This is a genomic window from Xenorhabdus eapokensis (genome assembly GCF_001908105.1).
The window spans coordinates 1-57,671 of sequence record NZ_MKGQ01000001.1; the positions used below are offsets into that span (position 1 = coordinate 1).

The window sequence follows — 57,671 nt, forward strand, 5'->3', positions numbered from 1 at the left end:
ACCTTATTTCGCTGAGATTCATCATCCAGCAGCCAGACGGGCAGGTCTGCTGATGGTAACAGTTCCTGCAAATGTTGCTGCGTCAGCAATAACACCGGCCGGCTGTCCGACAGTTGATAAGCCAGTCGTTCAGCCGGATATTCCGGATCGAGCGGAATATAGCCGGCTCCCGCTTTCAGGATAGCATACAGGCCAATGATCAAATCCAGACTGCGGTCAACACAAATTGCCACGCGATCATCGGGGCGTACACCTGCGGCAATCAGTTGGTGAGCCAATTGGTTAGCGTGACGGTTGAGTGTCGCATAACTCAGTTGGTGCTCGCCAAACACTAACGCGGTGGCATCTGGGGTTTGCTCCACCTGTAGTTCAAACAGTTGATGGATCAATAACGTTTGTGGGTATGGAAAGGCTGTATCATTGAAATCGTCTAACACTTGAGTACGTTGGTGTGGTTGCAATAGTGGTAAACTTTCCACTGGTTGCGAATCATCTTTAACCATCGCGGTTAGCAGGGTTTGCAGGTAACTGGCGATGCGTTCAACACTGGTATGGTCAAACAAATCACTGGAATATTCTAATCCCCCCACTAAACCATTTTCGGTCTCATTTATCGAGAGGGACAGATCGAAATGCGAGCTGTTTTCAGTCAGGTTGATTTCACTAATAGTGATAGCTGGTAAGGCTATATTCTGCTGTCCAGGGGTATTATCCACTGACATCATAACCTGAAAAATCGGGCTATGGCTGAGGCTACGAGGTGGTTTGAGTACCTCGACCAATTGTTCGAATGGCAGATCTTGATGCGCGTAGGCGTTCAGTGCATGGGTCTTAACTCTGGCTAGCAGAGCGCTGACCGTTGGATTGTCATCTATTTGAATTCGCAGAGCCAGCGTGTTAACAAAAAATCCAATCAACGGCTCTAATTCGCTATATTGCCGATTAGCAACGGGTGTGCCAATTACCAGATCTTTCTGCCCGCTAAGACGGGACAGCAAAGTTGCCCATCCTGCCATCAGCGTCATAAATAATGTTGTTCCGTGACGCTGGCTAAGGTTTCTTAATCCGGCACTCAATTCCGGTGACAGCACGATATCGACATACCCTCCGGTATAACTCTGTTTCTCTGGGCGTGGCCTGTCTGTCGGCAGTTCCAGAAGTGCAGGAGTCCCCTGTAACGCATCGCGCCAGAAATTCACCTGTTTTTCCAGTACCTCGCCCTGTAGCCATTCTCTTTGCCAAAGGGCATAGTCGGCATATTGGAGTGTCAAGGCGGGCAGGCGATCACTCAGTCCTTCGCTGAACGCATGATAAAGAGTGGAAAGTTCGTGCATCAGGATATTGAGAGACCAGCCATCGGAAATAATATGATGCTGGGTGAATAGCAGGATATGTTCATTTTCAGCCAGTCGCAGCAGGCGCCCCCTGATCAGGGGGCCTTGTGCAAAGTTAAAGGGTTGGCTGGTTTCACGCTGGACGATATCTTCGATAGTCGTTGGCTGCTTTTGCGCAGGCAGATGGCTGAGATCTTCCACCGCCAAAGAGAAGCCACTCTCTGGTTTTCCAATAAGTTGCAGGGCCTGGCCGTCGACCATTTTGATAGTCGTACGCAGAATTTCATGACGGGAAACAATGCTGTTGAGTGCGTCTTGCAGGGCATCTAAATTCAGATAACCTTGCAGACGCAGACCACCTGGAATGTGGTATGCCGTTTGTGCTGCCGGATCTAACTGCGCCAAGAGCCATAAGCGTTGCTGTGCCCAGGATAGGGGAAGCGATTGCTGATCAGCGTTTCTCGGTAAAATTTGCCTTTTTTCTCCGATCTGCTTGTTTTCCCCGATTTGACTATTTTTAATGCGTTCTTTGATTTTTTTCTGGAGTACCGCTTGTCTTAATTCAAGCAGGCTTAGCTCTTTGTTACTCATTTAATTCATTATCTCCATTTAGCAGGACACGCAGTTCATCTTCGGACAAGTTTTCCAATTCTTTTTGCAGTAATTCGAGATCTTCTTGTGCGAAAAAAGTTTCAATCTGTCTTGATGCGATAAGCTCGGCGAGTTCAGAAAGTTCGGGATGGGTAAATATGTCCTGAATGGACACTTCAAGATGGAATTCATCACGCAGTCTTGCCATTAACTGAATGATTGATAGGGAATTTCCACCTAAATCAAAGAAGCTGTCATGACGTCCTATTTGTTCTAGCCCCAATAGATTCTGTAGGATAGCGGCAATTTGCTGTTCGATTTCACCTTGGGGTGATTCGTATTCGCGGCTGGCAATGGCTGAACGATCGGGCGCTGGCAGTGCCTTGCGATCTAATTTGCCGCTTCCGGTCAACGGGAAGGCGTCCAACACAACAAACGCACCAGGCATCATATAGCTAGCCAGACGGTGATTCAGTTGTTCACGCAGGCTATTGGCCTCTAATGTGCAACCGGATTGTGGAATGACATAGGCCACCAGACGTTTGTCGCCGGTGTCTTCTTCACGGGCGATCACTACGGCATCCCTGACACCTTCACAGGCGGCCAGTTGTGCTTCAATTTCCCCCAGTTCAATGCGGAAGCCGCGTATCTTGACTTGAAAATCGTTGCGTCCCAGATATTCAATCATGCCATCTGGTAACCAGCGTCCTAAGTCACCGGTTTTGTACATGCGCGCATTTGGCTGTGTACTGAATGGATCGGCAACAAATTTCTCTGCTGTCATCTCTGGCTTATTCAGATAACCCCGTGCAACACCTAAACCAGCGATATGAATTTCACCCCTGACACCGATAGGAACCGGTTGACCAAGGGTATCCAAAATATAGATACGGGTATTGGGCAATGGGCGACCAATCGGAATATTGTCATTGATATAGGGAAATTGCGTGTTATCTATCGCCAGTTTATCTACGGTCAATAGTTTATCTACGGTCAATGTGGTGGCAATAACGGTGGTTTCCGTCGGGCCATAAGAGTTAATCCAGCGGCAGGATTGAGTTTCCGCGTGAGACAGCCAATTCATTAAATGACGGTGCTCTGCTTTCTCACCGCCCACAATAAGGGTGTGCAGATAGGGGCTGAAACCACTGCGTCCCGTCATCATCTCCTGTACCCAGTGATGCCAGAAGGCCGTGGGCATATCCATAATGGTGATCTTCTGATCGCGTAAGAAGGTGACGAATGTCGCATCCGGTATTCTGATATGCGGCGGGCGCAAAACCAGTGTCGCACCGGCCGCCAGAGTCGGGAAAATATCCGATACTGACGTATCAAACGCCACGGTGGCAAATTGCAGGATACGATCCCCCAATTTAGGCTCACTGGTCTGATGTTGGGCATGAATAAAGTTGACGACATTGCGGTGCTCCAGCATTACGCCTTTGGGCTGACCGGTAGAGCCGGAGGTATAGATGATATAGGCCAGATGGTGTGGCTGAAGTCCCATTTGTTGAGCATCAGGGTTATGGTCGGGTTGTTGTGCTACCGCGTTACGATGGCGGTCATCATCCAACAATAAGGTTGGAATATCCTGCACCGGCAAATGTGCTTGCAAATGGCGTTGAGTCAATAACCAGGCAGGTTTACTGTCTGACAATTGATAAGTCAGCCGTTCTGTGGGGTACTCTGGATCAAGGGGAATATAACCGGCACCCGCCTTAAGGATGCCATACATGCCAATGATCATCTCCAGACTGCGCTCAACGCAGATTGCGATGCGATCATCAGGGCGCACGCCGGATGCTATCAGATAATGAGCTAACTGGTTGGCGTGGTGGTTCAGTTCGGCATAACTCAATGCAGTTTCACCGAATATCAACGCAGTGGCATCCGGTGTCTGCGTGACTTGGTGTTCGAACAGTGAGTGGATCAGGCTATCTTGCGGATAGGCCTGAGCGGTATGGTTGAAATCGACCAATAATTGCTTGCGTTGTTGTGGTTGCAGCAACGGTAGATCTTGTACTCGCAGAGAATCATCAGCAACCATCGCTGTTAACAGGGTTTGCAGGTAGCTTGCAAGTCGTTCAATGGTGGTACGATCAAACAGGTCACTGGCATATTCCAATTCACAGACTAACCCATTATCAGTATCGTTCATGGAAAGTGACAGATCGAAATGGGTGCTTCTTCGGGTTAACGGCAGTTCATCTATCACTAAATCGGGTAATTCAAGGGGTTGCTGTATTGGCGTGTTATCCAGCGCGAGCATGACCTGAAATATCGGGCTATAACTTAAGCTACGTGGCGGTTGCAACGCTTCGACCAATTGCTCAAAGGGTAAGTCTTGGTGGACATAGGCGGCCAGTGCATGGGCTTTGACTTGCGCCAATAACGTACCGACGGTGGGGTTATCTTCCAGTTTCACCCTGAGCGCCAGCGTATTGGCAAAGAAACCGATCAACGGTTCTAATTCGCGGTGCTGACGGTTGGCGATCGGTGTCCCAATAACCATGTCTGGTTGACCACTGATGCGGGCAAGCAAGATTGACCATGCAGTGAGTAAAGTCATAAATAGTGTGGAACTGTGGCGCTGGCTCAATGCCTTTAAGCTGTCACTTAATGCAGGTGGAAGGGTGAATGCCACTTGATCCCCACGGTAGCTCTGAACCGCAGGACGTGCTCTGTCTGTCGGCAGTTCCAGTAACGCAGGGGCATCTTGCAGTGCTTCTCGCCAGAAATTGACCTGTTTTTCCAGTATTTCACCTTGCAGCCATTGCCGCTGCCAGAGAGCATAGTCAGCATATTGCACTGTCAGTGCAGGCAATGGATCGTCTTGTCCTTGAATGAAAGCACGGTAGAGAGTGGTCAATTCATATATCAGGATGTTTAGTGACCAGCCATCCGAAATCATGTGGTGCTGGGTCAACAACAGAACATGTTCATCATTGGTAAGTTTCAGCAATTGCCCGCGGATTAATGGTTCCAGAGCAAAATCAAAGGGATGGTTGGTCTCAAATTGCGCGGCGGCATCAATAGCAACCTGTTTTTCTGCCTCAGCTAATTGACGGAGATCTTTAATGGTCAAATTAAAGCCACGATCCGCATTAGCAATCATTTGCTGAGCTGTGCCTTCTTCCATTTTAATCGTTGTACGCAGAATTTCATGGCGGGCAACGATCTTATCCAAAGCCGCTTGCAGCGCATTCAGGTTTAGTTGTCCTTGCAGTCGCAATCCGCCAGAGATGTGATATGCCGTCTGGGCGGCAGGATCTAACTGTGCCAGGAACCACAGGCGCTGTTGTGCCCAGGAGAGGGGTAGAATGTGTTGCCGGTCGGCAGGTAATATCACCGGTGGTGTGGAATGCGGCGCTGGTCGATTGGCTGTACCCAGTGAGTGTGCCAAATCTGACAAAATGGGATGGGTGAAGAGATGTTGCAAGTCAACTTTGCTGTTGAAAACCTGGCGTAAGCGGGTAGCCATTTGTACCGTCAGTAAAGAGTGACCACCTAACTCAAAGAAATTGTCATGACGTCCCACTTGCTCCAGCCCAAGCAGAGATTGCCAGACTTCCGCCAGTTTCTGCTCAATTTCCCCTTGAGGGGCTTCGTATTCACGGCTGGCGATGGCAGTCTGATCCGGTGCAGGCAAGGCCTTGCGATCTAATTTACCGCTACCGGTCAGAGGAAATGCATCCAGTATCACAAATGCACTGGGGATCATGTGCTCCATCAGATGGATGCTTAATTGTTCACGCAGGTGGGAAGGTGTGAGCGTAACATCAGGTTGTGGTATCAGGTAGGCGACCAGACGCTTGTCGCCAGCCGTTTCTTCACGGGCAATGACCACCACATCTTTGACGCCATCACAGGCAGCCAATTGCGCTTCGATTTCTCCCAATTCAATACGGAAACCACGCAGTTTGACCTGAAAATCATTGCGCCCTAAATATTCAATCGTGCCGTCTGGCAGCCAGCGCCCCAGATCACCGCTTTTATACAGGCGAGCATCAGGCTCTTTGCTGAATGGATCGGGTACGAAGCGTTCTGCTGTCAATTCCGGTCGGTTCAAATAACCACGGGCGACACCGGCACCACCAATATAAATCTCTCCACTAACCCCGATGGGAACGGGTTGACCGAAGGGATCAAGAAGATAAATGCGCGAATTAGCATTGGGGCGACCAATGGGAATACTGTTGGCAATTTCGTCGGAAGAGCCGCTATTGAGTATCAATGAGGTCACGATAACGGTGGTTTCAGTTGGGCCATAGGTGTTAATCCAACGGCAGAATTGCGTTTCTGGCAACGATTGCCAATCGACCCAATGGCGGTATTCCGCTTTCTCCCCACCGACAATGACCGTATGCAGGTAAGGGCTGAAACCTGTACGATCGGCTTTCATCTCCTGTACCCATTGGTGCCAGAACGCAGTCGGCACATCCATGATGGTGATTTTCTGCTGCTGTAAAAAGTCAATAAACTCCGTATCTGGCACACGAATATGGGCAGGACGCAGAACTAAAGTTGCTCCCGCGGCCAGTGTCGGGAAAATATCCGATACGGAGGTATCAAACGCCATAGTCGCAAATTGCAAAATGCGATCCCCTGGTTGGGGTTGGCTGATTTGATGTTGAGCATGAATAAAGTTGACGACATTGTGGTGTTCCAGCATCACCCCTTTAGGTAATCCGGTCGAACCGGAGGTGTAGATGATATAGGCCAGATGGTGTGGCAGAAGCCCTAATTGGCTGGCATCAGGATTGTGGTTCGGCTGTTGTGCCACAACATTGAGATGATGCCCATCATCCAGTAACCAGACCGGAACCTCCGTCGACGGTAAACTCGCCTGTAAATGTTTTTCGGTCAGTAATAACTTTGGTGTGCTATCTGATAATTGATAAGCCAGCCGTTCGGCAGGATATTCCGGATCGAAGGGAACGTAACCTGCCCCTGCTTTGAGAATTCCCAACATGCCAATGATCATATTCAGGCTGCGCCCGACACACAGTGCTACGCGGTCGTCTGGGTGTATGCCAAAGGCAATCAGGCTGTGAGCCAGTTGGTTGGCACGTTGGTTCAATTCTGCATAATTCAGTTGCGTATCCTGATATAGCAAGGCAATAGCATCAGGCGTCGACTCTGCTTGTTGTTCAAATAGCTGGTGGATCAACTTATCCTGTGGGTAGGTGAGGGAAGTATCGTTAAAATCTACCAACAATTGCTTGCGCTGTTGGGGGGTCATTAACGGCAGTTCAGCCACCCGTTGGCTATCATCAGCCACCATTGCCACCAGCAACGTGTTTAACTGGCCGACTATCCGTTCAATCGTAGCGTGATCGAACAGATCACAGGCATATTCCAGATCACCCACTAACCCATTTTCTGTTTCATCCAGGGTTAAAGTCAGGTCAAAGTAAGCGCTATCTCTGATTAATGACCGCTCATTCAATACCAATCCCGGCAGCTCAAAATGCCGTTGTCCCGGCGTATTATTGGTTGCCAGCATCACCTGAAAGATCGGGCTATGACTTAGGCTACGCGGCGGTTGTAAGATCTCGACCAATTGTTCGAAGGGCAGGTCTTGATGGGCAAAGGCATTGATTGCCTGTGCTTTCACTTGTGTCAGGAGTTCACTGACACTGGGGTTATCGTGCACTTGCACACGTAATGCCAGTGTATTGGCAAAAAAGCCGATTAAAGGCGCTAATTCAGGTTGTTGACGATTAGCAATGGGAGTGCCAATGACAATATCATCCTGACCACTGAGGCGGCAGAGCAATGTCGCCCATCCAGCCAATAACGTCATAAATAAGGTGGTTCCGTGGCGCTGGCTGAGTGCTTTTAAACCTGCCTGCAATGCGGGAGGGAGGGCAATATTAATGCGTCCACCGAGATAGCTTTGTTTTGCAGGGCGCGGACGGTCGGTAGGTAATTCCAGAAGCGCGGGAGCCCCTTGCAGGGTGTGACACCAGAACTCGACCTGTTTTTCCAGCACCTTTCCTTGCCGTTCATTTTTCTGCCAAAGAACATAATCAGCATACTGAATGGTCAAGGCGGGCATAGGATCAGGTTGCCCTTGACTGAAGGCGCGATAAAGTGTGGACAGCTCTTGCATCAATACACTGACTGACCAACCATCAGAGATAATATGATGCTGAGTTAATAGCAGAATATGCTGATCTTCGGCCAGTTTCAGCAAACGTCCCCGTGCCAGCGGGCCACTCACAAAATCAAAAGGGTGATTTGCTTCAAGATAAGCTATTTTTTCAATCGCCGCTTGCTGTTCTGCGCGTGTGACAGAGTGCAGGCTGAGATCTTCTTGGATCAGGGGAAAACCACAATCTGCATCATGAATGATTTGTTGTGCTTCGCCTTCTACTGCCACGATGGTAGTCCGCAAAATTTCATGGCGCGCCACAATACGATCCAAGGCGGCTTGCAAGGCATTCAGATTCAGTTTGCCTTGCAGGTTCAACCCGACTGACATATGGTATGCCGTTTGTGCAGCAGGATCTAATTGAGCAAGGAACCATAAGCGTTGTTGTGTCCAGAATAATGGCACGCCGTTATCCCGCGGTTGAGCCGTGATTGGTGTTTTTTGAGTAGACTTGCGGGTCAGTTTTGCTGATTGAGCTAACTCAAGTAGTCTTCTGCGTTCCGTTAAGGGTAGAGATGAAAGCTCGTTATTATTCATTGAATGATCACCAGTTAAAACAAAGTAAAATAGAATCTAATTCATTGATTTATAAATCTCTTGCAGAGACTCTGAATCAAATTGCAGTAATAGAGAGTCGATAATGCATGCTTCAAGTTGACAGAGGGTTGGATGGGAAAACAGTTGATGAATAGATAATTCAACATCAAATGCTTGTTTGATTTGTGACTGTAGCTGTAGCACTAACAAAGAGTGACCGCCCAATTCAAAGAAGTTGTCATAGCGGCTTACCCGATCCAATCCCAATAATGCTTGCCAAATGGCGGCCAACTGCTCTTCGGTTTCACCTTCTGGAGGGGCATATTCACGACTTGACATAGCCGCGTGATCGGGAGCAGGCAAGGCCTTGCGATCGAGTTTGCCATTTGGAGAGAGAGGAAACGTCTCCAGCATCACAAAGGCGCTCGGTATCATGTAATCGGCAAGAGTTCGGCTCAATTGTTCACGCAGTTGAGAAATGCTCGGTGCGCTATCCTGATTTGGGATCAAATAGGCAACCAGTCGTTTGTCATTGGTGCCATTTTCACGGGCAACAACCACCGCGTCACGAATACCGGCACATTGGGTCAGGCGGGTTTCAATTTCACCCAATTCAATGCGTAATCCGCGAATTTTGACCTGAAAATCATTGCGTCCCAGATAGGTGATACTGCCGTCTGGTAGCCAACGTGCCAGATCGCCCGTTTTATACAGACGAGCAGCAGGATCAGTATTGAATGGGTCGTTAATAAAACGTTCAGCAGTCAACTCCGGCAGGTTCAAATAGCCACGGGCGACACCGACTCCCCCAATGTGAATTTCACCCGCCACACCAATTGGAACGACTTCTCCGTGGGGATCGAGAATATAGATTTGGGTATTGGAAATAGGATACCCAATCGGTACTTGCCCGATATAGCGATCCGGCACACATTGCCAGGCAGTGACATCAATGGCTGCCTCCGTGGGGCCGTATAAATTATGCAACTCACTGTGAGGCAAGTGGGACAGACAGTGTTGTTGCAAGGCATAGGGTAACGCTTCCCCACTGCATAAAATTTGGCGCAGAGACAGGCAGCGTCCGGCCGGAATGTCATGGAGAAAACTTTGCAACATGGAAGGCACAAAATGGATCGTCGTGATCTGACGATGTTCTATCTCTTCCAATAAATAGTGCGGCTCTTTGTGACCGCCAGGGCGAGCCATGACTAATCGGGCGCCAAACATCAGCGGAAGGAAGAATTCCCAAACAGAAACATCAAAACTAAAGGGTGTTTTTTGTAAAACGCGATCTTGTGGGGTTAATTGATAAGTCTCCTGCGCCCAGAGTAAACGGTTAACCACACTGCGGTGCTCATTCATCACCCCTTTGGGTAATCCGGTTGAACCAGAGGTGTAGAGGACATAGGCCAGATGACGCGATGTCAGCCCTAAATTAGCGACCTCTAAGTTATCATCGTCTTGGCGGGCAATATCAGCCTGAATGGTGGGATTATCCAAAAACCAAACAGGAATTCCGGTCACGGGCAGTTGTTCTTGTAAGCCATGATGGGTTAGCAGGATCACAGGTTCACTGTCTGACAGAATATAAGCGAGCCTGTCTGTCGGATATTCAGGATCGAGCGGCACATAAGCAGCCCCCGCTTTTAAAATTCCCAGCAGACTGATGACCATATCCAGACTGCGCTCCATACAAATGGCGATGCGATCATCTGGATGAATTCCCGCTGCGACAAGAGCGTGAGCCAGTTGGTTAGCCCGCTGATTCAATTCCTTATAACTGAGTTGAGTATTCCCACACCGCAGCGCAATTGCAGTTGGATTGCGTGCTGCTTGTTGCTCAATAAATGGATGGATTAAAGCGTGTTGCGGGAAGGGTTTGTCGGTATTGTTGAAATCATGGAGGATTTGTTGACGTGCCTGTTCATCTAGCAATGGCAAACGATCAATTGTTTGTTGTTCGTCATCGGCCATCGCTTCCAGCAGAGTCAGGAGATTCTGCATAAGCTGGGAAATGAATGCTGCATCAAATATTGCAGTGTCATAATAAAAGGTATAACCGATATGATCGCCAGATTCTAAGACATTTATCATCAATGGCACGGGGACATCGGCATAGAGAGGATATGAGAAAGACCGCAACTCTGCATTTCCCCACTGTACCGTTGCATTGTCATCTTCCGCCATCCAGAGGCTGGTTAGATCACCCAGATAGCGGGCTTTCTGGAATATCATGACTGTCTGGAAAACGGGGTGAACTTCTGCATTGCGTTGCAGTTTCAGGTGTTCCAGTACCTTAGAGAACGGATATTTCTGGTTTTCAATACCCTGTCGGATGGTTTTCGTTGCTTGTGTGATATGTTCCTGTACTGTCATATCACCGTTTATCTGGCAGCGTAAAGCGACGGGATTGATAAATTCGCCGACTAATTTTCCCCAACGAGCCCGACCTCTTCCCGGTAAGATAGAACCGATAATGACATCATCCACTTCGGTATAACGGCTCAGAAGAATCTGATAGGCGGCCAGAAAAACCGCAAACAGGCTGTTATCATATTTTAGAGCCAGTGTTTGCAGCTTATGCGTCAATGAGTTGTTAATTATTTTCTTTAAAGATATTTTTCCTGTCGCGGGTAGCGTGCTGTTTTTAGGCGGCCATTGCGAAACAGTCAAATCGCCCGCCAATATGTTTTGCCAGAATTGTTGTTGTTTTTTGGCGCTGGCACTTTTTAACCATTGTTGTTGCCATTCCACATAATCGTGAAACCTATTTTCTGGTGCGGGTTCCAGCGGTTTTGCAGAAAGCAGGGCATCGAGTTCATCTAACAGTATCCAATAAGACCAGCCATCAACCGCCAGATGATCAAAGGTCAAAACCATTACGCTTTCTTGTTGATTGCGTTGATACCAACTGGCATAAACCCGCAGCGGATGGGCTAGATCAAACATATGCCAGCAATCATCTTGAACACGTTGTTTAAGTGTTTCATCGCTAAGATGTTGGGCATCATGTATTGTCAGTGTGATTTTAGCGCTGTCTGCGATGCAATAGCCTAATTCCCCCCCATAGAGTCCAAAACTTGCTCGCAGCATCGGATGTCTTTGTACCAATTTATTGAGAGCTTCTTCTAAACACTTAGCTGTTAATCCTTTAATGTGAGCGCAAAATGCACTGTTATTTTGACCGCGCTTGTCAGGGGCAATTTGATATTGAAACCAGCGGCTGCGTTGCGCTTCTGATAAAGGGAATGATTTCAATTTTTCCGGGTAATTCATTCTATAGCTCCCTTTTTATGGGTACATTAAAAATAAAAATAAAAACATGAGAACTGATAAAACAAAAAATCACACTTGGATTTAAACAACAAAAATAGCTGACCATTCTAATAAAAAAGAACAGTCTTATTTTTTATGTTTATTACGTTATTACATGAGCTTACATTAAATAATTTTATTCCACATTTATAATAATATTTTTCTGATGTGTCTAATTTTATTATAGATAATATGTGATAAATTTTATTGTTATGGGTGATTTTGCATTTATTTTGTTACTCAGGTTTTATTATGTGTATAAAGTGAAATAAGAGCCTGTTTTATTAGGCTCTTTGTTATGAACTTTATTTCATTTTATTGAATATCATGCTCTTTATGATCGACTTCTTTAATATGACCATCTTCTAATTTGATAATGCGGTCAGCTATATTAAAGTAAGCATCATCATGACTAATAACCAGAACCGTTTTACCGCTGGCTTTTAATTCTGGCAGCAGCTCAGTATAGAATAAGCGTTTAAACACCGGATCCTGGTCGGCTGCCCACTCATCAAACAGATAAATAGGACGGTCTTCCAGATAAGCTGAAACCAAAGCCAGTCGTTTCCGCTGACCTGCGGAAAGATTGGTAGTGGAAAATCCGCCATCAACGATTTTAACTTTGTGTGCCATGTTTAAGGCTTCAATATAATGTGTTGCTTTTTCGGTGACATTCGCATCGCTATTAAGTAACTGCTCAAAGAGGTGGTAATCAGAAAAAACGGCAGCAAAATGTTGACGGTAATGCTCATTATTTGCTGGTGTTACTTGCACACCATTCAGTGAAATAGTGCCGGATTCTTGCTCAAACAGGCCAACCAGCAACATGGCGAGGGTTGTTTTTCCGCTACCATTCCCACCGACAATAAAAACAATTTCGCCTTTTGATATTGTCAAACTTAATGGACCGAGGGCAAATTGGCGATCTTCTTTATCAGTTGTGTAATGGTGGACAACATCTTTTAGCTCAATTTCAAGTGATTGTTGCTGGTTAAATGGGTTCGTGCTTGCAACTTGTATCGATAGAGCTTCTTCCAGTTGGCTGTCAAGACGCTGCATTTTATTCAATGAAACTTCCGCCTCTCTCAGCTCTGGAATGGCACCAATAACTTCACTGATTGGGCCTGATAAGAAGAGAACCAGCAGTGATACAGTCACCAATGTTGATGGTTCTTGGGGCAGCCAAATCGGGATAACAAAAATAATGATACCAATGATGGCATAAAATGTAACAGAACTGGCATTAAGAACCCAGGCATAGCTGGAATTCGCTTTAATACAGATTTTCTGGAAGACTTTAGCGGCAGGGGCAATGACTTTATTAATGAAAAGATTACCTTTTTGCTTATTGAGTTGCAGCTCTTTACTACCATCAATCAGGCTTTGGAAATTAAGATATATTTTATCTATCTGATCGCGCATCTCTGTCATTAATTTTAATGGATATTTTTCCCACAGATAAAACACATACATGCTGATAAGACTGAGTACCGCTAAAATGAGAAACAATTGCCAGGACATCCAGGCTAAATAACTAAAACAGGCTATGATTAGGGTGATATTACCAAAAACGGAGGGAGCCAACATAAAGGAGTGGATGAAAACATCGACGTCTTTGGTTAAAACCGCCAATAAACCATGCCGCCCAAATTTATGTAGTTTTTTTAGTGGTGCACGCAAAATTTTATTACTCAAACTTAGGCGTAATGAAAAAATAGTGGATTGGGCTAAATGCGATAATGTAATTTCTGATACGGTTTTAGTAATAAAAAAAATAAAACAGATGCCAAAAAAGCTCCAAAGAAATGTCACTAGGTTAATCTCTTTTGTTACTCCTTGACTGATCATCCCGACTATCGAAGCACCGGCAAACCCACTAATTAATGCGCTTATTGTCGATACCAACAATAATACCCAAGATTGACGATATAAATAAGCTATTAGAGTCATAAAAAAAGCCATTGTCGAAGGTTATAATTAATATGAAAATTCATATATCTGCTTACTCAATTCACTATGGTTATTTTTTTCTTATAAAACTGCAAGTGTGATTTATGGCATGGCAATATTAATAAATATAATTGTGATAAAGATCATTCCCAATATGAATGGTAACTATAGATGATTACATAAATGAATTATTTGAATGGTGATAAGGGGATGGAATAGCACTGCTATTAACAGACAAAAGCGGATCAAGAAGATAAAAATCACGCTTTTTGCGTGATTTATTGACTCCAATTCAAAGAGAAACTGTAACTTCCCGAACCAATTTCCAGACGATTTCTATACCCTGCAACGTCGGGGCGGATCATGTCTTCGGGTATCTTATCTCCGTCAAGCTTCCAGTCTCCCTGTGCTTCCGGCAGCGCTACCTCTGCAATACAATTTGGCGGAATTTTCACATCCCATAAAAGACGGTTTTTCAGTAAATCGCCAATGGCTCACTATCTCACCGACATGAGCGGTACGACGCTTTGCAAAAACCGATCTTACGATTTGTGAGTGGCCGCAAACAAAGCCTCTTGCCCGCGAAGCCTGGTACAATTTCGATACCCGCTAAGCGGGCAAACATGAATTCCCTGACTTCGCCGAGTGCATAGTGATTTAGCGAATTCATGTTAGCACTTTGGAAGCCGTTTTCTGGTGTCCAACTGTCCCAACGCTCCCAGATGGTTTTTGCCCCATTGCGAATAGTAAAATCCCACGAGGGGAAAGTTTCTTTCATCAGCAAATCATATGCAGTGTCGGCGTGACCGTACTCGGCAAGAACGGGACAGATAAGTCGGATCCCGTGAATACCCGTCTGAACATGACCTCCTGCTTCTTCAATGGTGCGCAACAGATGCGCAATAACTTTCACGCGGGTTGGTTCATCCAGCAATTTATAACCGACCGCTATCAGATATGCCGTCTGTGTATCGCTTTCCAGCACGCCATTATCGGACACAAAAGTTTTTTGAAATGTGTAGCAAATTTCACGATACATCGCCCTAATATTCTGCCGATTGCACTTAATATTAATATGTTAATTCAGCCATTGGGGGATGGATTGTTTTTTCAGGATTGGTAGCAATGTATGCCAATGTTATTGGCTATTAGATGAAAATTTAATTCTATATTTCATAAATCTCGCTTCAACATTGTTGTATGTTATGGTTGCAGTAACTATGATGATGAAATAGATGCTTAATGCAAGAAAATTATTGAGCAAGATATTTCCGGTGGTCAAATTTCGCCTTCCTTCTATGAGTAGAGTTAGCTCTATACCTGTTCTTTTTTGGATGATAAACATTGCTGTTGTGATAATTAATATTATTGCTACATGAATCATATAAATAGAATAGGATATTTTACCTAAATGCTGTATGTATTTATTAAATAAAAAATAGGAAATAACGCCTCTTTGATATGCCAAAATAAAAATGGTAAGGCAATAAACGATAGTGCAAATTATTTGTTTTTCTTCGTATTGGGAATTAACAAAATAAAGGAGAAGCGCGATACAGAGAATTTCTAAAATAGTTGCCGTAATAGTACTTATTTTTATATCAGAGAAAATTCTGAAAATGCTATAGGTAAATGCCCCGGCAAAAAAACTTGATACCCCTCGAGTAACCGATTGTTGTAACATATGGTTGCCACTGACAAGCAGCCATAAAGTGGTTGCAGATATTAATAGCCATATTATAGGGGCGATATTCATTTTTCTAAAAGTGATAATTGTTAAATACAATATAATATAGGTGTAGAATTCGACACTGAGACTCCACGTAGGGTAATTAAAGGTTAGATTGATATAATGTGTTGTGGGAGTCCATGAGTGAATTAAAAAGAGATTGGGTAAAATCTCGGAGGGCGCTGTTCTTCCGCTAAATGGTGTTGCATCAAAATGAATTCCAGATTTTTTTTGAATCAATAACCGACAAAATTCCAGAAATATAAATATTAATAACATAAATATGTGAAGAGGGAATATTCTGAAGAACCGAGAAGATATATATGGAGTAAATTTTACGTCTCTATATGCATAGGTATGTGTCAGCACAAACCCACTGAGTACAAAGAAAAGCTCTACAATAATATAACCGGCGCGAAAAAGGTGAAGTTCAGTAAATGCACCAACAATATGTAAGTGACCAGTCACGACCAGTAAAGCACCGATTCCTCTGATTGCATCTAAAGATTCAAATCGTTTCATCATACCCATCTCATTCAATATGTAAGTTTTAACTATGTACAATTACAAATAATTATTTTTTAATAAAATTAATATGTTTAGTGACTTCATAGTATGTAAAAAGAAAATTAATCATCACTATAAAAGAGGTGGCTAGAGTTATTTTTTTATCTTAATCAGTTTCATCGTAGTGTGTGGCATCCTGAACAGGTATTGAAATCAATATCTGCATATTTCCCACAAATTTCTGGTATGGTCAAGTTTTATTTTGTGACAATAACTATGATTTATATTTTAATTAATTTAATGATTTTTTTTGATGTGATGGTTCTATATGATAATTCGAAATAATTTGACAGCTTATTCAGAATCTTTTTTCAAGCGTGACTATTTTTCATGTACCCTATTTGGGGTGAGAAAAGCCTACATTAGTGATATCAGTCGAGAAGCCTTTCCGGAAATTGCCCCCTTGTTGCTCAGCAGCCGAAAACGCCCATGCCCTCGGAAAGTTGATGTGTATGAGGTGTTTTGCGCACAGCTGTATATACTCAAGAGCGGTTGCCAATAGGATATGCTCCCAATGATTAGATAAACTCATCGGCCAAAGTCACCCCGATTATTCATTAAAAATGGGTGCGATAATTTATAATTAATTGATTTTAAATCATAATATTTTTTTAGAATAAAAATCACTAATTGCAAATACATTTTTTAGTTTTTTGGAATAACTTATAACCATTATTTTGAATAATTATTAAACAGCCAGACGCTATTTCCACTATCCTCAATTCCATACTTCTTTTTATTTATTTTTTTATGCACAAACAATGCATAAACTGAAAATAAATGCATTTTTATAAATTGTGAAAAACATCATAAAGTAAATCAATTGTGATTTTGTTGTATTGACTTTGTTAAATCTCAAGGGGATTATGAGATCAATTCATGATCAAAAAAATAAAAAAGAATCTTGTAATAATTCATTGAGCACTTATTGAAACAATGAATTTCTAACTTAAATAAGATCAATCATTAAAGGTTAAATTTAATAATATATAAATTCATTATTATTTTTATAACTTAATCATTTGAGGAAAAACAAATGTTGAACACGATTCAAAGAAATTGGTTTGACCAGTATATGGTTCCCTGTTTTTCACCGGCAAATTTTATCCCAGTCGTTGCCAAAGGCTCGCGTGTCTGGGATCAGAATGGTAAGGAATATGTTGATTTTGCTGGTGGAATTGCAGTGAATTCACTGGGGCATGCCCATAATGAATTAAAGAAAGCATTAAATTTTCAAATGGAGAATATGTGGCATGTTGGTAATGGCTATACCAATGAACCGGTTTTAAAACTGGCGAAAAATCTGGTAGAAAATACATTTGCAGATAAGATTTTTTTCTGTAATTCCGGCGCAGAAGCGAATGAAGCCGCATTAAAAATTGCCAGAAAATATGCTTTGGATAAATATGGCAATCATAAGAACGAAATTATTTCATTTGAGAACTCCTTCCACGGCAGAACATTATTTACGGTGACTGTCGGAGGGCAACCTAAATATTCTCAAGATTTTGCCCCATTGCCGCAGCAAATTACTCACCTGCCATTTAATGATGTTGACGCTATCAAGGCGCATATATCAGAAAAAACCTGCGCGGTGATTGTTGAACCGATCATTGGCGAAGGTGGGGTGATCCCTGCCGAACCGGAATTTTTAAAAGTATTACGGGAGTTATGTGATCAATATCAAGCGTTGCTGATTTTTGACGAAATCCAAACGGGTATTGGTCGCACCGGGTATTTGTATGCTTACGAGGAAGTTGGGGTAGAGCCGGATATCTTGACCAGTGCCAAAGGTCTTGGTGGTGGATTCCCGATTGGCGCCATGCTGGTCAGGCAACATATCGCAGAGGCTTTCCAACCAGGGTCACACGGCACAACATTTGGTGGCAATCCGTTGGCGGCAGCCGTTGCTAACAAAGTTGTCGAGTTGGTGAACCAACCGGAGTTTCTTGCAGGAGTGCAAGAGCGTCACCATGAATTTATGCGACGGATGTCTGAGCTTAATCAGCGTTATCAGGTGTTTAGTGAGTTGCGCGGCAAAGGATTATTGTTGGGAGCAGAGTTGGTTGAAAAATATCAAGGCAAGGCGAAAAACCTGACCAATATCGCTGCGGAAGAGGGGTTGATCGCTTTGATAGCTGGCCCCAATGTGTTGCGTTTTGCTCCTGCGCTAAATATCGAACAGCAGGATATCAATGACGGTTTCAGCCGCCTTGAAAACGCCCTCAGGCGATTTGTTCAGGAATAAAGCCGATTTGAGGTGATATCATGATGCTATTTAGATCCGTTCAATATGAAGATTTAGAGGATATCCTCAATCTTTCGTCCCGTGCAGGCATTGGCCTGACGACATTACCCAATAATCAGGAATATCTGACGGCACGGATTTCACGCAGTATTGATTCTTTCAACGATGCGAAGGGACGAGCACAACAAGGATTTTTATTTACCTTGGAAGATACGGAAAAGCATCGTGTTGTTGGGGTTAGTGCGCTGGAAGTTGCTGTCGGGCTGGAAGAACCTTTCTACAATTTTCGCATACATCGATCAGTACGAGCTTCCCGCGAATTGGGCGTCTATAACACATTTGAAACCCTGATTGTTGGGCAGGATTACACCGGATGCAGTGAACTGTGTACGTTATTCCTTGATCCCGATTATCACGGGGGAGGCAATGGCGTTTTTCTTTCCCGAAGCCGCTTTCTGTTTATTTCCGCCTTCCGGCATCTCTTCCCGAAGTGCATTTTTGCGGAAATGCGTGGCGTGGTGAATCAACAGGGTGAATCGCCATTTTGGGATGCCCTTGGGAAACATTTCTTCAATGTCCCCTTTGCAGAAGCTGACTACCTGACCGGCATTGGTTCCAAAACGTTTATTGCAGAATTAATGCCATTTCATCCGATTTATGTGCCTTTGTTGCCAGAAGAAGCCCGCCAGACCATTGGTCAGGTACATGAAAATACGCTGCCTGCCCGCGCTATTTTGGAAAAAGAGGGATTTGCTTATCACGATGCGGTCGATATTTTTGATGCGGGCGCCATCTTGGATGCCGAGATTGACAATGTACGTACAATCAAAGCCAGCCGGCTTGTGCATGTGAAAAGAAACGACCAGGTTTCCCGATCACAGGGGGGGGCACAATGTATCGTTTCTAACCTGAATTTTCAGGCGTTTAAAGCACTCCTTTTGCCTGTTTCCGAACCACTGGATAGCGAGGAATTGCAGCTTACCTCCGCAGAAATGGCGGTGTTGCATGTGGATGATGGCGATCCGGTACGCTTCGTTTCTCTTTTCTCTTAGCTGTTTTCACAATTAAAGGCTTTGTCATTAAGAGCTGTTGCAATTGAGGAATTTCGTAATGAATCATCAAGCAAATTACATTGGTGGAGAGTGGATAGCAGGGCAAGGTCTGCCAGTCGTTAAATACTCTCCTGTAGATCAGCAGGTTTTATGGCAGGCGAACGGCGCTTCTGCCCAGCAGGTAAATGAAGCCAGCCAGTCCGCCCGCAAAGCGTTTCCTGCATGGTCTGGATTGGCGGTTGAAAAACGGATTGCCATTATTCAGACATTTGCTGATTTACTGGCGCAAGAAAAAGAAAAGATGGCGCAAGTAATCAGTGAGGAAACCAGTAAGCCTTTGTGGGAAACACGGACAGAAGTCCAAGCTATGATAGGTAAGATCGCTATTTCGATTGAAGCATGGGAACAGCGGACGGGGTATTCCGAAACATCGATGCCAGACGGAAAAGCGATATTACAGCATCGTCCTCATGGCGTGATGGCTGTTTTCGGTCCCTATAATTTTCCAGGGCATTTACCGAATGGGCATATTGTCCCTGCACTAATTGCCGGTAACACACTGGTGTTCAAACCCAGTGAATTGACGCCCATGACGGCGGAGAAAACGGTGGAGTTATGGATTAAGGCGGGATTGCCTGTAGGTGTGCTGAATTTGGTTCAAGGGGGCAAAGAAACGGGCGCTGCTTTGCTGAATAATCATGAAATTGATGGCGTGCTGTTTACCGGCAGTGCGGCAACAGGGTTCCACTTTCATCGTATATTGGCAGGTCAGCCAGAAAAAATGCTGGCTTTGGAGATGGGGGGCAACAATGCCCTGATTGTGGACGATTATGATGATCTTGAAGCTGCGGTTTATACCATTATCCAGTCGGCATTTATTTCCGCAGGGCAGCGCTGTACTTGTGCCCGCAGATTGCTGGTGAAGCAGGGGGAGAAAGGAGATGCGTTGATCAAGCGGCTAGTTGATGCTGCGAGCCAGATTGTGCCAGGCCATTGGAGTGCTGATCCTCAGCCTTTTATTGGTGGGGTCATCTCTTTAGCCGCCGCAGAAGGTTTGCTGGAAGCCCAAACTGAGTTATTGGCTTTAGGAGGAAGATCTTTGCTCACCTTAACCCAGCCTGATCCGAACTCGACGTTTATGGCACCGGGCATTATTGATCTAACCAATGCCAAAGATATTCCTGATGAAGAATATTTTGGTCCTCTGTTAACAGTGAAGCGCTATACCACTTTCGATGAAGCCATTTCGATGGCAAATGATACCCGATTTGGGCTGGCAACTGGGCTAATCTCTCCTGACGCCAGCTTGTTTGAGAGGTTATTGCAAGAGGCGAGAGCAGGGATCGTGAATTGGAATAAACCGCTGACCGGCGCATCCAGTAAGGCACCGTTTGGTGGGATTGGGGCATCCGGTAATCATCGCCCCAGCGCTTATTATGCAGCGGATTATTGTGCCTGGCCAATGTCTTCCCTGACGACTGAAAGTTTAGTTTTGCCTGAAACACCGGCGCCAGGGCTTCATTTTTTCATCAATCAATAGGATAGCAGAGGTGATTATGTCAGGAGTTGAAGCAAATTTTGATGGTTTGGTGGGAATGACACACCATTACGCCGGACTATCAACGGGTAATGAAGCTTCCATGAATCATCAGGGTAAAGAATCTAATCCTCGCAAAGCTGCACTTCAGGGATTGATGAAAATGAAGGCGTTGTCTGATATGGGGCTAGTACAGGGGGTTTTACCCCCGCAACAGCGTCCTAACCTTCCTGCGTTGCGCCAACTAGGGTTTAGCGGCAGTGACGAACAAGTATTAAATAAAGCGGCACAATATTCTCCGTTGTTGCTGTCTAACCTCAGTTCTGCCTCTTCTATGTGGACAGCAAATGCGGCAACGGTTTCCCCTTCAGCAGACAGTGCGGATCAGCGTGTCCATTTCACGGTGGCTAATTTAAATAACAAGCTGCATCGTTCGCTGGAAAGCACCACGACTTCACAGGCTCTGAAAGCGACTTTTCCTGATCAAAACTATTTTGTTCATCATGATCCTCTGCCACAACATGCGGATTGGGGAGATGAAGGTGCGGCAAACCATAACCGTTTTTGCGGTGAATATGATGAAGCCGGCATACAGTTATTTGTCTATGGCCGTCAGGCATTGCAGCAGGGAATGACACCTAAGCGCTATCCCGCCCGACAGACGTTGGAAGCAAGTCAGGCAATTGCTCGTCTGCATCAGCTTGAAGGGGCTAGAACCGTATTTGCCCAACAAAATCCCGTTGCTATTGATAGTGGTGTGTTTCATAACGATGTTATCGCAGTTAGCAACCGTAATGTCCTTTTCTATCATCAGCAGGCTTTCTTAAATCAGCAGTCAGTATTGGCTGAGTTGAGAGAAAAAATGGTGCGGCTTGGACACACCTTGGTGGCAATTGAAGTGCCTGTGGAGCAAGTCACTATTCAGGATGCGGTCGAGTCTTACTTGTTTAACAGCCAGTTGTTGAGCCAGCCGGATGGCAACATGATGCTGATTTTACCGGCAGAGTGCCGGCAAAATCACAATGTCTCAACTTATTTGCAAGCGTTGATTGCGAAAGGTAATTCCCCCATCAATAAGCTCCACTTTTTTGACTTGCGGGAAAGTATGCGCAATGGCGGCGGGCCAGCTTGTTTGCGACTCAGGGTTGTTTTGAACGAACAAGAGTTAGCCGCGGTAAATCCAGCGACCTTGATGACACCAGAACTGTATCAACGCCTGACGACATGGGTTGAGCGTCATTATCGGGATTCTTTGTATGCGTCCGATCTTGCTGATCCGCAACTACTCAGGGAAGTCTATTCTGCCCTTGATGAACTGACGCAGATCCTCAAGTTGGGTTCGATTTATGAGTTTCAGAATTAATCAGGAGATGAAATGGATTTACTGACTTTATTGCTTGAAAACAAAATCGAAAATAACCTGTGTTTTCCGTCAGCTATTCAGTCATCATGGTTGGCAGAAGGTGTATTACAGTTATTACCGCAAAGATCATCAAAACCCACCGATACGTTAATTATTTCTGCCGGCATTCATGGCAATGAAACGGCACCCGTGGAAATACTTATCCGGTTATTGTCACAACTGGCGCAGGGAAAATTGCCATTGCAACATCACCTTTTGCTGATATTTGGCAACTTACCCGCCATGCGGGCAGGGCAGCGATATATTGATCGTGATCTCAACCGAATGTTTGGTGGTCGCTATCAAAACTTCCCGTTGGGGAGTGAATCGAACCGTGCTATGGCGCTGGAATCTGTTATCCGCCAGTTTTGTAATGAACCAGCGGTGATGGCATCAACGAGACATCGGCACCTCGATCTTCACACTGCAATCCGCGGTTCCTGCCATGAACAGTTCGCACTATTGCCATACCAGGCACGTGAATATGCTGCGGATTTTTTACAATGGTTAGAAGATAGCGATCTCGATGCCTTAGTATTTCATAACACAGCAGGGGGAACGTTCAGTCACTTTACCAGCGAGCATTTCAATATGGATAGTTGCACGTTAGAAATCGGTAAGGCCCTGCCTTTTGGACAAAACGATCTGGCAAGATTCAGCAATATTACTGTGGCCTTGCAGGATTTGATCGCTGGTTGGCCGCCAAACAAGCGGGCTAAACCGGCGCTTAAACGCTATCGTGTGGTTGATGCAATTATCAAACAACATGATAGTTTTCAGCTCAATATTCCAGAAAATACGAAAAACTTTACTGAATTACCGGAAGGTTTTGACATCGCCCGCCAGCAAAATCAATCCTGGAAGATTAAGTCTCCTGCAAATTTTATCCTGTTTCCTAATGCTCAGGTTGCTGTTGGGCTACGGGCAGGATTGTTGTTAGAGAAATTAACCTAATCAATTCATAAAACAGCAAGCCGTGGAGGTTATTGATGATGAGATCATTAAAAATACCTGTGGAACAATCCGCCGGTGAGCAGAAACTGTACCGTGGGTTGGGTAAGCGCCATGTTCAGTTGATCGCAATTGGTGGTGCTATTGGTACAGGATTGTTTATGGGAGCAGGGAAAACCATTGCAGTATCAGGAACTTCAATTATCCTGACTTATCTTTTGATTGGCTTTTTTGCTTTTATGGTAATGAGAGCAATGGGCGAACTGTTGCTCACTAAATTGGACTATAGGACGTTTGCCGATTTTGTCGCAGATTATCTTGGGGATAAGGCCAGCTATTTTCTCGGATGGACTTATTGGATGAGCTGGATCGTCAGTTGCATCGCTGATGTGGTGGTATGCGGTGGCTATATCCAATATTGGTTTCCAGACAGTTGGCTTTGGTTAACGGCACTGTTTATTTTGGGTTTGATGTGCCTGTGTAATTTCTTCTCAGTACGGTTGTTTGGTGAAGCGGAATTCTGGTTTGCCATGATTAAGGTGGTGGCGATAGTTGCCTTGATTGTCGTTGGCATTGGCATGGTTTTTGTAGGCTGGACTTCTCCCAATGGCGTAACAGCTTCTGTCAGTCATTTGACGGAACCCGAAGTATTCCTGCCCAATGGCATATTTGGATTTCTGGCCGGCTTTCAGATTGCCATTTTCTCTTTTACGGGTATCGAACTGGTTGGCACAGTGACTGCTGAAACCAAAGAACCAGAGAAAGTTTTACCAAAAGCTATCAACAATATTCCGATCAGGATCATTATCTTTTACGTGCTTTCCATGATGTGCATCATCGCTGTTACGTCATGGCCGCAGATTTCACCGGAAGTTAGCCCCTTTGTGACACTGTTTGCATTGGCAGGATTGCCGGCAGCGGCGGCAGTGATTAATTTTGTAGCCCTGACTTCGGCGATGTCCTCAGCCAACAGTGGATTATATGCCTGTACCCGTATGCTTTATGGTTTATCTGCGGAAAAGCTAGCGCACAGCAAATTTGGCCAACTTTCAATCAATAGTGCTGTTCCCATTTTTAGCTTGGTATTTTCAGTGCTTTGTATGGCAAGTGGCGTATTCTTGCTATTCATTATCCCCAATGTCATGAAATTATTTACTATTGTTACGACCGTGGCAGCCATCATGGTTATTTATAGTTGGTGTATGATATTGATTGCTTACCTGGCTTATCGCAAGAAACGTCCTGACTTGCATAAAAAATCTATCTATAAAATGCCAATGGGCATTCCTATGACATGGTGTACCTTGATATTTTTTGTCTTTACGGTGGTGATCATGGTGTTTGATTATGATACCCGTATCGCGTTATATGGTACGCCAGTGTGGTTTGTGATATTGGAAATGTTGTGGCGAATGAGAAAGCATCGGGAAAAACAGAAAATTCGGCAAGAAATGGTAAATTGAATTATACCAATCTAACTTCAAGATGCGTGCGATTTCTCCCCGCGAAGCGGGGGAGAAATCAGGCTTCATATCGTGTTGTAAATTGCAATTTGAAGTTTGATGCGTATAAACAGATCCTATGAAGATATTTTTATATTTGGGAGATATATCATGATACTTGAATCTAAATTTTTTAGCATTTTGAGCCCAGATATAACGGGACCATTGACGCGTAGTGCGTCAAATTTAATAAATACGCCTTCCAGGGGATTTAATATTAAAAATTTTATCACTATCAGAGAGGTTGAGCTTCAAGAGGCTTTATGTGTTGCTAATCAAATAAGAACGAACATGATTAATGCTGATTGGTTGGTAAGTGCTAATCAGAACAGACAATTAAGTCAGGAGCAGGAACGATGGAATTCGAGGTATAAGGCTAGCTATAGAATACTTTCCCAAATCTCTAGTCTCTTAGAAAGTAACTTTGCAGGTGTTTCAGCTTCGATAGAACATTATTCCTTTGTTATGTTTTTTCAAGGAAAACCAATTGGTATGTTGATATTTTCTAATAACAAGGAAAAAGTCACAGAACCTTCTTCTATTATAGAGTTTGCTACCCATATAGGTATTAGAAATAGTGGAATTTTTCTAATGGAATATGCGGTAAACAAATCAAAAACACTGGGTAAAAATGGGAATATCAAACTAATACCAGCGCCTGCTGCGAGAAATGTTTACATTCAATATGGATTTGGATATCAAGGAGGTTACATGGTATTAGAACCAGACAAAAGTGATAAATGGGGATTTTGGCGGGGAGAATATTATTTTAAGGCAAATTGTGTATAAACAGAAAGTTTCTGACGCCCTGAACCATTAAAAAATAATTGCTGATTATCAGTAGATAAAAAAATAGCCCTCCGCTAACAGCATAGGGCTATTTCATCTTTATGTAGCCAGAAAATTATGCGTTTTCTTGCTGAGTTGCCTGAATTGCAGTCAGTGCAACGGTATAAACGATATCATCAACCAGTGCGCCACGGGACAGGTCGTTAACGGGTTTGCGCATACCTTGCAGCATTGGCCCGATGGAAACCAGATCCGCTGAACGTTGTACTGCTTTGTAAGTGGTATTACCCGTGTTCAGATCCGGGAAGATGAACACGGTGGCCTGGCCTGCAACGGGTGAGTTTGGTGCTTTGGATTTCGCTACATCTGCCATGATAGCGGCGTCGTACTGCAATGGACCGTCGATGATCAGGTCTGGGCGTTTTTCCTGTGCCAAACGGGTTGCTTCACGCACTTTTTCAACATCGCTGCCTGCACCAGAGTTACCGGTGGAGTAAGAGATCATCGCAACACGAGGCTCAATACCAAATGCTTTCGCAGAATCCGCAGACTGGATCGCGATTTCGGACAGTTGTTCTGCGGTTGGATCAGGGTTGATCGCACAGTCACCGTAAACCAGCACTTGCTCTGGCAGCAACATAAAGAAGACAGAAGAAACCAGAGAGCTATTTGGTGCAGTTTTAATTAACTGCAATGGTGGGCGAATGGTATTTGCTGTGGTATGCACCGCACCGGAAACCAGACCGTCAACTTCGCCTTGTTCCAGCATCAGGGTGCCCAGAACGACGTTGTCTTCCAGTTGTTCGCGGGCAACAACTTCGGTCATGCCTTTGTTTTTGCGCAGTTCAACCAGACGTGGCACATAACGTTCACGTGCTGATGCTGGGTTAATGATTTCAATACCTGCACCCAGTTCAACGCCTTGAGCCGCAGCGACACGACGGATCTCTTCTGGATCGCCCAGCAGGATACATTCTGCAATACCACGTTCAGCACAGATAGCCGCTGCTTTGACAGTACGTGGTTCGTCGCCTTCTGGCAGAACGATACGCTTGCCTGCTTGACGAGCCAGTTCGGTCAACTGATAGCGGAATGCGGGTGGAGACAGGAGGTTTGGACGCTCTGATGCGGCTGCCAGAGAATCGATCCACTCGCTGCTGATATGTTGTGCAACGTAGTTTTGTACTTTTTCGATACGCTCGTGGTCATCGGCTGGAACTTCCAGACTGAAACTTTGCAGGTTCAGGGAAGTCTGCCATGTATTGGTTTCCACAGTGAAAACGGGCAGGCCAGTATTGAATGCACGTTCGCACAGTTCACGGATAGAATCATCAATTGAGTAACCACCGGTCAGTAATACGGCACCAATTTCAATACCGTTCATGGCGGCCAGACAGGCAGTGATCAGGACGTCAGGACGGTCAGCAGAAGTTACCAGCAGAGAACCCGGACGGAAGTATTCCAACATGTTAGGGATACTGCGAGCACAGAAAGTCACAGACTTGATGCGACGGCTTTCGATGGTACCTTCATTGATGATGTCCGCTTTCAGGTGTTTAGCCATATCAATCGCACGGGTCGCGATCAGGTCAAAACTCCACGGAATGCAACCAAGAATGGGTAATGGGCTGTTTTTGAAGATGGTTTTTGGATCGACGTTGGTAATTGTCGCTTTGGTTGATTCGTCAAAGATTTCGGAGAGATCTGGGCGAGTACGGCCTTGGTCATCAACCGGTGCATTCAGTTTATTGACGATAACACCGATAATGTTTTGGTTCTTACTGCCACCGTATTCCGCCCGGCTCAGTTCAATTCTCTCTTTCAGTTGCTCTGGAGTGTTAGTACCCAGGGCAGTCACGAACACAATTTCAGCGTTCAGTGTTTTGGCGATTTCGTAGTTCAGGGATTGGGCAAACGGATGCTTGCGAGTCGGCACCAAACCTTCGAGCAGAACCACTTCCGCATCTTTGGCATTTTCGTGGTAACGCGCCACGATCTCTTCCATTAATACGTCTTTTTTGTTAGTGGTCAGCAGTGATTCCACATACGCCATATCCAGAGGTTCAGCCGCATGAATGCCGGAATGTGAACGGATAATCGAAGTGGTTTGATCCTGAGAACCTGTGTGACGTGGTTGTGCGATAGGTTTGAAAACGCTCAGGCGAACGCCTTTTTGCTCCATAGAGCGAATAACACCCAGGCTGACACTGGTTAAACCAACGCTAGTGTCAGTAGGGATTAACATAATTGTACGGGACACGGAAACCTCTTTAACGGTTGCTCGTCAGTCAATAAATGTGACTCAGTGCGATATATTCGAGAAAACCGCCAGCAATAGCAATACTGGCGGCTCTAAAATCATGCTAATTACGCGGTCAGACGTGCTGAATCCTGAGCAATAACCAATTCTTCATTGGTTGGAATAACCAGAGCAGGACGGCTGTTATCTGTAGTGATAACGCCAGATTTGCCAAAGCGAGCCGCAAGGTTACGCTCGTGATCATATTCGAAGCCCAGCAGAGCAACTTTCTTCATGGTCAGTTCACGAACCAGCGCAGAGTTTTCACCGATGCCACCAGTGAAGATAATTGCGTCCAGACGGCCTTCCATCAGTGCGCTGTATGCGCCGATGTATTTAGCCAGACGGTGGCAGTAAACATCCATAGCACGTTTAGCATCAGCTTTGGTTTCGTAGTTATCTTCTACGTAACGGCAATCGCTGGTGACTTCGGTCAGACCTAAGAAACCAGACTCTTTGGTCAGCAGGGTGTTGATCTGAGCAATGCTCATGCCCATTGCATCGTGCAGGTGGAATACGATGGCGGGATCGATGTCACCACTGCGGGTTCCCATAACCAGACCTTCCAGTGGGGTCAGACCCATGGAAGTATCAACACACTGACCGTTGACAATGGCAGAAACAGAACCACCATTGCCCAAGTGGCAGGTGATGACATTCAGTTCTTCAACGGATTTGTTCAGCATCTTGGCTGCTTCACGGGAAACATAGAAATGGCTGGTGCCATGTGCACCATAACGACGGATGCCATGCTCTTTGTACAGGTTGTAAGGCAGTGCGTATAGGTATGCTTCTTCTGGCATAGTCTGATGGAATGCGGTATCAAATACGGCAATATTTTTCTCAACCAGGTGAGGGAACGCTTTTTTCGCTTCAGCAATACCGATCAGGTGAGCGGGGTTGTGCAGTGGTGCGAATGGAATAGCCGCTTCAATGCCTGCGATAACTTCATCAGTGATCACCACGGAAGAAGTGAACTTCTCACCACCATGAACAATGCGGTGACCGATGGCTGAGATTTGGGCGGAAAGTTCTGACTTTTCAGCCAGGATAGTATTAACAATGAAGTTCAGTGCTTCGCTGTGTGCTGCGCCGGCACCTAAAGCAGCTTCGTTTTTCGCACCATCCATTTTCCATTTAATACGAGCTTCAGGCAGGCCAAAGCACTCAGCTAAACCAGAAAGATATTCTTCACCATTGGCAGGATCGATGATAGCGAATTTCAGGGAGGAGCTACCGCAATTAAGAACCAGTACCAGCTTACTTGACATGGAAATACCTATTATCTTGTTGTGATCTAATCTTAAATAAGAACAATGTTAAAAATAAAACAATTTATTAACAAACCGAACCTAATTGTTGCGAAGAAGGGCAAAATTCTTGTTTTGCTACTGCAACAACATAAAAGTCTGTGTAGGATACCGTTTGCTAGCAATAAAGACAAAATATACTTAATAGTATTAATACTACAAAAAAGATTTTATCTTTTGTAGAGATTTTTTAAAAACTATACCTTTAATTGATTGAGGTCATGATGAACACGACACCACCTGTTAGCCAGGGTTGGTTCAAGCGCATGCAATTAGGACAGCAATATTTGAAAACCTGGCCATTGGAAAAACAGCTTGCGCCTGTTTTTCCTGAAAATCGTGTGATTAAGGCAACTCGTTTTGGTATTCGGTTTATGCCGCCATTGGCAATCTTTACCTTGACATGGCAAATCGCTTTGGGTGGTCAATTGGGGCCATCCGTGGCAACAGCACTGTTTGCCTGTAGCTTGCCGTTGCAGGGATTATGGTGGTTGGGAAAACGGGCGGCGACACCATTACCGGAAAGATTATTGCATTGGTTTTATGAAATTCGGGAAAAATTTACCCAGGCAGGTATTGCAATGGCACCAGTGGAAAGTGCCCCAACCTATTTTTCACTGGCTGAATTGCTTAAACGAGCCTTTAAGCAATTGGACAACTCTTTTCTTGATGATATTTAATCCCCAGGTGTCGTGTGGGATAAATAGCTTATTACCACATGATGATTAACAAATAGTGACGTTTGGAGGAATTGGGTTTGGTTCTGAAATGTAGAGGTTTTTTATTCGATTTGGATGGTACTCTGATTGATTCATTGCCTGCGGTTGAGCGAGCATGGGTTCGGTTTGCCGACAAGATGGGTTTTGATAGAGATGAAGTGCTGAACTCTGTTCATGGCACACCGGCGATATTATCACTCCGGCATTTTATGCCCGATGCGAGTGAAGAAGAGATCACTAACACGTTCAAATGGATTGAAAAAATTGAAACAGAAGACACGGAAGGTATTACCGCTTTGCCTGGTGCCATCGCCCTGATTGATAAGTTGAATGCGCTGGATATTCCGTGGGCCATTGTGACATCGGGAACGGTTCCGCTTGCTTCTGCGCGCCATAAAGTGGCGGAGTTACCGGAACCTGCTCATTGGGTGACGGCAGAGTCTGTGACAAATGGAAAACCAAACCCTGAGCCTTATTTGTTGGGGGCGAAAAAACTGGGACTCTTACCAGAAGAGTGTGTCGTGTTTGAAGATGCTGCTGCGGGAATTCATGCCGGACTGGATGCGGGTTGTCAGGTTGTTGTTGTCCACGATTCGCCGGATATTCCCCGTCGCGATGAAATTCATTTGACGATTAATAACCTGGAAGATATTGAGATTGTCAAATCTGGTAGTTACGTCTCTATTTATACCGATTGAGACCCCCTAAATCAGAAAGTTCCTTGATCAGAAAGAGGGATTTTCTCTGAAAAACATGGTCTACTTACTTTGTTAACGTTTGTACCTGTAATACTTTGATATGTAGTCTTTTTGATATATAGCCAATCTGCTAATTAACAGATTGGCTGTGCGGATAGGTCATATTTGAAAGGTATCGTTGATAGAGGCCAAATTGAGTAGCGAACTGTTATGGGTATTAACCCTGCTATTGATAGCCATTGTGCTTTTCACCACCAATAAAGTCAGAATGGATGTTGTGGCTTTATTGCTGATTATCGCATTTGTCCTGAGTGGCACACTGACGTTAAGTGAAGCCACTGTCGGTTTTAGTGATCCCAATGTATTGTTGATTGCTGCCCTGTTTGTCATTGGCGAAGGGCTGGTGAGAACGGGTGTTGCTTATCAGATGGGAGACTGGCTGGTTCGTGTCGCAGGTAACAGTGAAACCAAGATGTTAGTTTGGTTAATGGTATCAGTTGCCGGATTGGGGGCATTCATGAGTTCTACGGGTGTTGTGGCAATATTTATTCCTGTTGTCCTGAGCGTGGCCGCCAGAATGAAAACCTCGCCGGGTCGATTGATGATGCCATTGGGATTTGCTGGTTTGATCAGTGGCATGATGACTCTGGTGGCAACGCCACCTAATATGGTCGTCAATAGTGAGTTGGTGCGTGAAGGTCTGCGGGGTTTTGATTTCTTCTCCATTACACCGATTGGCATCTTAGTGTTGGTGTCTGGCGTGGTTTACATGTTAGTCGCTCGTCGTTGGCTAGGGGGAGCAAACCACCAGACAACAGACGAGCGTTATCATCGGACATTTCGGGATCTGATACGTGACTATAAATTGTCTGGCCGTGCTCGTCGTTTTACTATCCGCCAAGGTTCACCGTTGGCTGGACATACATTGGATGAATTAGGGTTGCGCGCCCGTTATGGTGCCAATGTCATTGGTATTGAACGCTGGCGCAAATTCCGGCGAGTGATGGTTGCTGCCACTGGGGAGATGGAATTGCAGGGGCAGGATGTCTTGCTGGTCGATATGTCGGATAGTGATGTTGATTTGCGGGAATTCTGTCGTGAGCAACAGCTAGAACCGATGGTATTGCGCGGGGAATATTTTTCCGAGCATTCTCGTCATGTTGGTATGGCTGAGGTTTCAGTGCTCCCTGAATCCGAACTATTGGGGCAATCATTGCGTGATATGAAATTTCGTACACGTTATGGTCTCAATGTAGTGGGGATCCGCCGCGGGAGAAAAGCATTAGAGGGGAAGTTAGTCGATGAACCTTTGTTGCTTGGTGATACACTGCTGTTGATTGGCGACTGGAAATTGATCCACGCGTTAAAAACAAAAGCTCCTGATTTTATTGTATTAAATCTGCCCGTTGAGGTGGAAAGTGCGGCTCCTGCGGCTTCACAGGCACCTCATGCCCTATTTTGTCTTGCCCTAATGGTTGCTATGATGCTGACCAATGAAATCCCGAATTTTATTGCTGCGTTAATTGCCTGCCTGCTAATGGGAAAATTCCGTTGTATTGATATGGAAAGCGCTTATCGTTCCATTCACTGGCCGAGCATTATTTTGATTGTTGGTATGATGCCTTTTGCGCTGGCATTGCAGAAGACGGGAGGAATTGATCTCATTGTCCAGGGATTGATGGATATCGCTGGTAATATGGGAGCACGGGTGATGCTGGTGTGCCTGTTTATACTTTGCGCCACTATAGGGTTGTTTATTTCTAACACTGCGACGGCCGTGCTAATGGCTCCGATTGCGATTGCGGCAGCGAATGAGATGGCTGTTTCTCCCTTGCCCTTTGCGATGATTATTGGTGTGGCGGCTTCGGCAGCATTTATGACCCCAGTTTCATCTCCCGTTAATACATTGATATTGGGACCAGGTGGGTATCGGTTTGCCGATTTCGTGAAACTTGGTGTGCCTTTTACGTTAATTGTGATGGGGATTAGTGTCGCAATTATCCCAATACTTTTTCCATTCTAATGTTTTTATCGGACAGCTCCATATGGCAGGGAGCTGCGTTATGATTATAGTTTAATATTATTGAATGATTGCATAATGAATAATTGTAACTCTTAATGATTATAATCAGGTGATCTCTGTCAAATAGTTGTAGTTAGTAATCAAATAGTTGTAGTTATTAAATCGCTGTAATTAAATAAATCTATAAACTGATTTCATCAAGGGAGAGACTGAAACTCGGTACAAACACAGCCATAAAATAATCCATTTCTTCACTACGGCGTTCTGTCAGTGTTTTGTCCAATCGGTTTTTGGCTTGATTGAATTCAGTGTTGCCTGCTGAGAGTTCTTCCAGGCATTTCAAATAAGCGCATAATGCATCAGCTTGCTTGATAAGACGGATTTCTTCTTCGCTATGGTGATGCTCATCCAAAATGAGGCGAAAATCATCCTGTAATTCAGTCGGCAACATATCCAATAGTTTTTGTTGGGCTATTTTTTCTATTTTCTTATATTCATGGGCGATTTGGGGATTGTAGTACTTAATTGGCGTTGGCAAATCGCCGGTGATGACTTCGCTGGCATCGTGATACATTGCCAACAGGGCGATCCGTTCAGGATTAACATTGCCGTTGAATTTACGGTTTTTGATTATTGCTAAAGCGTGTGCGACAAAAGCAACCTGTAAACTGTGCTCTGAAACATTTTCTGTACGCACATTTCGCATAAGAGGCCAACGACTAATTAATTTTAGGCGGGATAATTGGGCGAAAAAATGACTCATAATGTCCTCTTGTAGCCGAGTAATTTGTAGCGAAATGGTAACGGAATAATATGATTAATTGTGAGCGGAGCAGGAGGGGAAGTAAACCTATTAAGTATCAATTTTCTCCAATATATTATCTCCCTCTTTCAGTCTATATTTATCTCAGAGACGAGCCATCCCATTAATCTATTAATATTTAATGGGATTGGCTTTAATGAGGAAGATTATGGTTATTGGCGATAGTTACCGATAAAACGGGCAAATTTTTCAATTGCCATTTGCAAGTCAGTGACATGTGGCAGGGTAACAATACGGACATGGTCTGGATCTGGCCAGTTAAATGCGGTGCCCTGAACCAGTAAAACTTTTTCTTGTAGTAAGAGGTCTAATACCATTTTTTGGTCATCATAAATATTGAAACGTTTGGTGTCTATTTTCGGGAACATATATAAGGCACCCATGGGTTTCACACAGGAAATTCCAGGGATCTGGTTAATCAGCTCCCATGCACGATTGCGCTGTTCATAGAGTCTGCCGCCTGGAAGAATAAATTCGCTGATGCTTTGATAACCGCCTAATGCTGTTTGAATTGCATGCTGCATTGGCACATTGGCACAAAGGCGCATTGATGCCAGCATTTCTAATCCTTCAATATAATCCTTGGCCTGCTTTTTAGGGCCATTCAGTACCATCCAGCCTTGACGGAAACCGGCAACGCGATAGGTTTTGGACAGGCCATTAAAAGTAACAGTAAAGAGATCTGGCGCTAATGCTGCAATGGAGTGGTGCTGGGCATCATCGTACAGGATCTTGTCATAAATCTCGTCAGCAAAGATAATCAGATTATGCTGGCGGGCGATTTCTACTATTTCCAGCAACAACTCTTTGCTATATACCGCTCCGGTTGGGTTATTCGGGTTAATAATCACGATACCACGGGTACGTGGGGTAATTTTACGGCGTATATCATCTAAGTCAGGAAACCAACCTTGTTGCTCATCACATAGATAGTGGACGGCATGACCGCTGGAAAGAGAGACTGCCGCAGTCCAAAGAGGGTAGTCAGGCGCCGGAACCAACATTTCGTCCCCGGTATTCAACAGGGCTTGCATGGATTGGACAATAAGTTCAGAAACACCATTACCAATAAAAATATCCTCAACGGTAACATCCAGCATATTTCTGGCTTGGTAATGCTGCATGATCGCCTTACGCGCTGAATACAACCCTTTTGAATCCGAGTAACCCTGGGCTGTTGGCAGATTGCGGATAACATCGACTAAAATTTCATCTGGTGCTTCAAAGCCGAATGGCGCCGGATTACCAATGTTTAATTTCAGTACCTTATTACCTTCTTCTTCGAGTCGCTTAGCTTCTTTGAGGGTATTCCCTCGAATGTCATAGCAGACATTATCTAATTTACTGGATTTATTAATGGAAAACATAGGGTGCCTTGACCTCTTTGGCAAAATGGATATTACCCGGCATAAAAAGTGTGATGATCAATGTACTCTTCTCAGTCTGTATTTTGAAGAGACTTTGATATGTTTGGTTAAAATGGTTGTTTTAAGAATAAATGAATAAGTTTGCTCTCTAAATTATTGTCTATTATTGGTGTTTTATTTCAATAATGTATGTTAACTTAGATTTAAATTTTGCATAATGACTGGTTTTTAGTTGGCAAAGGTTACAGGAAAAGAGAAAGGAGAGGACATTTTGACGAGATTTCTTAGTTCATATGTCGTTTGTGTAAGGATCTTCAAATTGTCAATAAAAGTAAGAAGATTTGTATAATGTATTCTTATAATTTATCTTTATCGACCTAAAGTTAATTTAGGCTTTTATCACATGATACTTCGACAATTTTTTTGAGTTTTTATCCATAACATTTTTGAGCCTACTCATGAAAATGTTAATTTATTAAAAATGCTAATACTATCTGATAATGTTAAGTGTTCCTAATCCAGATTAGGTTATTCTTTGAAGCATGTCAGAAAAAGGATATTTGTACTGGAAATTGGTGATTATGTGATGTAAATAGGATTTTATTTCCAACTTATTTTTGGATTGCATAAATTTTGTTAAGAAAGGAGAAAATAAAACCCATGATGAGCTAAATAGTAAAAAAAAGCAGTAAATCTTTGCCCTATTTAATAGAGTAGAGTAATGTCACAATTGGTATTATTTTATTTGATACTGCTGAAGTAAAAACACCAGGTTAGTTAGTAATTAAAATCAAAAAAAAGTGATGAATAAACAATGATAAATGCAAATCGTCAGATAATAAACCTCGATCTCGATCTGCTAAGAACTTTTGTTGCTGTTGCTGACTTAAATACTTTTGCAGCAGCAGCGGCAGCTGTTTCTAGAACGCAGTCAGCTGTAAGTCAGCAAATGCAGCGGTTGGAACATCTCGTGGGGAGAGAGTTGTTTGCTCGTCACGGCCGCAATAAGCTTCTGACCGAACATGGGCTTCAACTTCTTGGTTACGCGCGCCAAATTCTGCGTGCCAATGACGATGCAACAGCATCATTAACCTACAATGATGCAGACGGTGAATTGAGAATAGGCGTATCAGATGACGCTGTTGATACACTACTTCCTTTCTTATTAAACCGTATTGCCTCTGTCTATCCACGTGTAGCGGTTGATGTACGCATTAAACGCGCTCAGTTTATCGAGAACATGTTGGATAACCATGAAATTGATTTGGCATTAACCACAGCAAAAATCAACCACCATCCTAAAACGATCTTACGTTCTTCGCCTGTTTTATGGCATTGTGCACCTGATTTCCAATTGCAGACGAATGAACCTGTACCGTTGGTTGTGATGGATGAAACCAACCCTTTCCGCCAGATCGCTCAGGAAACGCTGGATATGTCAGGCATTTCATGGCGTATTGCGTATGAAGCTGCTTCTTTGTCCGCTGTTCGTGCGGCTGTGAATGCAGAAGTTGGTATTACCGCTCGCCCTCTGGAAATGCAGAATGCGGATCTGAGAATTTTAGGTGAAATTGAAGGATTACCACGTCTGCCGGAAATCCAATTCTTCTTATATCGTAATAGTAACGAACAGAATGAATCTGTTCTGACTGTTTTTGATGCAATAGAAAATAAGAAAACACCTTATACTGTAACAACTGTTGAATGTGATGAATCCGGCGAGATAGATGAATCTATCGACACTATTGAACCCATCAAATCAACTGAAACAGTTGATGGAAATTCCGTTGAAAATATAGACGAATAAGTATTATGTGTTTTATAGGCTAATATTTCCATTTTATTTATGGAAGTATTAGCCTGTTGTTAATTACTTATTAATAATCCTTCCAAGTTTTCATTTCTATTTCTGATATTTCTAACAAGAAATATACCCTATTAATTTTCCTATACCTTTCCAATTTTAGTTAAAAGAATGTTGCTCTGTTAACAAATTTCATTTTTCTAACTTGATAAAATAAAACCGTTTTCAGAAATAGCTCGCTTATTGCACTTTAATCGTTTTTTTTAGAAACAATCCATTAAGGGTTGAATAAATTACATTCAAGTGTTGAATGTTTTTCAATGAAATTGTGCACTTGATCATAAAAATACCCCAAGCTGCACGGTGGAAAGACAGGTTTTTCCTGCGATAATGATGTAGTAAAGTCGAGTTATCGGTTAGACTAGTTATATCGGGAAGACGTTTTTTTGTACGACTGACACGTTTTAGCGGTATGCCGATACAATCCGTTAATTAATGGTTTGTGGTTTGTAAATAAATATGCAAGTGGTTTTGCCGTTATGGCAAATTTTGTTGAGAGGAATAAAAACCAAGATGATTCAAGCTATAGGATGAATTGATTAGCGTTGTTTCAGATTTGGTTGTTATCCCTTCCCATGAATCGATGTGGTGCAACACTGCCGGCAAAAAGAGCAGACACTTTGACACCACTTTTGATGAGTAAGCAACGAGTATGTCTACATCCACTGGAATTTTAGCCCATCACTGGGCATTCGCGGTTTTTCTAATAGGTGCTCTTGGCTTGTGCGCGCTCATGTTACTGGGTGGGTACTTCATGGGGGGTAGGGCGAAAGCCAGGGCAAAACATATCCCTTATGAATCAGGTATCGATTCTGTCGGCAGTGCACGTTTACGTCTGTCGGCGAAGTTTTATCTGGTTGCCATGTTCTTTGTTATCTTCGACATTGAAGTCCTTTACTTGTATGCATGGGCCGTCTCAATCAAAGAGAGCGGTTGGCTAGGCTTTGCCGAAGCAAGCATTTTCATTTTGGTGTTATTGGCAGGTTTGGTTTATCTGGCGCGTATTGGCGCGTTGGATTGGACACCTGCACGTTCAAAACGTCAGGTCAGTAAACCGAGTGCTGATGCTTATATCAACACTACTGGCAATCATACCAACAACAGTCACATGCAGTAATAGCGAGGCATAAAGATGGATTATACGCTCACCCGCATAGATCCGAACGGTGAGAATGACCGTTATCCCCTGCAAAAACAGGAAACTGTCAGCGACCCCTTGGAGCAACATGTTCACCGAAGTGTCTATATGGGGAAATTGGAACATGCTCTGCATAATATGGTGAATTGGGGGAGGAAAAATTCCCTGTGGCCCTATAACTTCGGGCTTTCTTGTTGCTACGTGGAAATGGTGACGTCATTTACCGCTGTTCACGATGTTGCGCGTTTTGGTGCAGAAGTATTGCGAGCATCTCCCCGTCAGGCTGATTTCATGGTGATTTCCGGAACTTGTTTCGTCAAAATGGCGCCCGTCATTCAACGCCTGTACGACCAATTGCTGGAACCGAAATGGGTCATTTCAATGGGAGCCTGTGCAAACTCCGGAGGTATGTACGATATTTACTCCGTAGTTCAAGGGGTTGATAAGTTTATCCCCGTCGATGTTTATATTCCTGGCTGTCCTCCTCGTCCAGAAGCCTATATGCAGGCACTGCTGCTGTTGCAGGAGTCCATAGGCAAAGAACGCCGCCCCCTGTCATGGGTAGTTGGCGATCAGGGGGTTTACCGCGCCAATATGCAATCAGAAAGAGAAAGAAAACGCGGTGAGCGTATTGCAGTGAAAAATCTGCGTACTCCAGACGAAATTTAAGGCTTTTAGCCATATAGCGTAACCAGAGCAATGTGTTGCGATCACAAAAACCCTGATCAAGCGTTGTGGTGAAGAATGATGACAGATCAGATAGCGCAAGAAAGCGCCCGGCCTGCTTGGGCAACACGTGATCATCTTGATGATCCTGTGGTCAGCGAGCTTAACCGTCAATTTGGCTCGGATGCCTTTACCATCCAGCCGACCCGTACCGGTATGCCAGTTGTTTGGGTTAAGCGGGAGCAGTTACTGAAGGTAATAACATTTCTGAAAAAATTGCCCAAGCCTTATGTCATGCTGTTTGACTTGCATGGTGTTGATGAGCGTCAGCGCTCTCACCGAGAAGGTTTACCGGCGGCGGATTTTTCGGTGTTTTATCACCTCCTTTCCATTGAGCGTAACCGTGACATCATGCTGAAAGTTGCGCTCACTGAACAAGACCTGAATATTCCCACGACGACATCAATTTTCCCAAATGCTAATTGGTATGAGCGTGAAACGTGGGAAATGTTTGGCATTACATTTAACGGCCATCCCAATTTGCGTCGTATCTTGATGCCACCGACATGGGAAGGTCATCCATTGCGCAAGGAATATTCTGCGCGTGCCACGGAATTTGATCCTTTCATATTGACTAAGCAGAAAGAAGATCTGGAAATGGAAGCGCTGACTTTCAAACCAGAAGAGTGGGGCATGAAGCGTGGCACCGATAATGAGGACTTCATGTTCCTTAACCTTGGTCCAAACCATCCTTCTGCTCACGGTGCATTCCGCATTATTTTGCAACTTGATGGCGAAGAAATCGTCGATTGTGTTCCCGATATCGGCTATCACCATCGTGGTGCCGAAAAGATGGGGGAACGTCAGTCATGGCACAGCTATATCCCTTATACCGATCGCATCGAATATTTGGGGGGATGTGTTAACGAAATGCCTTATGTGCTGGCGGTTGAAAAACTGGCGGGCATTGAAGTCCCCGATCGGGTAAAAACAATTCGTGTCATGTTGTCCGAACTGTTCCGCATTAATAGTCATCTGCTTTATATCAGTACATTTATCCAGGACGTTGGTGCAATGACGCCGGTCTTCTTTGCGTTTACTGACCGACAAAAAGTTTACGATGTCGTCGAGGCAATTACTGGATTTCGTATGCATCCGGCATGGTTCCGAATTGGTGGTGTTGCCCATGACTTACCGCGTGGTTGGGACAAACTTTTGCGTGAATTGTTGGACTGGCTGCCGAAACGTTTGGATTCCTATGTCAAGGCAGCGCTGAAAAACAGTGTCCTGAAAGGGCGTTCTGTTGGGGTCGCGGCCTACAATGCTAAACAAGCGTTGGATTGGGGGGTTACCGGTGCGGGGCTGCGTGCCACGGGCATTAGTTTTGACGTACGTAAATGGCGCCCTTATTCCGGTTATGAAAATTTCGATTTTGAAGTACCAACAGGCTACAACGGTGATTGCTATGACCGTGTCATGTTGAAAGTTGAAGAAATCCGCCAGAGTCTGCGCATCCTTGCGCAGTGCCTGAAACATATGCCGGAAGGCCCCTTCAAGGCGGATCATCCACTGACCACACCACCACCAAGAGAACGGACTTTGCAGCACATCGAAACCATGATTAACCACTTCCTGCAAGTGTCATGGGGGCCGGTCATGCCTGCTAATGAATCATTCCAGATGATCGAAGCGACTAAGGGAATCAACAGTTATTACCTGACCAGTGATGGTAGCACTATGAGCTACCGTACCCGCATCCGTACACCAAGCTTTGCTCACTTGCAGCAAATTCCATCGGTGATCCGCGGCAGTCTGGTTTCTGACCTTATCGTCTATCTGGGCAGTATCGATTTTGTTATGTCTGATGTGGATCGCTAACGATGCAAAGTGAATTTAACGCAAACAAGCAAGCACGCCTTGATGTGGTTAACGTAACGGACGCTCAGACACCGGATAAGTTTGTATTGAGTGCTGACGAACGTAATGCCATTGAGCAGGAAAAACACCACTACGAAGATCCGCGTGCTGCGTCAATCGAAGCCCTGAAAATTGTACAAAAGCAGTGTGGTTGGGTGCCAGATGGTGCCATTTATGCCATTGCTGAGGTATTGGGTATTCCAGCCAGTGACGTGGAAGGTGTCGCAACGTTTTACAGCCAGATTTATCGGCAGCCAGTGGGACGTCACATTATCCGTTACTGTGACAGTGTCGTATGTCACATCACGGGTTATCAGGGTGTTCAGGCAGCGATAGAATCGTGTTTGAACATTCGTCCGGGGCAAACCACGGCAGATGGGCGTTTCACACTGTTACCAACTTGCTGCTTGGGTAATTGTGACAAGGGGCCAACGATGATGATTGATGAGGATACTCACAGTTACGTGAAACCCGAAGAAATTGAAAAATTACTGGAGCAATATCCATGACAACGCATTCAGGAGTGAAAGAAATTATCCGCACCGCGGAAACTCATCCCCTGACATGGCGGTTGCGTGATGACCAACAACCTGTCTGGCTGGATGAATACCGAAGTCAAAATGGTTACAAAGGCGCCGAAAAAGCACTGAAGGGCATGGCTCCCGATGAAATTACCGCATTGGTTAAAGATGCTGGCTTAAAAGGTCGTGGCGGTGCAGGCTTCTCAACAGGCTTGAAGTGGAGTCTGATGCCAAAAGACGAAAGCATGAATATCCGCTATTTGTTGTGTAATGCAGATGAGATGGAGCCGGGCACTTACAAAGACCGCCTGCTGATGGAGCAATTGCCTCATCTATTGGTGGAAGGCATGCTAATCAGCGCTTTCGCATTGAAAGCCTATCGCGGCTACATCTTCTTACGTGGTGAGTATGTCGAGGCGGCTGCCCATTTACGCAAAGCGATAGAAGAAGCTAAAGCGGCTGGATTGCTTGGCAAGAACATTTTGGGCAGTGGTTTTGATTTTGAACTGTTTGTTCATACTGGCGCGGGTCGTTATATCTGTGGTGAAGAAACCGCCCTGATTAACTCCCTTGAAGGGCGTCGGGCAAACCCACGTTCAAAACCGCCATTTCCTGCGACGGCGGGTGTATGGGGCAAACCTACGTGCGTCAACAACGTCGAAACATTGTGCAACGTTCCTGCAATTCTTGAACATGGCAAAGAGTGGTATATCGGTTTGAGTGCCGGTAAAAGTACAGATGCCGGAACCAAACTGATGGGCTTTTCGGGGCGGGTCAAAAATCCCGGTCTTTGGGAATTACCTTTTGGTACAACAGCCCGTGAAATTCTTGAAGATTACGCGGGAGGAATGCGTGATGGCCTGAAATTCAAGGCATGGCAACCCGGAGGGGCAGGAACCGATTTCCTGACAGCAGACCATTTAGATCTGCCGATGGATTTTGAGCATATCGCTAAAGCAGGTAGCCGATTAGGAACCGCACTGGCAATGGCGGTGGATCATGAGATCAATATGGTTTCCCTGACCCGCAACCTTGAAGAATTTTTCGCTCGTGAATCTTGTGGCTGGTGTACACCATGCCGTGATGGCTTGCCGTGGAGTGTCAAAATCCTCCGAGCTATTGAGAGTGGCAAAGGCCAGCCAGGTGATATTGAAACATTAGAACAACTCTGTCGTTTTCTTGGCCCAGGCAAAACGTTTTGTGCCCATGCGCCAGGTGCTGTGGAACCTTTGCAGAGTGCTATTAAATACTTCCGTGAAGAGTTTGAAGCGGGAATTGTCACCAAAGATTATGGCAATACCAACCTGATAGCGGGTATTCAACCAAACCTGCTCAACCAGCGTTGGTAACAAACAGGGCTAATTTTTGATTAACGCCTGCCACGGCAGGCCATTGGGAAGCATGCTGACTATGGCTACGATACATGTAGACGGCAAAGAATATGATGTAAACGGGGCTGATAACCTGTTACAAGCCTGCCTCTCATTGGGGCTTGATATACCTTATTTTTGCTGGCATCCAGCGCTAGGAAGCGTTGGCGCTTGCCGCCAGTGTGCGGTGAAGCAATATCAAAATGCGGAGGATACGCGCGGGCGTCTGGTGATGTCTTGTATGACACCGGCGTCAGATGGTACGTATATCTCCATTGATGATGAAGAAGCTAAACAATTCCGGGCCAGTGTTGTGGAATGGTTAATGACCAACCATCCCCATGACTGTCCAGTTTGTGAGGAAGGGGGTAACTGTCATTTGCAAGATATGACAGTGATGACGGGACATTCATTCCGAAAATACCGTTTTACCAAACGGACTCACAAAAATCAGGAGTTGGGGCCATTTGTTGCACATGAAATGAACCGTTGTATCGCCTGTTACCGTTGTGTTCGTTACTACAAAGATTATGCAGATGGAACAGATTTTGGCGTTTATGGTGCTCATGACAACGTCTATTTTGGCCGTCCTGAAAGTGGCACATTGGAAAGTGAATTTTCCGGTAACCTCGTCGAAATTTGCCCAACAGGGGTATTTACCGACAAAACACATTCAGAACGTTATAACCGTAAATGGGACATGCAGTTTGCGCCAAGTATCTGCCAACAGTGCAGCATTGGCTGTAACACCAGTCCTGGCGAACGTTATGGTGAATTACGCCGGATAGAAAACCGTTATAACGGCACAGTCAACCACTACTTTATGTGTGACCGCGGGCGTTTCGGTTACGGTTATGTCAACCGTGACGACCGTCCTCGCCAGCCACAACAATTGCGCGGTGACCAGTGGATTTCATTGAATGCCGAGCAGGTTATGCAAGGGGGCGCAGATATTTTGCGTCAGGCAAAAAATGCCATTGGTATCGGTTCACCGCGTGCCAGCATCGAAAGTAACTTTGCCTTGCGTGAATTGGTGGGGGCGGAAAACTTCTACAGCGGCATTTCAGCGGAAGAACAACACCGTCTTGATACGATGTTAGAAATTCTCCAGCAAGGTGGCGTTTATACGCCATCCCTGCGTGAAATTGAAGATTATGATGCGGTGCTGGTGTTAGGGGAAGACCTGACCCAAACGGCTGCCCGTATGGCGTTATCTGTACGTCAGGCAGTGAAGGGCAAAGCGCGTGAAATGGCGGCCGCCCAGAAAGTGGCAGACTGGCAGATTGCGGCGGTTATGAATATTGGCCAGCACGCCAAGTATCCTCTCTTCCTGACCAGTGTTGATGAAACCCGTCTGGATGATATTGCAGCATGGAGCTACCGTGCCCCTGTTGATGATCAGGCTCGCTTAGGTTTTGCCGTGGCACATGCCTTGAACAATATCGCCCCTGCCGTTAATGATCTGCCGGATGAGCTGAGATCGAAAGTAGAAATCATTGCGCACGCATTGCGTGATGCGAAAAAACCATTGATTATCAGTGGCAGCAATCCAGGCAGTGATGCTTTGATTCAGGCTGCTGCCAATATAGCATGGGCTCTGAAAGATAAAGGCTCGGATGTGGGGCTTTCCTATGTTGCCATATATGCCAATAGCCTTGGGCTGGCGATGATGGAGGCACAGCCATTGGATTCCGCTTTACAGCGTATTGCTAAAGGGAATTCAGATACCGTCATTGTGATGGAAAACGATCTCTATCGTCATGCACCGGCGGATAAAATTGATCGTGCACTGGATAGCCTGAAAAATCTGATTGTTGTGGATCACCAACGCACCGCCATCATGGATAAGGCGAATTTGATTCTGTCGGCTTCCAGTTTTGCTGAAAGCGATGGTACGTTGGTGAATCAGGAAGGTCGTGCCCAGCGCTATTTCCAGGTTTATGAGCCGGCATTCTATGATAAATCCATCGTGATGTTAGAAAGCTGGCGCTGGATGCATTCCCTGTATACCACCTATACACAGTGCCAGACCGATTGGACACAGCTTGATCATGTGATTGCCGCCTGTGTCAAAGCCATGCCGCAATTCAAAGGCATCGTAGACGCGGCTCCAGATGCGACATTCCGTATTCGTGGGCAAAAATTATCCCGTTCTCCTCATCGTTACAGTGGCCGTACAGCGATGCTGGCCGATGTCAGCGTCCACGAGCAGCGCCAGCCCCAGGATATCGATACCGCATTTGCTTTCTCGATGGAAGGGAACAACAGCCCATATGCACCTCGTCAGCAAATCCCATTTGCCTGGGCACCTGGCTGGAACTCACCACAGGCGTGGAATAAATTTCAGGCGGAAGTCGGTGGTAAGCTGCGTTTTGGCGATCCAGGGGTTCGTTTGATTGAAACGGTTGATGGTGGGTTGAACTATTTTGACGCTATCCCGACAGCATTCACGGCGCAAAAAGATCAATGGCATGTTGCGCCTTATTTCCATTTGTTCGGTAGTGAGGAACTGTCACAACGTTCTGATGTAATACAGGAGCGTATGCCTGAGCCGTATGTGATGATCAATCATAAAGATGCGGAGCATTTGAATGTGCAAGAAGGTGCGGTGATGGCATTTGATTGTGAAGGGCAGAAACTGCGTTTGACCGTGCGCTTGAGTGGCAATCTGTCCCAAGGGCAAATTGGCTTGCCACTGGGAATGTCGGGTATACCACCAGTCCTGGCCGGCAAATCAGTCCGTAACTTACGGGAGGTTGCATAATGCGCTGGTTTACTCCCGAAGTCATTGAAATCCTGATTGCTGTCCTGAAAGCGGTTGCCATTCTACTGGTCGTGGTTATCTGCGGGGCATTCATGAGTTTCTTTGAACGCCGCATTCTTGGCCTGTTTCAAAACCGTTATGGACCAAACCGAGTCGGTTGGGGTGGCTCATTGCAGCTTGTCGCAGACATGATCAAAATGTTCTTTAAAGAAGACTGGGCACCCCGTTTTTCTGACAGAGCCATTTTCACTTTGGCTCCAGTCATTGCATTCTGCTCAATGCTTCTGGCCTTTGCGATTGTACCAGTAAGTCCAACATGGATGGTTGCAGACCTGAATATCGGCATCTTATTCTTCATGATGTTAGCGGGTCTGGCGGTTTATTCCGTACTGTTTGCGGGTTGGGCGAGTAACAACAAATATGCCCTGTTGGGTGCGATGCGGGCATCGGCACAGACATTGAGTTATGAAGTGTTCCTTGGTATGTCCATGATGGGCGTGGTAGCACAAGCTGGCTCCTTTAACATGGTGGATATCGTCAACTCGCAGCAACATGTGTGGAATGTTATTCCTCAATTCTTTGGCTTCCTTACCTTTGCCATTGCGGGTGTAGCGGTATGCCACCGCCATCCTTTTGACCAACCGGAAGCAGAGCAAGAACTGGCCGACGGCTATCACATTGAATATTCCGGTATGAAATTCGGTTTGTTCTTTGTCGGGGAATATATCGCGATTGTGACGGTATCCGCGTTGATCGTCACGCTGTTCTTTGGTGGCTGGAATGGACCTCTCTTGCCGCCATTCGTCTGGTTTGCGCTAAAAACGGCCTTTTTCATGATGATGTTCATCTTGATCCGTGCTGCATTGCCGCGTCCTCGTTATGACCAGGTGATGTCGTTTGGCTGGAAAATCTGTTTGCCGTTAACGTTACTTAATATGCTAGCGACAGCCGCAGTTATCTTATACAACGCTCAATAAAGGGGTGATTGAACCATGACATTGAAAGAATTAGTGGTCGGTTTCGCCACCCAGGTACGCAGTATTTGGATGATAGGGCTTCACGCCTTCCATAAACGCGAAACAAAAATGTATCCGGAAGAGCCGGTTTATCTGCCACCCCGTTACCGTGGACGCATCGTTCTGACGCGTGATCCTGACGGTGAAGAGCGTTGTGTTGCGTGTAACTTGTGTGCAGCAGTATGTCCGGTGGGATGTATCTCACTGCAAAAAGCTGAACATAAGGATGGTCGCTGGTATCCAGAATTCTTCCGCGTCAACTTTTCGCGTTGTATTTTTTGCGGCCTGTGTGAAGAAGCGTGCCCAACTACCGCGATTCAGTTGACGCCGGATTTTGAACTGGGTGAATTTAAGCGTCAGGATCTGGTGTACGAGAAAGAAGATCTGCTGATTTCAGGGCCAGGTAAATATCCTGACTATAACTTTTACCGTAAGACAGGAATGGCAATTGACGGCAAGGATAAAGGCGAAGCCGACAATGAAGCCAAGCCTATCGACGTTAAAAGCCTGTTGCCGTAAGGAGCGATATTCATGGAATTTACGTTTTATGTCGCAGGGCTGGTTGCTATTCTCGCAACACTCAGGGTAATAACCCATACGAATCCGGTGCATGCATTGTTGTATCTGATTATTTCCTTGTTGGCATTGTCCATCGTATTTTTTTCGATGGGTGCCTATTTTGCTGGTGCTTTAGAGATCATCGTTTACGCAGGCGCAATTATGGTGTTATTCGTCTTCGTCGTGATGATGCTGAATCTGGGAAAATCAGTTGTTGAACAGGAGCGGCGATGGTTACAACCGCGAGCCTGGATTGGCCCGTCAATCCTGTCTATCGTCCTGTTGATTGTGTTGGTTTACGCCATCAGTACTCTGTCATCCGCTGAAATTAGTGGTGAAGTGGTCAGTGCCAAAGAAGTGGGCATTAGCCTGTTTGGCCCTTATGTATTGGCTGTCGAACTGGCCTCTTTGCTGCTGCTGGCAGGATTGGTAGTGGCTTACCATATCGGCCGTGAAAACCGGCAAGGGGAAGTGATCAGCAATCGTGCGGAGGACCAACAATAATGATAGCGTTACACCACGGCCTCATTCTGGCGGCTATTCTGTTTACATTGGGCTTCACCTGCCTGATTATCCGCCGCAATCTGTTATTTATGCTGATCGGGTTGGAAATCATGATCAATGCTTCAGCGCTGGCGTTTGTCGTTGCTGGCAGTTATTGGCTCCAGCCTGATGGTCAGGTGATGTACATTCTGGCCATTACTCTGGCAGCCGCCGAGGCGAGCATCGGTTTGGCACTGTTACTACAGTTGCACCGTCGTCGCCAAAACCTGAATATTGATACAGTCAGTGAGATGCGCGGATGAACTTACTCTATTTAACAATTCTGCTGCCATTGCTGGGATTTTTGCTATTGGCATTTTCCCGTGGCCGCTGGTCTGAAAATTTGTCAGCCACTGTTGGGAGTGGTTCTGTTGGGCTGGCAGCTTTAGTCACATTCTGGATAGCAATTGATTTTCTTGCGCAGAATGGGACAGGGGGGCTGGTCTACAGTCAAACGTTGTGGAACTGGATGGCGGTGGATAATTTCAGCATTCCCGTTAATCTGGTGCTGGATGGTCTGTCGCTGACGATGCTCAGTGTTGTAACTGGCGTTGGTTTCCTGATCCACGTATACGCCTCTTGGTATATGCGCGGTGAAGAGGGATACTCCCGCTTTTTCGCCTATACCAACCTCTTTATCGCCAGCATGGTGGTATTGGTGCTGGCAGATAACATCCTGCTGATGTATCTCGGCTGGGAAGGTGTAGGCCTGTGCAGTTACCTGTTGATCGGTTTCTACTACAAAACTCCTGCCAATGGTGCGGCGGCAATGAAAGCCTTCATTGTGACCCGTGTTGGTGACGTGTTCCTTGCCATTGGTATGTTTATCCTTTACGACCAGCTTGGTACGTTGAGTTTCCGCGAATTAGCGGCATTGGCGCCACAACATATTGAAGCAGGTTCTGCCGCAATCACTTGGGCAACCTTGATGATTTTGGGTGGTGCTGTCGGTAAATCAGCTCAATTACCATTGCAAACCTGGTTGGCAGATGCGATGGCCGGCCCAACGCCAGTTTCGGCTCTGATCCACGCCGCTACAATGGTTACCGCAGGTGTTTATTTGATTGCTCGCAGCCATGCATTATTCTTGATGGCGCCTGATATTTTGCATTTGGTCGGTATTATTGGTGCGACCACTTTGCTGTTGGCCGGTTTTGCTGCACTGGTACAGACAGATATCAAACGCGTGCTGGCTTACTCCACTATGAGCCAGATTGGCTACATGTTTCTGGCATTGGGTGTACAGGCATGGGATGCAGCGATCTTTCACCTTATGACCCATGCCTTCTTCAAGGCTCTACTGTTCCTGGCTTCTGGCTCAGTGATCCTGGCCTGCCATCATGAACAGAACATCTTCAAAATGGGGGGACTGAGCAAGCGTATCCCGTTTGTTTATCTCTGCTTCCTGGTGGGTGGTTCTGCATTGTCGGCACTGCCATTACTGACAGCCGGTTTCTATAGTAAGGATGAAATCCTGTGGGGCGCGTTAGCAAATGGTCATATGAACCTGATGCTGGCGGGGCTGATTGGAGCATTGATGACATCACTGTATACCTTCCGCATGATCTTTATCGTGTTCCACGGTGAAGAAAATACCCATGCTCATCCTGTCAAGGGGATTACCCATACTTTGCCATTATCAGTATTACTGGTGCTATCCACGTTTGTTGGCGCACTGATTGTGCCACCGCTGACGGGGGTTTTGCCTGAAAGTAATGCGGGGCATGATGGCAAAATGACACTGGAAATTGTTTCTGGTGTGGTTGCCATTGTCGGTATCTTGCTGGCGGCAGCGCTGTATCTGGGCAAACGTGGTGTGGTTACTGCTACGGCGAACAGTGCACCAGGGCGCTTCTTCTCCACATGGTGGTTCCATGCCTGGGGATTTGACGCACTGTATGACTGGGTATTTGTGAAACCATTCAAAGGCATCACCGGTTTGTTGCAGAGTGATCCTTTGAACTCACTGATGAACATTCCTGCCATATTGTCACGTTGGGGCAATAAAGGGCTTCGTTGGAGTGAGAACGGACAAGTCCGTTGGTACGCTACCTCTATGGGGTTGGGTGCAGTGCTGGTTTTAGCTCTGCTGCTTTTGGTTTAATTAAGGGACACATTGCGCCATGCTACTACCTTGGCTAATTCTTCTGCCCTTCATCGGAGGCCTGCTGTGTTGGCAGGCAGAGCGCTTCGGCACCCGTATGCCGCGTTGGATCGCGCTTCTGGCGATGGGACTGACGTTGTTACTCTCCCTGTACCTGTGGTTACAGGGCGGTTATACACTCATCAACCCACAGGGCATACCACAGTGGCAATCAGAGTTCGTGCTTCAGTGGATCCCACGTTTTGGCATTAGCATTCATTTGGCACTGGATGGTTTGTCCTTGCTGATGGTGGTGCTGACTGCATTATTGGGTTTGATGGCAATCCTCTGTTCGTGGAATGAAAATCAGCCATATCAGGGTTTCTTTCACCTGAATCTGTTGTGGATACTGGGCGGTGTGATGGGGGTCTTCCTTGCCATCGACCTGTTCTTGTTCTTCTTCTTCTGGGAAGTGATGCTCGTACCGATGTACTTCCTGATTGCACTGTGGGGACACAGAGGCTCGGAAGGTAAAACCCGTATCACTGCGGCAACGAAATTTTTCATCTATACCCAGGCCAGTGGTTTGGTGATGCTGATTGCGATTCTGGCATTGGCTTTCATTCACCATGATGCAACCGGTGAATGGACATTCAACTATGAAAAATTGCTGCATACACCGATGTCATACACCGTTCAATATCTGTTGATGTTGGGTTTCTTCATTGCATTCGCGGTGAAGATGCCGGTTGTGCCTTTACACGGCTGGCTGCCTGATGCCCATAGTCAGGCACCAACAGCCGGTTCAGTTGACCTTGCGGGGATTTTGCTGAAAACCGCGGCATACGGTTTGTTGCGTTTCAGCTTGCCTCTGTTCCCACAAGCCTCTGCGGAATTTGCTCCGATTGCGATGTGGCTGGGTATCATTGGCATTTTCTACGGCGCGTGGATGGCATTCAGCCAGACTGATATCAAGCGCCTGATTGCTTATACCAGTGTTTCCCACATGGGCTTTGTGCTTATCGCTATTTATACAGGCAGCCAATTAGCTTATCAGGGAGCGGTGATCCAGATGATTGCACATGGCCTGTCAGCCGCGGGTTTGTTCATTCTGTGTGGTCAGCTCTATGAACGCTTGCATACCAGAGATATGCGTCAAATGGGCGGATTGTGGGGAAGAATTCAGCTCTTGCCTGCAATATCCCTGTTTTTTGCGGTAGCAACATTGGGTATGCCAGGCACCGGTAACTTTGTTGGTGAATTTATGATCCTGTTTGGCAGCTTTAGTAAATTTACCTTAATTACCACGGTCTCCGTGTTCGGTTTGGTTTTTGCCTCCGTTTATGCACTGTACTTGATGCAGAAGGCTTATTACGGTACGCCAAAAACGGATAAACCATTACAGCGGATGGATGTGCGTGAAATATCCATTCTGCTGCTGTTGGTCGTCTTATTGGTGATTTTGGGCGTTTACCCGCAGCCAATCCTTGATACCTCAGCCGCAGCAATGAGTAACATCCAGAATTGGTATTCTGCTTCACTTTTAACTACAAGGCCGTAATTCGCCATGACAATAACTTCTGAACAATTGATCGCACTGTTGCCGCTATTGATCGTCGGATTGACGGTGGTGGTTGTGATGCTGTCCATTGCGTGGCGACGCGATCATTTCACCAATGTCACCTTGACGGTAATTGGTCTAAACCTGGCGCTGTTTTCTCTCTATTTTGTGGGACAGCAGGAGCCAATGGATGTCACGCCGTTGATTCATGTTGATCGTTTTGCAATGTTCTATACTGGCCTTGTGCTGATTGCGAGCCTTGCAACAACGACATTTGCCTACTCATGGTTGGAAAATTTTCCCGATAATAAAGAAGAATTCTATCTGTTAGTGATGATCGCGGCGGTTGGGGGTATTCTGCTCTCTTCTGCTAACCACATGGCATCACTGTTTATCGGTATTGAGTTGATCACCCTGCCATTGTTTGGTTTAGTCGGCTATGCATATCGCCAGAAACGTTCGTTGGAAGCGGGCATCAAATATATGCTGCTGTCTGCGGCCGCGTCTTCATTCCTGCTGTTCGGTATTGCATTGTTATATGCAGAATCTGGTGATTTGTCTTTTGCATCACTCGGCAAGAGTTTGAGCGATAGCAAACTGCATGAACCGTTAGTGCTGGCTGGTTTGGGAATGATGATCGTAGGACTGGGCTTTAAACTTTCCCTTGTACCTTTCCAACTGTGGACGCCGGATGTTTATCAAGGCGCACCTGCACCGGTATCGACCTTTCTGGCAACGGCAAGTAAGGTTGCGATCTTTGCAGTGATCATGCGCTTATTTATTGAAGCGCCAGTGGCTGAAAGCACAACCTTACGTATTGTGCTAATTGTAATTGCTATTGCATCTATCCTGTTTGGTAATTTGTTGGCATTGACACAAAGCAATATCAAACGACTGTTGGGTTACTCATCCATTGCTCATTTGGGATATTTGCTGGTGGTACTGGTTGCCATCAAAGATCATACCTTGGCAGAAGAGACGGCCGGTATTTATCTGGTCGGCTATTTGCTCGCTAGTATCGGGGCATTTGGCGTAGTCAGTCTGATGTCCAGCCCATACAGAGGGCCAGATGCGGATTCACTGTTCTCGTATCGTGGTTTGTTCTGGCATAAACCGATCCTGTCAGCGGTTATGACTGTCATGATGTTGTCATTGGCAGGGATACCATTAACATTTGGCTTCATTGGCAAATTCTATGTTATCGCGACAGGTGTTGAAGCAAGATTGTGGTGGCTGACTGGTGCAGTTGTCGTGGGTAGTGCCATTGGCCTTTACTACTATCTGCGCGTGATGGTGAGCTTGTACCTGCCGGCACCGAAAGCGCTGAACCGTGATACACCACACAATTGGGCATTTACCTCTGGCGGGATTGTTGTGTTACTTGCTGCGTTGCTGGTGTTGACCCTTGGTATTTGGCCACAACCGCTGATTGATATTGTTCAGCTAGCGAAAAGCGCTTTGTAAGACCACAAGTGAAAGACCCAGTCATTGTTGGCTGGGTTTTTTACGATCCACCAACCACATTCCGACACTCATTGCCAGCACAAAAGCGAAGCCTTTTGCATAGCCTGCTCCCAGCAGCACTAACCCTGGCCCCGGGCAAATCCCCGCAATTCCCCATCCCACCCCAAAAAGCGCGGCTCCTCCCACCAAACGCCAGTCTATTTGACGCTGGTCAGGTAATATCATTGGTGTACCGCAAAGTGTGTATTGACGACGTTTAGCCAGTATGAAACCTACTAAACCGACAAGAATAGCGCCCATCATCACAAATGCCAGGGATGGGTCCCACGGATGTGCCAGATCCAGAAAGCCCAACACTTTAGCGGGATTTGCCATGCCACTGATAATTAATCCTAAACCCAAAATGACACCAGACAGAAAAGAAAATATCACTATCATTTTTCACCTCACTAAGAACCAGTAACCCACCACTGTTGCAGTGACAAATCCCATAGCCATAAAGATCAGGGTGGCGATTAACGAACGCAAAGAGAGACGAGAGAGTCCACATACGCCATGCCCGCTGGTACAACCGGAACCAATACGTGTTCCTATTCCCACCAGAAGACCTGCGATAATAATGGCAGGCCAAGATGCTGTCACTGTGATTTCTGGTAATGGGCGCAGCAGACCATAGAGTACAGGGGCGATGACTATCCCTGTGAGAAATGCCCCCCGCCATGAACGATCGTTTGTTTTACGTTGCAGTAATCCACCAATAATACCGCTGATACCGGCAATGCGGCCGCAAAACAACACCAATACAATTGCTGCCAGACCAACCAATATTCCCCCACCAAAGCTTAGCCATGGTGTAAACTGGGCAAAGTTAATGCTCATCCTAATCTCCTGTTGTTTCCGGTTTCGGGCAATACAAGGTATAGAGCGTATGCAGCAATGTCAGAATACGTTCATCTTCAATACGATAGAAAATCTGTTTTCCTTCCCGCCGCGTCTGTACCAGATTCAATCGCCGCATTACACCAAGCTGTTGTGACAGCGTTGGTTGGTGGATGCCCACAGCTTCTTCAAGCTGTCCAACAGAAAACTCTCCTTGACTAAGCTGGCACATCAATAACAAGCGATCATCATTGGCAAGTGTTCGTAACACATCTGCCGCCTGTTCGGCAGCTTCACGCATTGTTTGTTGTAAAGGATGATTTACCTTCATTACCATATCCTCACCTAAACACTTTATGTTTTTATATAATATAATTTTATAAATTAAATGCAAGTCAAATGGGAGATTTTTCATTCCAAAGATACCAGGTATTACATTTGGGGATTGTAGTGTTAGTTTTTATTTATATTTGAAATATAAAATTCAACTTGTTTATGTAGAATAAATTTCAAAAGACATTAAAGAAAAATGGTTGGAATAATATTGATAGCATCTTTTTTCATGAATTAAATCCATTTTGGTTATTATTAATTTTAATATGTAAGATATAAGAATTTAAGCATAAAATCTAAAATGAACACCGTAATCTAAGATTGGATAAAAATTTTATTATGGGGGGATATATCATGAATTCATTTGAAAATAAGGTGGTGTTGATCACTGGAGCAACGGCTGGAATAGGGCTGGCTACTGCAATTGAGTTTGCAAAAAAAAGTGCAAGAGTCCTTTTGGTGGGGCGAAATGCGGATAAAGGAAATAAAGCAATAGCACAAATGCCACATAATGCCGATTGTGAGTTTTATTCTGCTGATATGAGTAAACGTTCAGACATTAATCGGCTCTTCTCATATATTAAAGAACGTTATGGTCGTTTGGATATTGCTGTTAACAATGCTGGAATGTTCGGTGCTTCGTTTACTAAAATAACTGAATATCCCGATGAGGTATGGGATGAGGTTATTGCAACGAATGTGACAGGTGTGTATCAATGTATGAAATATGAGATACAGTTAATGGCGCAATCAGGCGGAGCTATAGTAAATGTCGCATCAGTTGCAGGATTAAAAGCGAATTATGCAGGAGGGTGTGCCTATACGGCTAGTAAACATGCGGTAGTTGGATTAACAAGGTCTGCCGCTTTAGAGATGGCAAAGTCAAATATTCGGGTTAATTCTGTGTGTCCAGGATTAATCAGGACAGATATGTCACTCAATGTGTTTGGCGATAATTTAGATGCGTATGGTGACGCCCACCCAATTGGCAGGATTGGAGAAACGGAAGAAGTGGCTAATGCTATCTTGTGGTTATCTGGTAACAAAGCAGAATTCATTACAGGTTGTTGTTTACCCGTTGATGGCGGTTTAATGTTAAAATAGATTCTAAATCCCCATCTCTTGAATTGATATATAATAAGATCTGTGACGGACAGGTACATGGCTGTACCCAATCCGTCTTTTTAGTTTCCGAGGCCGGAAAATTGCAGTTTCAAACATTATTCTTCTGCCAAACAAATCACGAAATTTATTTTTTTAGAAAAAATAGTTAATTATGTAAAATTCATGAAAGTATCTAAAAAACGATATAAGTTGTGATGGAGTGATATAATCAATATATTATTCTGTATTCTTTCTATTAAAATGGGTTGATAAGATTGATATTTACGGAAAATAATGGCTATAATAAATTTTCTGAAAAGAAAAAGTTACCTAAAATATTTGGGTATTGAATGCAACCGTGGTGAGTTGTTTCACTATAAATTTAATCGAAAGCAAGAGGACATAAAATGGCAAAAGGAAATTTTTTGACAGTCGGTGAAAAAACGACGTGTGGCGGTGCTATTTTGACTGGAACCAGCAATATTAAATTTTATGGCAAACAGGCAGCAATTGAAGGTTCTGCTGTGACTTGTGGAAGATATTCAGGCAAATATACTATTGTTGGCGGAGTCAACGCTTTCTTGGATAAAGGAACGAAATTAGCAGGAACGTTGGATAGCCAGACCACTTGTCCTTGTCATGCTGGCCTTATTCACTCTATTCCTGATAATTACCAAAAATAAGTAACAAAAATTTAGGTGTTCAGGATTAGTGATTTTGATGAAATAACTATATATTGAATTTGTAACTACATATTGAATTTTTTGATTAATTTATTGATAAGGTGGCTATTGAACTTAATTGCTATTTAAAGAACGTAAGCGTGAGCCAACCACGATTGCTGAGGTACTGAAAAATGCTTAATACACCATTGCATGTCAAAAGGAAATTTTCTGATGGAAGCAACACGCTTGTAGAGCAGGCGGGTTTCTCTAGCGTTACGCCTTTGATTAATATGCTTGAAGAGATTTATGACGAAACTTGTCGTTTTCACTCAATTGCTAAAGAATTGGGAATCGATAAAACATTAGTGACTATCATTGAGCAGCATAGGGAACAGAAATGGGCGGAGCTAAAAATATGATACTATAGTGTCAATAATGACGAAAAATCGCCATAAAATGTCACTATAATAACAGTTATGCGTTAAAAGCATCAATAGGCTGCGTTTGCAGAGGGGAACTTTATCATAACCACTTCTTGACAAACGCTTCCAACGGCATCGGACGGTCAAAGTAATATCCCTGCAAATAATCGACAGAATAGTTTTTAAATTGATTAGCTAATCTTTGATTTTCAATTCCTTCTGCCACAATTTCCAGATGTAATCGCAAGGCAAGATCAATGATATTTTCCACAATATTTTTTGAAATTATATCGTTATCCATTTTGCTAACAAAGTTATGCCCGATTTTTATTAAACTAACATTAATTTTTTGTAAATAATTGTAGTTAGAGAAACCTGTGCCAAAGTCGTCCAGTGCAATTAATACGCCTAATTCATCCAACTTATTAAATAAACTAATAGTATGATCATCGAATTTCAATAATTCTCGTTCGGTAATCTCCAAAATCAGTTTAATAGAATCTGCTGGAAATGATTGCAGAAAATGATGACAATTATCAATTAATCTAATATCTTTATAATGTCTTGCACTAATATTGAAATTAAAATGGAAATTTGCCGGTAATTGATGAGCAATAGGTGCAAAATAATCTCTCACTTGGGTGATTAGATTATGTGTTAAGGGAATAATCAAATCTGACTTTTCAATTTGTTCGATAAATTTATCTGGTGTCAATAGCCCATGAATTGGATGTTGCCAGCGAACAAGGATTTCACAGCCAATGATTTCATTGTTTTTGCTACCAATAATTGGCTGTATGTAGGGAATAAATTGCTTGTTTTTAATTGCTTTTTTCAGGCGATATTCTGGAATAGTGATGGTTTTAGTGTGTTTATAAAAAAATAGCGCAGAGATGAGGGTAAGCAGAAACAATAAAATAAATACACAGACTAATTCCACATCTGGTTGGATATTATCCCGATAATTGGAAAATAATCTCCAGAATATAAAGCCTGTGCTGGCAGTGATGGTGATGAATAACATCACAAATATCCGATACAGGGATCGGTATGATTTCAGATTCAGCCCCATCATATCTCCTTCTTGATAAAGCCCATTGACTTAACAGTAGGCTTATTATCCAAATTACGCAAAAGTTTATTAACTTATTGATTACAAAAAAAGAGGCTCTTTTTGAGAAAACAACCTTGGCTATATTACAGGAAGAATTTAAAGACGGGAAATAGCTAGACAGTAAGATCTGGGGAAAATTTTTTGTCATTGTGGTGGATGATCAAGATAAACAAATCGTTCCGCCCTCCGTGGCTAAATCATTATTTGATTTATATCAATATCATTGTATCGCTATCACGGTGTTGTTATCACAATGGCAACTCGGCGATTTTCCGCCCGACCTTTTGAGCTGCGATTATCGGCGATAGGTTGGTTTGGTCCTAATCCACGTGTTGTCAGGTTAGTCCGTTGCATACCTCCCTGTGTCAATGCATCTGCAACTGTGTTGGCGCGTTTTAATGATAGCTGATTGTTGTAATTCACTTCTCCGTAGTTGTCGGTATGGCCATCAAGGCGTGCGTGGTGGATACCAATTTTGGATAAGACACTTGCGAGTTGTTTTAATTTTGCTTCACCTTCTGGACGCAAATGAAATTGGTTATTACCAAACAATACCTTTTCTGATATCCCAAATAACCAACCTTCATCGGTTTGTTGAAATCCTTGTTGTTTAAGTGCGGCGATTTGCGCGGTTGTTAACGCCGCTTTGTTCTGGCAGGCGCTGAGAAAAAGTGCGCCAATAAATGCACAGATAAATACACAATAACGATTTCTGCTCATAGGGGGGTCCTTGATAGATAGTTTAGTTTCGTTGTATCAGCGGAATACCAACCACCGCCTCGTTGTTTA

The 57,671-nt window shown here is 44.8% G+C and carries 44 protein-coding genes and 1 pseudogene (1 of these 45 running past the window's edge); 28 read left to right on the forward strand and 17 right to left on the reverse strand.

What is annotated here, in order from left to right; genetic code table 11:
• From Xedl_RS00005 to Xedl_RS00030, 7 genes are all read right to left on the reverse strand, one after another.
• On the reverse strand, positions 1-1,925 hold a 1,925-nt coding region (locus Xedl_RS00005; RefSeq protein WP_143180291.1), incomplete at its 3' end, for a condensation domain-containing protein.
• Entirely contained in the window at positions 1,918-8,619 is a 6,702-nt protein-coding gene (locus Xedl_RS00010) for a non-ribosomal peptide synthetase (protein ID WP_244149644.1), read from the reverse strand. The genes Xedl_RS00010 and Xedl_RS00005, both read right to left, overlap by 8 nt.
• A gap of 36 nt (positions 8,620-8,655) precedes the next feature.
• A complete protein-coding gene (locus Xedl_RS00015) occupies positions 8,656-11,895 on the reverse strand; it encodes a non-ribosomal peptide synthetase (protein ID WP_074022034.1) in 3,240 nt (1,079 codons plus the stop codon).
• Positions 11,896-12,249: 354 nt separating this feature from the next.
• Positions 12,250-13,884 (reverse strand): cyclic peptide export ABC transporter, encoded by a 1,635-nt coding sequence (locus tag Xedl_RS00020; RefSeq protein ID WP_074022306.1) that lies wholly within the window; start codon positions 13,882-13,884, stop codon positions 12,250-12,252.
• A 278-nt stretch (positions 13,885-14,162) separates the two neighbouring features.
• Entirely contained in the window at positions 14,163-14,339 is a 177-nt protein-coding gene (locus Xedl_RS26120) for a hypothetical protein (protein ID WP_158024335.1), read from the reverse strand.
• 47 nt (positions 14,340-14,386) lie between these two features.
• Positions 14,387-14,923 (reverse strand): alpha-L-rhamnosidase-related protein, encoded by a 537-nt coding sequence (locus Xedl_RS00025; protein ID WP_074022035.1) that lies wholly within the window; start codon positions 14,921-14,923, stop codon positions 14,387-14,389.
• A gap of 99 nt (positions 14,924-15,022) precedes the next feature.
• Positions 15,023-16,138, reverse strand: coding sequence for an acyltransferase family protein (locus tag Xedl_RS00030; RefSeq protein ID WP_074022036.1), 1,116 nt, complete (start codon positions 16,136-16,138; stop codon positions 15,023-15,025).
• 388 nt (positions 16,139-16,526) lie between these two features.
• Here Xedl_RS00030 and Xedl_RS21930 point away from each other — a divergent pair.
• The 8 genes and pseudogenes from Xedl_RS21930 to Xedl_RS00070 form a co-directional block, all read left to right on the forward strand.
• Positions 16,527-16,679 (forward strand): annotated as a pseudogene (locus Xedl_RS21930) (IS5/IS1182 family transposase); the annotation flags it as partial.
• A 537-nt stretch (positions 16,680-17,216) separates the two neighbouring features.
• The gene (locus Xedl_RS00040; RefSeq protein ID WP_074022037.1) at positions 17,217-18,428 is read left to right on the forward strand and encodes an aspartate aminotransferase family protein; all 1,212 of its coding nucleotides are present in this window, start codon (positions 17,217-17,219) and stop codon (positions 18,426-18,428) included.
• Positions 18,429-18,451: 23 nt separating this feature from the next.
• A complete protein-coding gene (astA, locus tag Xedl_RS00045) occupies positions 18,452-19,480 on the forward strand; it encodes an arginine N-succinyltransferase (RefSeq protein WP_244149651.1) in 1,029 nt (342 codons plus the stop codon).
• Positions 19,481-19,538: 58 nt separating this feature from the next.
• On the forward strand, positions 19,539-21,020 hold the full coding sequence (astD, locus tag Xedl_RS00050; RefSeq protein ID WP_074022039.1) for a succinylglutamate-semialdehyde dehydrogenase: 1,482 nt from the start codon (positions 19,539-19,541) through the stop codon (positions 21,018-21,020).
• Between the two features lie 16 nt (positions 21,021-21,036).
• Positions 21,037-22,380 (forward strand): N-succinylarginine dihydrolase, encoded by a 1,344-nt coding sequence (gene astB, locus Xedl_RS00055; RefSeq protein ID WP_074022040.1) that lies wholly within the window; start codon positions 21,037-21,039, stop codon positions 22,378-22,380.
• 12 nt (positions 22,381-22,392) lie between these two features.
• Positions 22,393-23,373, forward strand: a complete 981-nt coding sequence (gene astE, locus Xedl_RS00060) for a succinylglutamate desuccinylase (RefSeq protein ID WP_074022041.1) — start codon at positions 22,393-22,395, stop codon at positions 23,371-23,373.
• Between the two features lie 35 nt (positions 23,374-23,408).
• Positions 23,409-24,833, forward strand: coding sequence for an amino acid permease (locus Xedl_RS00065; RefSeq protein ID WP_074022042.1), 1,425 nt, complete (start codon positions 23,409-23,411; stop codon positions 24,831-24,833).
• 150 nt (positions 24,834-24,983) lie between these two features.
• Positions 24,984-25,661, forward strand: coding sequence for a hypothetical protein (locus Xedl_RS00070; RefSeq protein WP_074022043.1), 678 nt, complete (start codon positions 24,984-24,986; stop codon positions 25,659-25,661).
• Positions 25,662-25,776: 115 nt separating this feature from the next.
• Here Xedl_RS00070 and pta read toward each other — a convergent pair whose 3' ends face one another.
• A complete protein-coding gene (gene pta / locus Xedl_RS00075) occupies positions 25,777-27,921 on the reverse strand; it encodes a phosphate acetyltransferase (protein WP_074022044.1) in 2,145 nt (714 codons plus the stop codon).
• A 107-nt stretch (positions 27,922-28,028) separates the two neighbouring features.
• Positions 28,029-29,231 carry an acetate kinase gene (gene ackA, locus Xedl_RS00080; protein WP_074022045.1) on the reverse strand — a complete coding sequence of 401 codons (1,203 nt, stop codon included), beginning with the start codon at positions 29,229-29,231 and terminating at the stop codon, positions 28,029-28,031.
• A gap of 263 nt (positions 29,232-29,494) precedes the next feature.
• On the opposite strand from ackA, the gene yfbV reads away from it, so the two are divergent.
• The 3 genes from yfbV (at position 29,495) to Xedl_RS00095 (ending at position 32,710) form a co-directional block, all read left to right on the forward strand.
• Entirely contained in the window at positions 29,495-29,950 is a 456-nt protein-coding gene (gene yfbV / locus Xedl_RS00085; protein WP_074022046.1) for a terminus macrodomain insulation protein YfbV, read from the forward strand.
• A 77-nt stretch (positions 29,951-30,027) separates the two neighbouring features.
• Positions 30,028-30,687 carry a sugar phosphatase gene (locus tag Xedl_RS00090; protein WP_074022307.1) on the forward strand — a complete coding sequence of 220 codons (660 nt, stop codon included), beginning with the start codon at positions 30,028-30,030 and terminating at the stop codon, positions 30,685-30,687.
• A gap of 193 nt (positions 30,688-30,880) precedes the next feature.
• Complete coding sequence (locus Xedl_RS00095) at positions 30,881-32,710, forward strand: SLC13 family permease (RefSeq protein ID WP_074022308.1); 1,830 nt, start codon at positions 30,881-30,883, stop codon at positions 32,708-32,710.
• A 181-nt stretch (positions 32,711-32,891) separates the two neighbouring features.
• On the opposite strand, the gene yfbR is transcribed toward Xedl_RS00095, so the two are convergent.
• Both yfbR and Xedl_RS00105 read right to left on the reverse strand, forming a co-directional pair.
• Positions 32,892-33,473, reverse strand: coding sequence for a 5'-deoxynucleotidase (yfbR, locus tag Xedl_RS00100; RefSeq protein ID WP_074022047.1), 582 nt, complete (start codon positions 33,471-33,473; stop codon positions 32,892-32,894).
• Positions 33,474-33,685: 212 nt separating this feature from the next.
• Positions 33,686-34,900, reverse strand: a complete 1,215-nt coding sequence (locus Xedl_RS00105) for a pyridoxal phosphate-dependent aminotransferase (RefSeq protein ID WP_074022048.1) — start codon at positions 34,898-34,900, stop codon at positions 33,686-33,688.
• Positions 34,901-35,714: 814 nt separating this feature from the next.
• Between Xedl_RS00105 and hexA the strand changes: the two genes are divergently transcribed.
• The 14 genes from hexA (at position 35,715) to nuoN (ending at position 52,365) form a co-directional block, all read left to right on the forward strand.
• Positions 35,715-36,707 carry a transcriptional regulator HexA gene (gene hexA, locus Xedl_RS00110; protein ID WP_074022049.1) on the forward strand — a complete coding sequence of 331 codons (993 nt, stop codon included), beginning with the start codon at positions 35,715-35,717 and terminating at the stop codon, positions 36,705-36,707.
• A 709-nt stretch (positions 36,708-37,416) separates the two neighbouring features.
• Complete coding sequence (locus Xedl_RS00115; protein WP_074022050.1) at positions 37,417-37,881, forward strand: NADH-quinone oxidoreductase subunit A; 465 nt, start codon at positions 37,417-37,419, stop codon at positions 37,879-37,881.
• Between the two features lie 15 nt (positions 37,882-37,896).
• Positions 37,897-38,571, forward strand: a complete 675-nt coding sequence (locus Xedl_RS00120; protein WP_047769419.1) for a NuoB/complex I 20 kDa subunit family protein — start codon at positions 37,897-37,899, stop codon at positions 38,569-38,571.
• A 75-nt stretch (positions 38,572-38,646) separates the two neighbouring features.
• Positions 38,647-40,446: an NADH-quinone oxidoreductase subunit C/D gene (gene nuoC, locus Xedl_RS00125; protein WP_208605010.1), complete on the forward strand. Its 1,800-nt coding sequence runs from the start codon at positions 38,647-38,649 to the stop codon at positions 40,444-40,446.
• 2 nt (positions 40,447-40,448) lie between these two features.
• Positions 40,449-40,994, forward strand: coding sequence for an NADH-quinone oxidoreductase subunit NuoE (gene nuoE / locus Xedl_RS00130; RefSeq protein WP_074022052.1), 546 nt, complete (start codon positions 40,449-40,451; stop codon positions 40,992-40,994).
• Positions 40,991-42,355: an NADH-quinone oxidoreductase subunit NuoF gene (nuoF, locus tag Xedl_RS00135; protein WP_074022053.1), complete on the forward strand. Its 1,365-nt coding sequence runs from the start codon at positions 40,991-40,993 to the stop codon at positions 42,353-42,355. The genes nuoE and nuoF overlap by 4 nt, the downstream gene beginning before the upstream one ends.
• Before the next feature lie 61 nt (positions 42,356-42,416).
• Positions 42,417-45,140, forward strand: a complete 2,724-nt coding sequence (gene nuoG / locus Xedl_RS00140; RefSeq protein ID WP_143187358.1) for an NADH-quinone oxidoreductase subunit NuoG — start codon at positions 42,417-42,419, stop codon at positions 45,138-45,140.
• Complete coding sequence (gene nuoH, locus Xedl_RS00145; protein WP_074022055.1) at positions 45,140-46,117, forward strand: NADH-quinone oxidoreductase subunit NuoH; 978 nt, start codon at positions 45,140-45,142, stop codon at positions 46,115-46,117. The genes nuoG and nuoH overlap by 1 nt, the downstream gene beginning before the upstream one ends.
• A gap of 15 nt (positions 46,118-46,132) precedes the next feature.
• Complete coding sequence (nuoI, locus tag Xedl_RS00150; RefSeq protein WP_045958195.1) at positions 46,133-46,675, forward strand: NADH-quinone oxidoreductase subunit NuoI; 543 nt, start codon at positions 46,133-46,135, stop codon at positions 46,673-46,675.
• 12 nt (positions 46,676-46,687) lie between these two features.
• Positions 46,688-47,218, forward strand: coding sequence for an NADH-quinone oxidoreductase subunit J (gene nuoJ, locus Xedl_RS00155; RefSeq protein ID WP_074022056.1), 531 nt, complete (start codon positions 46,688-46,690; stop codon positions 47,216-47,218).
• The gene (gene nuoK / locus Xedl_RS00160; protein ID WP_074018590.1) at positions 47,218-47,520 is read left to right on the forward strand and encodes an NADH-quinone oxidoreductase subunit NuoK; all 303 of its coding nucleotides are present in this window, start codon (positions 47,218-47,220) and stop codon (positions 47,518-47,520) included. Before nuoJ ends, nuoK begins: the two co-directional genes overlap by 1 nt.
• Entirely contained in the window at positions 47,517-49,361 is a 1,845-nt protein-coding gene (gene nuoL / locus Xedl_RS00165) for an NADH-quinone oxidoreductase subunit L (RefSeq protein ID WP_074022057.1), read from the forward strand. Before nuoK ends, nuoL begins: the two co-directional genes overlap by 4 nt.
• 19 nt (positions 49,362-49,380) lie before the next feature.
• Entirely contained in the window at positions 49,381-50,901 is a 1,521-nt protein-coding gene (gene nuoM, locus Xedl_RS00170) for an NADH-quinone oxidoreductase subunit M (RefSeq protein ID WP_074022058.1), read from the forward strand.
• 6 nt (positions 50,902-50,907) lie between these two features.
• Complete coding sequence (gene nuoN / locus Xedl_RS00175; protein WP_074022059.1) at positions 50,908-52,365, forward strand: NADH-quinone oxidoreductase subunit NuoN; 1,458 nt, start codon at positions 50,908-50,910, stop codon at positions 52,363-52,365.
• A gap of 21 nt (positions 52,366-52,386) precedes the next feature.
• Here nuoN and Xedl_RS00180 read toward each other — a convergent pair whose 3' ends face one another.
• From Xedl_RS00180 to Xedl_RS00190, 3 genes are read right to left on the reverse strand one after another with little or no spacing between them, the layout of a single operon-like run.
• Complete coding sequence (locus Xedl_RS00180; RefSeq protein ID WP_074022060.1) at positions 52,387-52,803, reverse strand: DUF6691 family protein; 417 nt, start codon at positions 52,801-52,803, stop codon at positions 52,387-52,389.
• Between the two features lie 3 nt (positions 52,804-52,806).
• Positions 52,807-53,244 carry a YeeE/YedE family protein gene (locus Xedl_RS00185; RefSeq protein WP_074022061.1) on the reverse strand — a complete coding sequence of 146 codons (438 nt, stop codon included), beginning with the start codon at positions 53,242-53,244 and terminating at the stop codon, positions 52,807-52,809.
• A 1-nt stretch (position 53,245) separates the two neighbouring features.
• The gene (locus Xedl_RS00190) at positions 53,246-53,575 is read right to left on the reverse strand and encodes an ArsR/SmtB family transcription factor (RefSeq protein WP_422645882.1); all 330 of its coding nucleotides are present in this window, start codon (positions 53,573-53,575) and stop codon (positions 53,246-53,248) included.
• A gap of 356 nt (positions 53,576-53,931) precedes the next feature.
• Between Xedl_RS00190 and Xedl_RS00195 the strand changes: the two genes are divergently transcribed.
• The 3 genes from Xedl_RS00195 (at position 53,932) to Xedl_RS00205 (ending at position 55,765) form a co-directional block, all read left to right on the forward strand.
• The gene (locus tag Xedl_RS00195; RefSeq protein WP_074022063.1) at positions 53,932-54,681 is read left to right on the forward strand and encodes an SDR family NAD(P)-dependent oxidoreductase; all 750 of its coding nucleotides are present in this window, start codon (positions 53,932-53,934) and stop codon (positions 54,679-54,681) included.
• A gap of 407 nt (positions 54,682-55,088) precedes the next feature.
• Positions 55,089-55,364 carry a PAAR domain-containing protein gene (locus Xedl_RS00200; RefSeq protein ID WP_074022064.1) on the forward strand — a complete coding sequence of 92 codons (276 nt, stop codon included), beginning with the start codon at positions 55,089-55,091 and terminating at the stop codon, positions 55,362-55,364.
• A 173-nt stretch (positions 55,365-55,537) separates the two neighbouring features.
• Positions 55,538-55,765: a hypothetical protein gene (locus tag Xedl_RS00205; RefSeq protein WP_074022065.1), complete on the forward strand. Its 228-nt coding sequence runs from the start codon at positions 55,538-55,540 to the stop codon at positions 55,763-55,765.
• Positions 55,766-55,868: 103 nt separating this feature from the next.
• On the opposite strand, the gene Xedl_RS00210 is transcribed toward Xedl_RS00205, so the two are convergent.
• The 3 genes from Xedl_RS00210 to dgcN form a co-directional block, all read right to left on the reverse strand.
• The gene (locus Xedl_RS00210; RefSeq protein WP_244149645.1) at positions 55,869-56,792 is read right to left on the reverse strand and encodes an EAL domain-containing protein; all 924 of its coding nucleotides are present in this window, start codon (positions 56,790-56,792) and stop codon (positions 55,869-55,871) included.
• A gap of 324 nt (positions 56,793-57,116) precedes the next feature.
• Positions 57,117-57,602 carry an outer membrane lipoprotein YfiB gene (gene yfiB, locus Xedl_RS00215; protein ID WP_074022067.1) on the reverse strand — a complete coding sequence of 162 codons (486 nt, stop codon included), beginning with the start codon at positions 57,600-57,602 and terminating at the stop codon, positions 57,117-57,119.
• Positions 57,599-57,671, reverse strand: the final stretch of a protein-coding gene (gene dgcN, locus Xedl_RS00220; protein ID WP_074022068.1) for a diguanylate cyclase DgcN/YfiN. It continues 1,190 nt past the right edge of the window; 73 of the gene's 1,263 nt are visible here — the last part of the coding sequence; its start codon lies off the right edge, out of view; it ends in the stop codon at positions 57,599-57,601. Before dgcN ends, yfiB begins: the two co-directional genes overlap by 4 nt.

Coding starts and splice junctions, on each gene's coding strand:
- nuoL (WP_074022057.1), top strand. CDS start 47,517: ATGAACTTACTCTATTTAACAATTCTGCTGCCATTGCTGGGATTTTTG.
- Xedl_RS00180 (WP_074022060.1), bottom strand. CDS start 52,803: ATGATAGTGATATTTTCTTTTCTGTCTGGTGTCATTTTGGGTTTAGGA.
- nuoJ (WP_074022056.1), top strand. CDS start 46,688: ATGGAATTTACGTTTTATGTCGCAGGGCTGGTTGCTATTCTCGCAACA.
- Xedl_RS00120 (WP_047769419.1), top strand. CDS start 37,897: ATGGATTATACGCTCACCCGCATAGATCCGAACGGTGAGAATGACCGT.
- nuoK (WP_074018590.1), top strand. CDS start 47,218: ATGATAGCGTTACACCACGGCCTCATTCTGGCGGCTATTCTGTTTACA.
- Xedl_RS00185 (WP_074022061.1), bottom strand. CDS start 53,244: ATGAGCATTAACTTTGCCCAGTTTACACCATGGCTAAGCTTTGGTGGG.
- yfiB (WP_074022067.1), bottom strand. CDS start 57,602: ATGAGCAGAAATCGTTATTGTGTATTTATCTGTGCATTTATTGGCGCA.
- Xedl_RS00025 (WP_074022035.1), bottom strand. CDS start 14,923: ATGTATCGTGAAATTTGCTACACATTTCAAAAAACTTTTGTGTCCGAT.
- nuoC (WP_208605010.1), top strand. CDS start 38,647: ATGATGACAGATCAGATAGCGCAAGAAAGCGCCCGGCCTGCTTGGGCA.
- Xedl_RS00040 (WP_074022037.1), top strand. CDS start 17,217: ATGTTGAACACGATTCAAAGAAATTGGTTTGACCAGTATATGGTTCCC.
- Xedl_RS00015 (WP_074022034.1), bottom strand. CDS start 11,895: ATGAATTACCCGGAAAAATTGAAATCATTCCCTTTATCAGAAGCGCAA.
- nuoG (WP_143187358.1), top strand. CDS start 42,417: ATGGCTACGATACATGTAGACGGCAAAGAATATGATGTAAACGGGGCT.
- astE (WP_074022041.1), top strand. CDS start 22,393: ATGGATTTACTGACTTTATTGCTTGAAAACAAAATCGAAAATAACCTG.
- nuoE (WP_074022052.1), top strand. CDS start 40,449: ATGCAAAGTGAATTTAACGCAAACAAGCAAGCACGCCTTGATGTGGTT.
- Xedl_RS00115 (WP_074022050.1), top strand. CDS start 37,417: ATGTCTACATCCACTGGAATTTTAGCCCATCACTGGGCATTCGCGGTT.
- Xedl_RS00210 (WP_244149645.1), bottom strand. CDS start 56,792: ATGTTATTCATCACCATCACTGCCAGCACAGGCTTTATATTCTGGAGA.
- nuoF (WP_074022053.1), top strand. CDS start 40,991: ATGACAACGCATTCAGGAGTGAAAGAAATTATCCGCACCGCGGAAACT.
- astA (WP_244149651.1), top strand. CDS start 18,452: ATGCTATTTAGATCCGTTCAATATGAAGATTTAGAGGATATCCTCAAT.
- astD (WP_074022039.1), top strand. CDS start 19,539: ATGAATCATCAAGCAAATTACATTGGTGGAGAGTGGATAGCAGGGCAA.
- nuoN (WP_074022059.1), top strand. CDS start 50,908: ATGACAATAACTTCTGAACAATTGATCGCACTGTTGCCGCTATTGATC.
- Xedl_RS00020 (WP_074022306.1), bottom strand. CDS start 13,884: ATGACTCTAATAGCTTATTTATATCGTCAATCTTGGGTATTATTGTTG.
- ackA (WP_074022045.1), bottom strand. CDS start 29,231: ATGTCAAGTAAGCTGGTACTGGTTCTTAATTGCGGTAGCTCCTCCCTG.
- Xedl_RS00205 (WP_074022065.1), top strand. CDS start 55,538: ATGCTTAATACACCATTGCATGTCAAAAGGAAATTTTCTGATGGAAGC.
- Xedl_RS00010 (WP_244149644.1), bottom strand. CDS start 8,619: ATGAATAATAACGAGCTTTCATCTCTACCCTTAACGGAACGCAGAAGA.
- yfbV (WP_074022046.1), top strand. CDS start 29,495: ATGAACACGACACCACCTGTTAGCCAGGGTTGGTTCAAGCGCATGCAA.
- nuoH (WP_074022055.1), top strand. CDS start 45,140: ATGCGCTGGTTTACTCCCGAAGTCATTGAAATCCTGATTGCTGTCCTG.
- Xedl_RS00105 (WP_074022048.1), bottom strand. CDS start 34,900: ATGTTTTCCATTAATAAATCCAGTAAATTAGATAATGTCTGCTATGAC.
- Xedl_RS00070 (WP_074022043.1), top strand. CDS start 24,984: ATGATACTTGAATCTAAATTTTTTAGCATTTTGAGCCCAGATATAACG.
- Xedl_RS00200 (WP_074022064.1), top strand. CDS start 55,089: ATGGCAAAAGGAAATTTTTTGACAGTCGGTGAAAAAACGACGTGTGGC.
- hexA (WP_074022049.1), top strand. CDS start 35,715: ATGATAAATGCAAATCGTCAGATAATAAACCTCGATCTCGATCTGCTA.
- astB (WP_074022040.1), top strand. CDS start 21,037: ATGTCAGGAGTTGAAGCAAATTTTGATGGTTTGGTGGGAATGACACAC.
- yfbR (WP_074022047.1), bottom strand. CDS start 33,473: ATGAGTCATTTTTTCGCCCAATTATCCCGCCTAAAATTAATTAGTCGT.
- Xedl_RS00195 (WP_074022063.1), top strand. CDS start 53,932: ATGAATTCATTTGAAAATAAGGTGGTGTTGATCACTGGAGCAACGGCT.
- nuoM (WP_074022058.1), top strand. CDS start 49,381: ATGCTACTACCTTGGCTAATTCTTCTGCCCTTCATCGGAGGCCTGCTG.
- Xedl_RS00030 (WP_074022036.1), bottom strand. CDS start 16,138: ATGATGAAACGATTTGAATCTTTAGATGCAATCAGAGGAATCGGTGCT.
- nuoI (WP_045958195.1), top strand. CDS start 46,133: ATGACATTGAAAGAATTAGTGGTCGGTTTCGCCACCCAGGTACGCAGT.
- Xedl_RS00190 (WP_422645882.1), bottom strand. CDS start 53,575: ATGAAGGTAAATCATCCTTTACAACAAACAATGCGTGAAGCTGCCGAA.
- Xedl_RS00065 (WP_074022042.1), top strand. CDS start 23,409: ATGATGAGATCATTAAAAATACCTGTGGAACAATCCGCCGGTGAGCAG.